Annotated in this window: 66 protein-coding genes, 2 rRNA genes and 2 other annotated features; of the genes, 1 reads left to right on the top strand and 67 read right to left on the bottom strand. The window is 47.2% G+C overall.

The features are described from left to right. Positions 1-122 precede the first annotated feature (122 nt). From rpsK to rrf (KTG14_RS14380), 67 genes are all read right to left on the bottom strand, one after another. Positions 123-512, bottom strand: a complete 390-nt coding sequence (rpsK, locus tag KTG14_RS14710) for a 30S ribosomal protein S11 (RefSeq protein WP_058382143.1) — start codon at positions 510-512, stop codon at positions 123-125. A 25-nt stretch (positions 513-537) separates the two neighbouring features. Beyond that, on the bottom strand, positions 538-903 hold the full coding sequence (rpsM, locus tag KTG14_RS14705) for a 30S ribosomal protein S13 (RefSeq protein WP_058382144.1): 366 nt from the start codon (positions 901-903) through the stop codon (positions 538-540). A gap of 24 nt (positions 904-927) precedes the next feature. Beyond that, positions 928-1,041 carry a 50S ribosomal protein L36 gene (rpmJ, locus tag KTG14_RS14700; protein WP_006828951.1) on the bottom strand — a complete coding sequence of 38 codons (114 nt, stop codon included), beginning with the start codon at positions 1,039-1,041 and terminating at the stop codon, positions 928-930. A gap of 37 nt (positions 1,042-1,078) precedes the next feature. Beyond that, a complete protein-coding gene (gene infA, locus KTG14_RS14695) occupies positions 1,079-1,297 on the bottom strand; it encodes a translation initiation factor IF-1 (RefSeq protein WP_050613653.1) in 219 nt (72 codons plus the stop codon). Between the two features lie 404 nt (positions 1,298-1,701). Beyond that, entirely contained in the window at positions 1,702-2,355 is a 654-nt protein-coding gene (locus KTG14_RS14690) for an adenylate kinase (RefSeq protein WP_216971610.1), read from the bottom strand. A gap of 57 nt (positions 2,356-2,412) precedes the next feature. Beyond that, positions 2,413-3,708, bottom strand: a complete 1,296-nt coding sequence (secY, locus tag KTG14_RS14685; RefSeq protein ID WP_068459716.1) for a preprotein translocase subunit SecY — start codon at positions 3,706-3,708, stop codon at positions 2,413-2,415. After that, on the bottom strand, positions 3,708-4,148 hold the full coding sequence (gene rplO / locus KTG14_RS14680) for a 50S ribosomal protein L15 (protein ID WP_058382147.1): 441 nt from the start codon (positions 4,146-4,148) through the stop codon (positions 3,708-3,710). The genes secY and rplO overlap by 1 nt, the downstream gene beginning before the upstream one ends. 33 nt (positions 4,149-4,181) lie before the next feature. Continuing rightward, positions 4,182-4,364 (bottom strand): 50S ribosomal protein L30, encoded by a 183-nt coding sequence (rpmD, locus tag KTG14_RS14675; protein ID WP_068459713.1) that lies wholly within the window; start codon positions 4,362-4,364, stop codon positions 4,182-4,184. Between the two features lie 14 nt (positions 4,365-4,378). Then, positions 4,379-4,879 (bottom strand): 30S ribosomal protein S5, encoded by a 501-nt coding sequence (gene rpsE, locus KTG14_RS14670; protein ID WP_058382149.1) that lies wholly within the window; start codon positions 4,877-4,879, stop codon positions 4,379-4,381. 20 nt (positions 4,880-4,899) lie between these two features. Further along, a complete protein-coding gene (rplR, locus tag KTG14_RS14665) occupies positions 4,900-5,262 on the bottom strand; it encodes a 50S ribosomal protein L18 (RefSeq protein WP_058382150.1) in 363 nt (120 codons plus the stop codon). Positions 5,263-5,295: 33 nt separating this feature from the next. Further along, positions 5,296-5,835, bottom strand: coding sequence for a 50S ribosomal protein L6 (rplF, locus tag KTG14_RS14660; protein ID WP_068489166.1), 540 nt, complete (start codon positions 5,833-5,835; stop codon positions 5,296-5,298). A 30-nt stretch (positions 5,836-5,865) separates the two neighbouring features. Next, positions 5,866-6,264: a 30S ribosomal protein S8 gene (gene rpsH / locus KTG14_RS14655; RefSeq protein ID WP_068459709.1), complete on the bottom strand. Its 399-nt coding sequence runs from the start codon at positions 6,262-6,264 to the stop codon at positions 5,866-5,868. A 29-nt stretch (positions 6,265-6,293) separates the two neighbouring features. Beyond that, complete coding sequence (locus tag KTG14_RS14650) at positions 6,294-6,479, bottom strand: type Z 30S ribosomal protein S14 (RefSeq protein ID WP_068489164.1); 186 nt, start codon at positions 6,477-6,479, stop codon at positions 6,294-6,296. Between the two features lie 19 nt (positions 6,480-6,498). Further along, a complete protein-coding gene (gene rplE, locus KTG14_RS14645) occupies positions 6,499-7,038 on the bottom strand; it encodes a 50S ribosomal protein L5 (protein ID WP_068459707.1) in 540 nt (179 codons plus the stop codon). Between the two features lie 27 nt (positions 7,039-7,065). Then, positions 7,066-7,377 carry a 50S ribosomal protein L24 gene (gene rplX / locus KTG14_RS14640; RefSeq protein WP_058382154.1) on the bottom strand — a complete coding sequence of 104 codons (312 nt, stop codon included), beginning with the start codon at positions 7,375-7,377 and terminating at the stop codon, positions 7,066-7,068. 36 nt (positions 7,378-7,413) lie between these two features. Next, positions 7,414-7,782 carry a 50S ribosomal protein L14 gene (rplN, locus tag KTG14_RS14635; protein ID WP_033542790.1) on the bottom strand — a complete coding sequence of 123 codons (369 nt, stop codon included), beginning with the start codon at positions 7,780-7,782 and terminating at the stop codon, positions 7,414-7,416. 47 nt (positions 7,783-7,829) lie between these two features. Continuing rightward, entirely contained in the window at positions 7,830-8,093 is a 264-nt protein-coding gene (gene rpsQ / locus KTG14_RS14630) for a 30S ribosomal protein S17 (RefSeq protein WP_068459705.1), read from the bottom strand. 23 nt (positions 8,094-8,116) lie between these two features. Beyond that, complete coding sequence (gene rpmC / locus KTG14_RS14625) at positions 8,117-8,317, bottom strand: 50S ribosomal protein L29 (protein ID WP_058382156.1); 201 nt, start codon at positions 8,315-8,317, stop codon at positions 8,117-8,119. Beyond that, positions 8,307-8,741 (bottom strand): 50S ribosomal protein L16, encoded by a 435-nt coding sequence (rplP, locus tag KTG14_RS14620; RefSeq protein ID WP_058382157.1) that lies wholly within the window; start codon positions 8,739-8,741, stop codon positions 8,307-8,309. The genes rpmC and rplP overlap by 11 nt, the downstream gene beginning before the upstream one ends. Position 8,742: 1 nt before the next feature. Then, positions 8,743-9,399: a 30S ribosomal protein S3 gene (gene rpsC, locus KTG14_RS14615; protein ID WP_068459703.1), complete on the bottom strand. Its 657-nt coding sequence runs from the start codon at positions 9,397-9,399 to the stop codon at positions 8,743-8,745. 3 nt (positions 9,400-9,402) lie between these two features. Continuing rightward, complete coding sequence (gene rplV / locus KTG14_RS14610; protein WP_058382159.1) at positions 9,403-9,744, bottom strand: 50S ribosomal protein L22; 342 nt, start codon at positions 9,742-9,744, stop codon at positions 9,403-9,405. A gap of 19 nt (positions 9,745-9,763) precedes the next feature. Next, positions 9,764-10,042 (bottom strand): 30S ribosomal protein S19, encoded by a 279-nt coding sequence (gene rpsS, locus KTG14_RS14605; protein ID WP_058382160.1) that lies wholly within the window; start codon positions 10,040-10,042, stop codon positions 9,764-9,766. A 60-nt stretch (positions 10,043-10,102) separates the two neighbouring features. Beyond that, positions 10,103-10,933: a 50S ribosomal protein L2 gene (gene rplB / locus KTG14_RS14600; RefSeq protein ID WP_211652857.1), complete on the bottom strand. Its 831-nt coding sequence runs from the start codon at positions 10,931-10,933 to the stop codon at positions 10,103-10,105. A gap of 47 nt (positions 10,934-10,980) precedes the next feature. Further along, positions 10,981-11,265, bottom strand: coding sequence for a 50S ribosomal protein L23 (gene rplW, locus KTG14_RS14595; RefSeq protein ID WP_058382162.1), 285 nt, complete (start codon positions 11,263-11,265; stop codon positions 10,981-10,983). Further along, complete coding sequence (rplD, locus tag KTG14_RS14590) at positions 11,265-11,888, bottom strand: 50S ribosomal protein L4 (RefSeq protein ID WP_068459697.1); 624 nt, start codon at positions 11,886-11,888, stop codon at positions 11,265-11,267. Before rplD ends, rplW begins: the two co-directional genes overlap by 1 nt. Positions 11,889-11,916: 28 nt before the next feature. Continuing rightward, positions 11,917-12,546, bottom strand: coding sequence for a 50S ribosomal protein L3 (gene rplC, locus KTG14_RS14585; RefSeq protein ID WP_058382164.1), 630 nt, complete (start codon positions 12,544-12,546; stop codon positions 11,917-11,919). Positions 12,547-12,595: 49 nt separating this feature from the next. Further along, positions 12,596-12,904: a 30S ribosomal protein S10 gene (gene rpsJ / locus KTG14_RS14580; RefSeq protein ID WP_068459695.1), complete on the bottom strand. Its 309-nt coding sequence runs from the start codon at positions 12,902-12,904 to the stop codon at positions 12,596-12,598. A gap of 256 nt (positions 12,905-13,160) precedes the next feature. Further along, on the bottom strand, positions 13,161-14,489 hold the full coding sequence (locus tag KTG14_RS14575; protein WP_216971609.1) for a Na+/H+ antiporter family protein: 1,329 nt from the start codon (positions 14,487-14,489) through the stop codon (positions 13,161-13,163). Positions 14,490-14,639: 150 nt separating this feature from the next. Next, entirely contained in the window at positions 14,640-15,233 is a 594-nt protein-coding gene (leuD, locus tag KTG14_RS14570) for a 3-isopropylmalate dehydratase small subunit (protein WP_216971608.1), read from the bottom strand. Between the two features lie 18 nt (positions 15,234-15,251). After that, a complete protein-coding gene (leuC, locus tag KTG14_RS14565) occupies positions 15,252-16,670 on the bottom strand; it encodes a 3-isopropylmalate dehydratase large subunit (protein WP_216971607.1) in 1,419 nt (472 codons plus the stop codon). An 18-nt stretch (positions 16,671-16,688) separates the two neighbouring features. Beyond that, complete coding sequence (leuB, locus tag KTG14_RS14560; protein ID WP_216971606.1) at positions 16,689-17,789, bottom strand: 3-isopropylmalate dehydrogenase; 1,101 nt, start codon at positions 17,787-17,789, stop codon at positions 16,689-16,691. A 29-nt stretch (positions 17,790-17,818) separates the two neighbouring features. Next, entirely contained in the window at positions 17,819-19,360 is a 1,542-nt protein-coding gene (locus tag KTG14_RS14555; protein ID WP_068489157.1) for a 2-isopropylmalate synthase, read from the bottom strand. Next, on the bottom strand, positions 19,347-20,375 hold the full coding sequence (gene ilvC / locus KTG14_RS14550; protein ID WP_216971605.1) for a ketol-acid reductoisomerase: 1,029 nt from the start codon (positions 20,373-20,375) through the stop codon (positions 19,347-19,349). The genes KTG14_RS14555 and ilvC overlap by 14 nt, the downstream gene beginning before the upstream one ends. 34 nt (positions 20,376-20,409) lie before the next feature. Continuing rightward, positions 20,410-20,922, bottom strand: a complete 513-nt coding sequence (ilvN, locus tag KTG14_RS14545) for an acetolactate synthase small subunit (RefSeq protein ID WP_216971604.1) — start codon at positions 20,920-20,922, stop codon at positions 20,410-20,412. Beyond that, entirely contained in the window at positions 20,919-22,652 is a 1,734-nt protein-coding gene (gene ilvB, locus KTG14_RS14540) for a biosynthetic-type acetolactate synthase large subunit (RefSeq protein ID WP_216971603.1), read from the bottom strand. Before ilvB ends, ilvN begins: the two co-directional genes overlap by 4 nt. A 339-nt stretch (positions 22,653-22,991) precedes the next feature. Beyond that, the gene (gene ilvE / locus KTG14_RS14535; protein WP_216971602.1) at positions 22,992-23,894 is read right to left on the bottom strand and encodes a branched-chain-amino-acid transaminase; all 903 of its coding nucleotides are present in this window, start codon (positions 23,892-23,894) and stop codon (positions 22,992-22,994) included. A gap of 396 nt (positions 23,895-24,290) precedes the next feature. Continuing rightward, positions 24,291-25,478 (bottom strand): elongation factor Tu, encoded by a 1,188-nt coding sequence (tuf, locus tag KTG14_RS14530; RefSeq protein ID WP_068459676.1) that lies wholly within the window; start codon positions 25,476-25,478, stop codon positions 24,291-24,293. Positions 25,479-25,593: 115 nt separating this feature from the next. Continuing rightward, complete coding sequence (gene fusA, locus KTG14_RS14525; protein ID WP_216971601.1) at positions 25,594-27,672, bottom strand: elongation factor G; 2,079 nt, start codon at positions 27,670-27,672, stop codon at positions 25,594-25,596. Between the two features lie 50 nt (positions 27,673-27,722). Further along, positions 27,723-28,193, bottom strand: a complete 471-nt coding sequence (gene rpsG, locus KTG14_RS14520; protein WP_058382176.1) for a 30S ribosomal protein S7 — start codon at positions 28,191-28,193, stop codon at positions 27,723-27,725. Positions 28,194-28,238: 45 nt separating this feature from the next. Beyond that, on the bottom strand, positions 28,239-28,658 hold the full coding sequence (gene rpsL / locus KTG14_RS14515) for a 30S ribosomal protein S12 (protein ID WP_068459672.1): 420 nt from the start codon (positions 28,656-28,658) through the stop codon (positions 28,239-28,241). A 302-nt stretch (positions 28,659-28,960) separates the two neighbouring features. Further along, positions 28,961-32,566: a DNA-directed RNA polymerase subunit beta' gene (rpoC, locus tag KTG14_RS14510; protein WP_216971600.1), complete on the bottom strand. Its 3,606-nt coding sequence runs from the start codon at positions 32,564-32,566 to the stop codon at positions 28,961-28,963. 110 nt (positions 32,567-32,676) lie between these two features. Continuing rightward, positions 32,677-36,231: a DNA-directed RNA polymerase subunit beta gene (gene rpoB, locus KTG14_RS14505; RefSeq protein WP_216971599.1), complete on the bottom strand. Its 3,555-nt coding sequence runs from the start codon at positions 36,229-36,231 to the stop codon at positions 32,677-32,679. Between the two features lie 216 nt (positions 36,232-36,447). Further along, positions 36,448-37,050, bottom strand: a complete 603-nt coding sequence (locus KTG14_RS14500) for a class I SAM-dependent methyltransferase (RefSeq protein WP_216971598.1) — start codon at positions 37,048-37,050, stop codon at positions 36,448-36,450. Between the two features lie 112 nt (positions 37,051-37,162). After that, the gene (rplL, locus tag KTG14_RS14495) at positions 37,163-37,522 is read right to left on the bottom strand and encodes a 50S ribosomal protein L7/L12 (protein WP_068459662.1); all 360 of its coding nucleotides are present in this window, start codon (positions 37,520-37,522) and stop codon (positions 37,163-37,165) included. A 54-nt stretch (positions 37,523-37,576) separates the two neighbouring features. After that, the gene (rplJ, locus tag KTG14_RS14490) at positions 37,577-38,077 is read right to left on the bottom strand and encodes a 50S ribosomal protein L10 (RefSeq protein ID WP_068459660.1); all 501 of its coding nucleotides are present in this window, start codon (positions 38,075-38,077) and stop codon (positions 37,577-37,579) included. Between the two features lie 35 nt (positions 38,078-38,112). Further along, positions 38,113-38,263 (bottom strand) — a sequence feature (ribosomal protein L10 leader region). 42 nt (positions 38,264-38,305) lie between these two features. Next, on the bottom strand, positions 38,306-39,004 hold the full coding sequence (gene rplA, locus KTG14_RS14485) for a 50S ribosomal protein L1 (RefSeq protein ID WP_068459658.1): 699 nt from the start codon (positions 39,002-39,004) through the stop codon (positions 38,306-38,308). A gap of 106 nt (positions 39,005-39,110) precedes the next feature. Beyond that, positions 39,111-39,536 (bottom strand): 50S ribosomal protein L11, encoded by a 426-nt coding sequence (gene rplK, locus KTG14_RS14480; protein ID WP_058382184.1) that lies wholly within the window; start codon positions 39,534-39,536, stop codon positions 39,111-39,113. A gap of 173 nt (positions 39,537-39,709) precedes the next feature. Beyond that, positions 39,710-40,243, bottom strand: a complete 534-nt coding sequence (gene nusG, locus KTG14_RS14475; RefSeq protein ID WP_058382185.1) for a transcription termination/antitermination protein NusG — start codon at positions 40,241-40,243, stop codon at positions 39,710-39,712. 96 nt (positions 40,244-40,339) lie between these two features. After that, complete coding sequence (gene secE / locus KTG14_RS14470) at positions 40,340-40,525, bottom strand: preprotein translocase subunit SecE (protein ID WP_068459656.1); 186 nt, start codon at positions 40,523-40,525, stop codon at positions 40,340-40,342. Between the two features lie 59 nt (positions 40,526-40,584). Next, the gene (rpmG, locus tag KTG14_RS14465; RefSeq protein WP_058382187.1) at positions 40,585-40,731 is read right to left on the bottom strand and encodes a 50S ribosomal protein L33; all 147 of its coding nucleotides are present in this window, start codon (positions 40,729-40,731) and stop codon (positions 40,585-40,587) included. A gap of 69 nt (positions 40,732-40,800) precedes the next feature. Beyond that, a complete protein-coding gene (sigH, locus tag KTG14_RS14460; protein ID WP_058382188.1) occupies positions 40,801-41,451 on the bottom strand; it encodes an RNA polymerase sporulation sigma factor SigH in 651 nt (216 codons plus the stop codon). A 71-nt stretch (positions 41,452-41,522) separates the two neighbouring features. Further along, positions 41,523-42,032, bottom strand: a complete 510-nt coding sequence (locus KTG14_RS14455; protein WP_216971597.1) for an NYN domain-containing protein — start codon at positions 42,030-42,032, stop codon at positions 41,523-41,525. Positions 42,033-42,036: 4 nt separating this feature from the next. Next, positions 42,037-42,786 carry a 23S rRNA (guanosine(2251)-2'-O)-methyltransferase RlmB gene (rlmB, locus tag KTG14_RS14450; protein WP_216971596.1) on the bottom strand — a complete coding sequence of 250 codons (750 nt, stop codon included), beginning with the start codon at positions 42,784-42,786 and terminating at the stop codon, positions 42,037-42,039. After that, positions 42,783-43,199 carry a Mini-ribonuclease 3 gene (locus KTG14_RS14445; protein ID WP_068489147.1) on the bottom strand — a complete coding sequence of 139 codons (417 nt, stop codon included), beginning with the start codon at positions 43,197-43,199 and terminating at the stop codon, positions 42,783-42,785. Before KTG14_RS14445 ends, rlmB begins: the two co-directional genes overlap by 4 nt. Before the next feature lie 5 nt (positions 43,200-43,204). Beyond that, positions 43,205-44,602 (bottom strand): cysteine--tRNA ligase, encoded by a 1,398-nt coding sequence (cysS, locus tag KTG14_RS14440; RefSeq protein WP_216971595.1) that lies wholly within the window; start codon positions 44,600-44,602, stop codon positions 43,205-43,207. Further along, positions 44,599-45,273: a serine O-acetyltransferase gene (gene cysE, locus KTG14_RS14435; protein WP_216971619.1), complete on the bottom strand. Its 675-nt coding sequence runs from the start codon at positions 45,271-45,273 to the stop codon at positions 44,599-44,601. The genes cysS and cysE overlap by 4 nt, the downstream gene beginning before the upstream one ends. Positions 45,274-45,324: 51 nt before the next feature. Next, positions 45,325-45,537: a binding site (T-box leader), on the bottom strand. A gap of 45 nt (positions 45,538-45,582) precedes the next feature. Continuing rightward, entirely contained in the window at positions 45,583-47,046 is a 1,464-nt protein-coding gene (gltX, locus tag KTG14_RS14430; RefSeq protein WP_216971594.1) for a glutamate--tRNA ligase, read from the bottom strand. 42 nt (positions 47,047-47,088) lie between these two features. Continuing rightward, complete coding sequence (gene ispF, locus KTG14_RS14425) at positions 47,089-47,589, bottom strand: 2-C-methyl-D-erythritol 2,4-cyclodiphosphate synthase (RefSeq protein WP_216971593.1); 501 nt, start codon at positions 47,587-47,589, stop codon at positions 47,089-47,091. Continuing rightward, entirely contained in the window at positions 47,589-48,281 is a 693-nt protein-coding gene (gene ispD / locus KTG14_RS14420; protein WP_216971592.1) for a 2-C-methyl-D-erythritol 4-phosphate cytidylyltransferase, read from the bottom strand. Before ispD ends, ispF begins: the two co-directional genes overlap by 1 nt. A 12-nt stretch (positions 48,282-48,293) precedes the next feature. Next, positions 48,294-49,394, bottom strand: coding sequence for a PIN/TRAM domain-containing protein (locus KTG14_RS14415; RefSeq protein WP_216971591.1), 1,101 nt, complete (start codon positions 49,392-49,394; stop codon positions 48,294-48,296). 102 nt (positions 49,395-49,496) lie between these two features. Beyond that, the gene (gene radA, locus KTG14_RS14410; RefSeq protein WP_058382198.1) at positions 49,497-50,879 is read right to left on the bottom strand and encodes a DNA repair protein RadA; all 1,383 of its coding nucleotides are present in this window, start codon (positions 50,877-50,879) and stop codon (positions 49,497-49,499) included. Positions 50,880-50,938: 59 nt separating this feature from the next. Further along, positions 50,939-53,383: an ATP-dependent Clp protease ATP-binding subunit gene (locus KTG14_RS14405; RefSeq protein ID WP_216971590.1), complete on the bottom strand. Its 2,445-nt coding sequence runs from the start codon at positions 53,381-53,383 to the stop codon at positions 50,939-50,941. Beyond that, positions 53,380-54,471: a protein-arginine kinase McsB gene (gene mcsB / locus KTG14_RS14400; RefSeq protein WP_216971618.1), complete on the bottom strand. Its 1,092-nt coding sequence runs from the start codon at positions 54,469-54,471 to the stop codon at positions 53,380-53,382. Before mcsB ends, KTG14_RS14405 begins: the two co-directional genes overlap by 4 nt. Further along, entirely contained in the window at positions 54,461-54,994 is a 534-nt protein-coding gene (locus tag KTG14_RS17965) for a UvrB/UvrC motif-containing protein (RefSeq protein WP_216971589.1), read from the bottom strand. Before KTG14_RS17965 ends, mcsB begins: the two co-directional genes overlap by 11 nt. Beyond that, entirely contained in the window at positions 54,991-55,476 is a 486-nt protein-coding gene (locus tag KTG14_RS14390) for a CtsR family transcriptional regulator (RefSeq protein WP_216971588.1), read from the bottom strand. Before KTG14_RS14390 ends, KTG14_RS17965 begins: the two co-directional genes overlap by 4 nt. A 139-nt stretch (positions 55,477-55,615) precedes the next feature. Further along, positions 55,616-55,861: a hypothetical protein gene (locus tag KTG14_RS14385; RefSeq protein ID WP_216971587.1), complete on the bottom strand. Its 246-nt coding sequence runs from the start codon at positions 55,859-55,861 to the stop codon at positions 55,616-55,618. Positions 55,862-55,975: 114 nt separating this feature from the next. Further along, positions 55,976-56,091, bottom strand: a 5S ribosomal RNA gene (gene rrf, locus KTG14_RS14380). 86 nt (positions 56,092-56,177) lie between these two features. Between rrf (KTG14_RS14380) and rrf (KTG14_RS18110) the strand changes: the two genes are divergently transcribed. Next, positions 56,178-56,294 (top strand): 5S ribosomal RNA (gene rrf / locus KTG14_RS18110). Positions 56,295-56,321: the final 27 nt, after the last annotated feature.

Raw genomic sequence — 56,321 nt, 5'->3', positions numbered from 1 at the left:
TTACCCTCCTTCAAAACGTCGGTATTTTCGTTGCATAAGAATTCGATAGTCACAGACTTTCGCTACGATTCAGAACACATTGAGTAAGTCGTGATGTTCAAAAATCCTATTCAGACCAACGATTATACGCGACGGCGTTTTGGCGGGCGGCAGCCGTTGTGAGGAACTGGAGTTACGTCTCTAATTGCAGTAACTTCCAATCCAGCAGCTTGAAGCGCACGGATAGCAGCTTCGCGACCTGAACCAGGACCTTTAACAGTTACTTCCAAAGTTTTCAAACCATGTTCCATGGAAGTTTTTGCAGCAGTTTCAGCAGCCATTTGGGCAGCGAATGGAGTGGATTTACGTGAACCACGGAATCCTAGAGCACCAGCCGAAGACCATGATACTGCGTTACCTTGCATATCAGTGATCGTAACAATTGTGTTATTGAATGTTGAGCGGATGTGAGCAATACCGGATTCGATATTCTTTTTCACACGACGCTTACGAGTTTGTTGTTTACGTGCCATGTTAAGAAACAACCTCCTTTACTGATTATTTTTTCTTGTTAGCTACAGTTTTACGAGGACCTTTACGCGTACGCGCGTTGTTCTTCGTATTTTGACCACGAACCGGAAGACCGCGACGGTGGCGGATACCACGGAAGCTAGCGATTTCCATCAAACGTTTGATGTTCATGGAAACTTCACGGCGAAGGTCACCTTCGATTTTGTACTGATCCAATTGTTCACGGATATTGTTCAACTCGTCTTCTGTAAGATCGCGAACGCGAGTCTCTTCAGAAACACCAGCACCAGAAAGAACTTTCTGAGCAGTCGTTTTCCCAACACCGTAGATATAAGTCAATGAAATTACAACGCGTTTGTCGCGCGGAATGTCAACACCAGAAATACGTGCCATGTGTGCGATGCACCTCCTTCTTTATTAACCTTGTCTTTGTTTGTGTTTCGGATTTTCACAGATTACCATTACTTTACCGTTTCTGCGAATAACTTTACATTTTTCGCAGATCGGCTTAACAGATGGTCTCACTTTCATCTAACCCAACCTCCTTAGTAGTCCGGAGTGCAAAAGATTATTTAAAACGGTATGTGATGCGACCGCGTGTTAAATCGTAAGGAGAAAGTTCTACTGTTACTTTATCTCCTGGCAGAATGCGGATGAAATGCATGCGAATCTTGCCTGATACGTGCGCAAGAATCGTATGGCCATTTTCAAGCTCCACTTTAAACATCGCGTTGGGCAAAGTCTCAATGACTGTTCCCTCGATTTCAATTACATCGTCTTTCGCCATCGACCCAGTCTCCCTTCTGTATACAAATCAGGTACTCATCTTCAAACAGTATTTGCTGATTGAATAATTCTTATCCATTCACCAGGAATTCACGAGTGACATTTGAAAGACCTTCTCCGGGTTCCTCTCCCCACTTATGACAGCGGAGTTCGGGGGTTCCGGTTGAGCCAGTCTGACCCACGTATCCTCGACTGCCCGGACTGCCTTGGATGAGTTCCAAACCCGTTACACAGATGCTTCCACGAAACTCATTATACTACCTCCGGTGCGGAATTGCACGGAGCAACGAGCCTCACCGGTTTCATATAATCAAGCCTTGTTTGCTTTTGCAGCTCTCGAAAATTCATATCTCCGGTGCTCCTTAAAGCCACATGGAGGCAACTAACTGCGCCCGGCGCCGGGACTTAACCTCGGTCGCCCTTTAGAAGAGCATCAATGTCAGCAAATACTTTATCAATGTCCTGCTGTCCATTTATATTGGTCAGCACGTTCTTATCTTCATAGAAGTCAAGAAGCGGCTGAGTTTGTTGCATGTTAACTTCTAAACGCTTCGTGACGGTTTCAGGCTTGTCGTCTTCGCGTTGGTAGAGCTCTCCGCCATCCTTATCGCACACACCTGCAACTGCAGGTGGATTGAAGACAGTATGGTAAGCAGTTCCACAAACTTTGCAAATCCAACGGCCTGTTAAACGTGCAATCAATTCGTCTTGTTCAACTTGGATGTTTACGACATGCTCGATTCGTTTGCCAAGATCAGCCAGAAGAGATTCCAGCGCCTCAGCTTGAGGAACTGTGCGTGGAAAGCCATCCAATAGGAAACCTTTCTCACAGTCCGCTTGGCTGAGTCGCTCTCGGACGATACCGATCGTCACTTCGTCAGGCACCAAGGCACCTTGATCCATGAACGACTTTGCTTCCAGACCCAGTGCCGTGCCGCCTTTAATAGCTGCACGGAACATATCGCCTGTCGAAATATGAGGGATGTCGTACTTCTTGACAATTTCGTCTGCTTGCGTGCCTTTGCCGGCACCTGGTAGACCCATCAACACAATGTTCATACGTTTTGCCCCCTCAGACAAGTGGATAAGGAACGTTTTCACGTTCCTCCCCATTGATTATTTCATAAAGCCTTTGTAATGACGTTTCACAAGTTGTGATTCCAATTGCTTCATCGTCTCCAGGGCTACCCCGACGACAATCAGCAAGCTCGTACCGCCAATCTGTGCAGATTGAGGCAAGTTTGCGATATTAATGAAGAAAATCGGCATGACCGCGATAACGGAAAGGAAGATAGCTCCCACAAACGTTAAGCGGTAAAGCACACTTGTTAAATAATCTTGCGTATTTTTACCCGGACGGATTCCCGGAATGTATGCACCTTGCTTTTTCAAGTTGTCCGCCACGTTTTCAGGATTAACCTGAATGAATGCATAGAAATACGTGAATGCAATGATCAAGGCGACATAAATAATCATGCCGACCGGACGCGTGTAATCAAACGTATTCTGAATTGCCTCCGTGAACGCGTTGGCACCAAAGAAAGAAGCGATAGTTTGCGGCGTGATGATGAACGCCACTGCAAAGATTACCGGGATAACTCCGGCCGCGTTTACTTTCAAAGGTAAATGCGTTTGTTGCCCAGTCGAGCTCTGGCCACGGCCAGCGACACGTTTGGCATACTGGATCGGAATTTTACGCAACGCTTGTTGAACGTAGATGACCAATACAGTAATCGCAACAACTGCGAGTGCGAGCAATGCCATAATGGCAATATTGATTGGAAGCTGATCGCCAGCTCCTTGAATCTGCTGCGCATAAAGTTGGTTAATTGCTCCTGGTACTGCAGCGACAATCCCTGCGAAGATGATAATCGAAATACCGTTCCCCACGCCTTTTGCCGTGATCTGCTCACCAAGCCACAATAGAAATGCTGTTCCTGCTGTCAGTACGATGGCGATTACGACATATGTTGCAATCGAGTCATCTTGGATCAATGTACCTCCGTACATTTGGTTGAAACCATAAGACATGCCGATCGCCTGAATAAAGGCAAGAACGATTGTAAAGTAACGAGTGAATTGAGCAAGTTTCCGTCTTCCGACTTCGCCTTGTTTCGCCCACTCAGCAAATTTCGGCACAACATCCATTTGCAGGAGCTGCACGATGATCGATGCTGTGATATAAGGCATGATTCCCATTGCCAAAATCGAGAAATTGGCCAGGGCGCCTCCACCGAAAGTATTCAAGAAACCGATCAGACCCATCTGATCTGTAGCTTGGAGTACTGACGCATCAACGTTCGGCACCGGAACGAATGTCCCGATACGGAAGATGATGAGCATTGCTAAAGTAAAGAAAATTTTATTTCGAATATCAGATACGCGCATAAGATTAGAGATTGTCTGAAACATTAAAGCACCTCGGTTTGACCGCCGGCAGCTTCAATAGCTTCTTTAGCTGATGCAGAGAATTTGTGGGCTTGTACAGACAATTTCTTGTCCAAGCTTCCGTTACCAAGAATCTTGATACCAGAACGCTCTTTGCTCACAACACCTGTTTCGATTAACAATGCAGGTGTAATTTCTGTGCCTTCTTCAAAACGGTTCAACACGTCAAGGTTTACAACAGTGTAGTCTTTACGGTTGATGTTCGTGAATCCACGCTTCGGCAAACGACGGAACAATGGGTTTTGACCACCCTCGAATCCTGGACGGACACCGCCGCCTGAACGGGCTTTTTGACCTTTGTGGCCTTTACCGGCTGTTTTACCAGTACCTGAACCGATTCCGCGTCCGATACGCTTGCGTGAGCTGCGTGAACCTTCTGCTGGTTTTAATTCGTGAAGTTTCATGTGGTTGGCACCTCCTTCTATAGAAATCAGGGATTAAACTTCTTTAATAGTAACTAAGTGAGCGACTTTATCAAGCATTCCGCGAACTGCCGCGTTGTCTTGGTGCTCAACTGTTTGATGCATTTTGCGCAGGCCTAGTGACTGGACTGTTTTACGTTGTGTCGGTTTAGCACCGATCACTGACTTAGTGAGGGTAATTTCTAGTTTAGTAGCCATGTAATTTCCCTCCCTTATTGGAATAACTCTTCTGTAGTTTTGCCGCGAAGTTTTGCAACTTCATCAGCGCTCTTCAGTTGAGTCAAACCGTTGATAGTAGCACGGACCATGTTGATCGGTGTGTTAGAACCAAGAGATTTAGACAAGATGTCTTGTACTCCTGCAAGCTCTAATACCGCACGAACAGGACCACCAGCAATAACACCAGTACCTGGTGAAGCAGGTTTGATAAGAATCGAGCCGGCACCGAAGCGCCCAGTTACTAGATGTGGAGTAGTACCTTTAACCATAGGTACTTCGATTAAGTTCTTCTTCGCATCTTCAATAGCTTTACGGATTGCTTCTGGAACTTCTTGTGCTTTCCCAGTACCAAAACCGACTTTACCATTTTTGTCGCCTACAACAACCAATGCGGAGAAACGGAAACGACGTCCACCTTTTACAACTTTCGCTACGCGGTTAATCGTAACTACGCGTTCTTCAAGTTCAAGTTTGTTTGGATCAATACGACGCATTATATGGGTCCCTCCTTCTTTTAGAATTCTAAGCCGTTTTCACGAGCAGATTCAGCCAAAGCTTTCACACGGCCGTGATATAGATAACCACCGCGGTCAAAAACAACTGATTTCAAGCCGTTTTCTACTGCGCGTTTTGCAATCGTTTCGCCGACTTGAGCAGCCGCTTCGACGTTGCCTTTTGTTTCAAGAGAAAAATCTTTATCTGCAGATGATGCGCTAGCAAGCGTTACGCCGTTTACATCGTCGATCAATTGAGCGTAGATGTATTTGTTTGAACGGAAAACGTTCAAACGTGGACGTTCAGCTGTTCCCGTGATTTTAGAACGTACGCGAGCGTGACGTTTTTTACGGGATGCATTTTTATCGAGTTTCGTAATCACTGAGGTCACTCCTTTCAGCCTGCCTAAGCAGCATTATTTACCTGTTTTACCTTCTTTGCGGCGAACTTTTTCGTCTTCATAACGGATCCCTTTGCCTTTATACGGCTCTGGTGGGCGCGTAGCGCGGATGTTTGAAGCAAGTGCTCCGACCATCTCTTTGTTGATCCCTTTGATAACGACTTTCGTGTTGCCTTGTACTTCGATTTCGATTCCTTCTTCCGGAGTGAATTCCACCGGATGAGAGTATCCAACGTTCAAGACCAATTTCTTGCCTTGTAGCTGGGCACGGTAACCTACACCGACTAGTTCAAGTGAGCGGGAGAAGCCTTCAGATACTCCAGTAACCATGTTCGCGAGCAATGCACGAGTTGTACCGTGGATTGTGCGGTGATCTTTGGAATCTGATGGGCGTGACAATGTCAAAACATTGTCTTCCTGCGTGATCGTGATATCTGAGTTAAACGAGCGAGCAAGCTCGCCTTTAGGTCCTTTTACAGTTACGTTATTGTCGTTGTCGACAGTAACGGTAACGCTAGCAGGAACCTCGATTGGTTTTTTACCTACACGTGACATTCTGTTGCACCTCCATTCGTTTGTTGCTTCTTACCAAACGTAAGCTATGATTTCGCCGCCGATTTTTTTCGCGCGGGCTTCTTTATCAGTTACCAAACCTTGTGATGTCGATACTAGAGCGATCCCAAGACCGTTTAGTACGCGTGGCACCTCGTCAGTTTTAGCATAAACACGTAGTCCTGGTTTTGAAATGCGTTTCAAGCCAGTGATGACGCGCTCGTTGTTGGCACCGTATTTAAGGAAAATGCGGATCATGCCTTGTTTATCATCTTCAACATATTCTACGTCACGAACGAAACCTTCGCGCTTTAGGATTTCAGCGATGTCTTTTTTCACGTTGGAAGCCGGAAGCTCCAATTTCTCGTGACGAACCATGTTTGCATTACGAATGCGTGTCAGCATATCTGCAATCGGATCTGTCATTGTCATTACATTTACCTCCTTCCCAATTTAGGGGATTACCAGCTGGCTTTTTTGACGCCAGGAATTTGTCCCACATATGCAAGTTCACGGAAACAAATACGGCAAAGTTTGAATTTGCGCAGTACTGAATGCGGACGTCCGCATCGTTCACAGCGTGTGTACTCTTGTACTTTATACTTTGGCGTGCGTTTTTGTTTAGCAATCATTGATTTTTTAGCCACGTTTACGCCTCCCTCATCTTTACTTTTGGAACGGCATACCGAATTGTGTCAATAACTCACGAGCTTCTTCATCAGAGTTCGCAGTTGTCACAATTACGATATCCATACCGCGTACTTTAGAAACTTTATCATAATCGATTTCAGGGAAGATCAATTGTTCTTTCACACCAAGTGTGTAGTTGCCGCGTCCGTCGAAAGATTTTTTCGATACGCCACGGAAGTCACGAACACGTGGAAGTGAGATAGCAATCAATTTATCCAGGAAGTCATACATACGCTCACCGCGTAGTGTAACTTTACATCCGATTGGCATACCTTCACGAAGGCGGAAGCCAGCGATAGATTTCTTAGCTTTTGTGATGACCGGCTTTTGACCAGTGATCGTCTGCAATTCTTCAACAGCAGAATCAAGTGATTTTGTGTTTTGTACAGCTTCACCGACACCCATGTTGATAACGATCTTATCAACTTTTGGTGCCTGCATTACTGAGGAATATTCAAACTTGCTCACTAGAGCAGGTGTGATTTCGTTAGTATATTTTTCTTGTAGGCGGTTCATGTTTGTACCTCCCCTCATTCAGGAATTTTATTTATCTAATTTTTCACCGGATTTTTTTGCAACACGAACTTTTTTGCCGTCTTCCATTTTGTATCCTACGCGAGTCGGCTCGCCGGATTTAGGGTCCACTACCATCACGTTAGAAACGTGGATCGCAGCTTCTTGGCTGACAATTCCGCCTTGCGGGCTTGCCTGGTTCGGTTTTGTATGCTTTTTAACGATGTTAACACCTTCAACGAGCACACGGTCTTTCTTAGGTAGAGCAGTCAAAACAACTCCTGTTTTGCCTTTGTCTTTCCCAGAGATGACCTTAACTGTATCGCCTTTTTTTACATGCATTCTGTCGCACCTCCTTGGTATCGCACGTTGGATGTTTTATAGAACTTCAGGAGCAAGTGAAACGATCTTCATGAAGTTGTTGTCACGAAGTTCACGTGCAACTGGTCCGAAGATACGTGTTCCGCGTGGACCTTTATCGTCGCGGATAATCACACATGCATTTTCATCAAATTTGATGTAAGTACCGTCTTTACGGCGAGCTCCGCTTTTCGTGCGAACGATGACAGCCTTAACGACTTCACCCTTCTTAACAACGCCACCTGGTGTTGCTTTTTTCACGGTACAAACGATTACGTCACCGATGTTTGCTGTCTTGCGACCAGAACCACCAAGCACTTTAATCGTAAGTACTTCACGAGCACCCGAGTTGTCTGCAACTTTTAAACGACTTTCCTGTTGGATCACTTAGGTAACCTCCCTCCGGAACTTTTAGGATTCCGAACTTATTTAAATTAGATGATGACAGCTTTTTCGACGACTTCCACTAAACGGAAACGTTTCGTAGCTGATAGTGGACGAGTTTCCATGATGCGAACGATGTCGCCCATTTTCGCTTCGTTGTTCTCATCATGAGTCTTGAATTTCTTAGAGTATTTTACACGTTTGCCATAAAGCGCGTGCTTTTTTTGAGTTTCAACCATTACTGTAACGGTTTTATCCATTTTGTCAGACACGACGCGGCCTGTGTATACTTTGCGTTGGTTACGCTCAGACATACTTGCAACCTCCTCTCGAATTATCAGTTGTTGCCACTGAGTTCTCTTTCATGAATCACGGTTTTCATACGGGCAATCGCTTTACGTACTTCGCGGATGCGAGCAGTGTTTTCTAATTGACCAGTAGCCAATTGGAAGCGAAGGTTGAAAAGCTCTTCTTTCAGTGATTTCACTTTTTGTTCGATTTCAGCAGTGGTTAGGTCACGGATTTCATTAGCTTTCATTCGATTCACCACCAATTTCTTCGCGTTTTACGAATTTCGTTTTCACTGGCAATTTGTGAGAGGCAAGACGCAATGCTTCGCGTGCAACTTCTTCAGATACTCCAGCGATTTCGAACATAATTTTACCAGTTTTTACTACAGCTACCCAGCCTTCAGGTGAACCTTTACCGGAACCCATCCGTACTTCAAGAGGCTTTTTCGTGTATGGCTTGTGCGGGAAAATCTTGATCCACACTTTACCGCCACGTTTCATGTAACGAGTCATAGCGATACGGGCAGATTCGATTTGGCGGTTAGTGATCCATGAAGACTCAAGAGCCTGCAGGCCATATTCGCCGAATGCGACTTCTTTGCCGCCTTTCGCTTCTCCGCGCATCTTGCCACGGTGTTCACGACGATATTTTACGCGTTTTGGCAATAACATATTATTTGCCTCCTTCCTCAGATTTCTTCTTGGTTGGAAGGACTTCACCGCGATAGATCCATACTTTTACGCCAAGCTTACCATAAGTAGTGTCTGCTTCAGCGTGTGCGTAGTCGATGTCTGCGCGCAATGTATGGAGCGGAACAGTTCCTTCGCTGTAGGACTCAGCACGGGCAATGTCAGCTCCGCCTAGACGTCCAGATACTTGAGTTTTGATCCCTTTAGCGCCTGAACGCATTGTACGTTGGATCGTTTGTTTTTGAGCACGACGGAAAGATGCACGGTTTTCTAGTTGACGTGCGATTCCTTCAGCGACCAATTTCGCATCAAGGTCAGCTCGTTTGATTTCTACGATGTTGATGTGTACACGCTTGCCAGTCATCGAGTTCAGTTGCGTACGAAGTACTTCTACTTCAGAGCCACCTTTACCGATTACCATACCTGGCTTAGCAGTGTGGATTGTAACGTTCACACGGTTTGCAGCGCGTTCGATTTCGATTTTCGAAACTGAAGCTTCTTTCAAACGTGTTTCGATGTATTCACGGATCTTCAAATCTTCGTGAAGGAGTGTCGCGTAGTCTTTTTCAGCGTACCATTTTGACTCCCAATCACGGATGATTCCGATTCGCATTCCAATTGGATGAATTTTTTGTCCCACGAATTATCCCTCCTTCTTCTCAGATACCACTAGTGTGATGTGGCTTGTGCGTTTGTTGATCGCGCTTGCGCGTCCCATTGCACGTGGACGGAAACGCTTCAAAGTCGGCCCTTCGTCAACGAATACTTCGCTGATGACAAGGTTCTCGATGTTCATTTCGTAATTGTGTTCAGCGTTAGCAGCTGCAGATTTCAACAACTTCTCAACAACAATGGATGCTGCTTTAGGAGTGTGGTTCAAAATCGCGACCGCTTCACCGATTTGCTTGCCTCGGATTAAATCTACTACTAAACGGACTTTACGAGGAGCAATACGTACTGTTCTAGCAACAGCTTTTGCTTGCATGGGGAAATCCTCCTCTCAATTAACGTCTTGTTTTCTTATCGTCTGCACCATGGCTTGCGTATTTGCGCGTTGGGGCAAATTCACCAAGTTTATGGCCTACCATATCTTCAGTCACGTATACAGGGATGTGTTTGTGGCCATCGTATACTGCAATTGTTAGCCCGATGAATGTCGGGAAAATTGTAGAACGGCGAGACCAAGTTTTGATCACTTGTTTTTTCTCAGATTCCTTTTGCGCTTCGACTTTCTTCATAAGATGATCGTCTACAAAAGGTCCTTTTTTCAAGCTGCGACCCATTTGGGATCCTCCCTTCGTGATTGCACCACGGTTCTTTCGACGAACCGCAGCGAAATCAAATTATTTTTTGCGGCGACGTACGATGAATTTATCGGATTGGTTCGTTTTCTTACGTGTTTTGTATCCAAGAGTTGGTTTGCCCCATGGAGACATTGGAGATTTACGTCCGATTGGCGAACGTCCTTCACCACCACCGTGTGGGTGATCGTTCGGGTTCATGACAGATCCGCGGACAGTTGGGCGATTGCCCTTCCAGCGGTTACGTCCTGCTTTACCGATGTTGATCAATTCGTGCTGTTCGTTTCCGACAGCCCCGATAGTTGCGCGGCAAGTTGCAAGGATCATGCGAACTTCGCCTGATTGCAAGCGAACTGTTACGTATTTTCCTTCTTTACCAAGCACCTGTGCTGAAGCTCCTGCAGAACGTACCAATTGGCCGCCTCCGCCTGGTTTCAACTCGATGTTGTGGATAGTAGAACCCATTGGGATGTTAAGCAACGGCAAAGCATTACCTGCTTTGATGTCTGCTTCTGGTCCTGACATGATTTGCGTATCAACCTGAACACCTTTAGGTGCAAGGATGTAACGTTTTTCTCCGTCAGCGTAATGGATAAGTGCGATGTTTGCAGAACGGTTCGGATCGTATTCGATCGTAGCAACGCGACCTGGAATGCCATCTTTGTTACGTTTAAAATCGATCACGCGGTATTGGCGCTTATGTCCGCCCCCGTGGTGGCGTACAGTGATTTTACCTTGGTTATTACGGCCGCCTTTACGCTTCGTCGGTTGCAAAAGCGACTTTTCAGGCTTGTTCGTTGTGATTTCAGCGAAATCCGAACTAGTCATGTTACGACGACCGTTAGTGGTAGGTTTGTATTTTCTAATCCCCACGTTGTTTCCCTCCTTCTTTGATTAGTTCTTGTTCAGAACTTATACAATTACATTTCGAATAGTTCGATGTCTTTTGAATCAGCAGTCAATTTCACGATCGCTTTACGGCGTTTGTTCGTGTAGCCTGCGTGTTTGCCCATGCGTTTGAATTTGCCTTTGTAGTTCATGATGTTGACTTTCTCAACTTGAACGCCGAAGACTTCTTGAACTGCATGTTTAACTTGAGTTTTGTTAGCGCGAACGTCCACTTCAAAAGTGTACTTCTTCTCCGCCATTACCTCAGAAGAACGCTCGGTAATGACTGGACGCTTTAGAATGTCACGTGCTTCCATTAACCAAGCACCTCCTCGATTTTTTCTACGGCTCCTTTAGTCATGACAACTTTGTCATGGCCAAGCAAGTCCAATACGTTGATACCGTTTGCCGGAACAACTGTCATGCCTTTGATGTTACGCGCAGATAGTGCGACGTTTTCATCAAGGTCAGCTGTTACGAACAATGCTTTCTTGCCGACAGACAAGTCAGTCACGAGTTTCGTGAATTCCTTTGTTTTCGGTGCATCGAAAGCCAATCCTTCAAGTACCATCAGGTTTTCGTTTGCTAGAGCCGAAGACAATGCAGAACGAAGAGCCAAGCGACGGACTTTTTTCGGAAGTTTGTAGCTATAGCTGCGTGGTGTTGGGCCGAATACGACTCCGCCTCCGCGCCATTGTGGTGAACGGATCGAACCTTGACGAGCACGTCCAGTTCCTTTTTGCTTCCATGGCTTTCTTCCGCCACCAGCTACTTCAGAACGGTTTTTAACTTTATGGTTACCTTGACGCAATGAAGCACGTTGTGCAACGACTGCATCGAAAAGTACAGATTCATTTGGTTCAATGCCGAAGACAAGATCGTTCAATTCGATATCGCCAACTTGTGAACCAGTTTGGTTTAGTAACGCTACTTTAGGCATTCTTGTTTCCTCCTTCCCTTAAATGTGATTAGTTAGCTTTGATAGCCGACTTAACACGGATTAATGATTTGCGTGCGCCAGGAACATTCCCTTTAATAAGAAGCAAGTTGCGCTCAGCATCCACTTTCACGATGTGAAGGTTTTGGATAGTGACCGTGTTGCCGCCCATTTGACCAGGCAATTTCTTCTGTTTGAATACGCGGTTCGGAGCAACAGGCCCCATTGAACCAGGACGACGGTGGTAACGTGAACCGTGAGTCATCGGTCCGCGTGATTGTCCGTGGCGTTTAATAACACCTTGGAAACCTTTACCTTTCGTAGTTCCTGTTACATCTACTACATCGCCTTCTGCGAATACATCTACTTTGACTTCCTGACCAATCTCGTAATCAGCTAAGTTTACATTGCGAAGTTCGCGAATGAAGCGCTTAGGAGCAGTGTTTGCTTTTGCTACGTGGCCTTTCTCTGGTTTGTTCGAAAGCTTTTCGCGTTTGTCATCAAAACCAAGTTGTACCGATTCGTAGCCATCCACTTCAACTGTTTTTTTCTGAAGCACTACGTTTGGAGCAGCTTCGATTACAGTTACAGGGATCAAATCACCGTTCTCAGCAAAAACTTGCGTCATACCGATTTTTCTACCTAAGATTCCTTTGGTCATGTCGTCACACCTCCTGCAAAATTTTATGTTTATTATTTTTGTTTACCAATTATAGTTTGATTTCAATATCAACGCCGGATGGTAGATCCAGTTTCATTAGCGCGTCAACAGTCTGTGGTGTCGGGTTAACGATATCGATCAGACGTTTGTGTGTGCGCATTTCGAATTGTTCGCGAGCATCTTTGTATTTGTGGACAGCTCGCAAGATTGTGTAAACAGACTTCTCAGTCGGCAACGGTATCGGACCTGATACGCTAGCACCTGAACGTTTAGCAGTTTCAACAATCTTTTCAGCAGACTGATCCAAGATTCTATGATCATATGCTTTCAAACGGATACGAATTTTTTGTTTTGCCATTATTTTCCCTCCCTTTTCGCCTATTTTTGGGATAGACTTCTCCACGAAAATTTTCCTCACACTCGCCATGGCAAAGCGGCCGGGTGTGTCGGTAACCTCTCGCTTCTACGCAGTCAAAGACCAACATTCACCATTATACAAAATAAAAAAGAATTCCGCAAGACTTTGCACGAAATTCTTTTTCATTCGCTTTATCTAGTATAGCAGGATTCTTTTCAGTTTCAACCGATACGGTAATAGTCGAAATCTTTCGGACTCAACCGAGGAACATAACAGCAATCCAACCGAATAATACAAGCGGAATATTGTAATGAAGGAATGTCGGAACGACCGTATCCCAGATGTGATTGTGCTGGCCGTCGACGTTGAGTCCGGCGGTTGGTCCAAGCGTTGAGTCGGAAGCTGGCGACCCGGCGTCACCCAGCGCGCCCGCTGTTCCGATCAAGGCGATGATGGCCATCGTCGAGAACCCGAACTCGATACTGAGCGGGACGAATATCGCGGCGATAATCGGAATCGTCGAGAATGAGGAACCGATGCCCATCGTAACAAACAACCCGACAATCAGCATAGCAAGTGCCGCTAGCCCTTTATTGTCTCCGAAGATGGCCGCTGCGTTCTCGACCAATGTGTCGATCGCTCCCGTCGCTTGAATGACCGATGCGAAACCGTTCGCTGAGATCATGACAAAACCGATGAATGCCATCATGCGCATGCCTGCTGTTAGCACGTCATCCGCTTCTTTCCATTTCATTGCACCGAAGACATAAAGGATTAGGATACCAGCGAGCGCGCCGATAATCATCGAATCGCTTTGAATCTGTGCGAAGAGTGCCGCGATCAAGGCGATCACGGTCACGATAATGTCTTTGACAGAAGCGGTCCGTTTTGGAGTTTCTTCTATAGTACTAGCCGCTCTTACTTCACGATAATCGCGCGGCTTGCGGTAAGAGATGAAAACTGCGACGACTAAGCCGAGGAACAATCCTGCAACCGGCAGCGCCATCGCTTTTGGGATATCCGCCATATCGATCGGCATGCCCGCGAGCTCCATCTGCGTGGCGAGGATCTCGTGGAAGATCAAGCCAAAGCCATACGGCAATAAAATATACGGCGCTGTCAGGCCGAATGTCAGGACGGAGGCGATAAGCCGACGGTCGATGCGCAATTCATTCAGGATGTGCAGAATCGGCGGCACAAGAAGCGGGATAAAGGCGATGTGGATCGGGATTAGGTTTTGCGAGAAGATGGCCATCGCGAACAGCGCAAAGATAATGAGCGCCTTCGCCAAGTTCTCGCGCGTCGCCTCTCCTTCTTTATTGACCAGTTTCAATACACCCGCAACGAGCAATTCCGGTATGCCAGTGCGCGAAATGGCGACGGCGAATCCGCCGAGCATGGCGTAGCTCAATGCGATAGTTGCCCCTGCCCCAAGTCCGTCTGTATAAGATGTCAGTGTGTCAGTGAAGCTAAGTCCTCCGCTAAGCCCTCCGGCCAGTGCGCCGATCAATAAGGCAAACACCACATTGACCCGAAGCAAGCTCAGAACCAGCATTACTAACACAGCGATAATAACTGCATTCATTGTTCATTTCTCCTTTAGTTTGCTAAAGCGTTAAAGTCCTTTACTAAAGTAACAAATCTCTACAATGATGTCAACACAGCGAAATGGCTTTCAGTGGCATTAAAAAAACCGCTCCCGTCTTGAGAATCAGGACGAAAAGCGGCGGGTGCTTTATTGGGCTTGCTGTGTTTTTTCTTCGTATGCCTGGATATAGGAATCGTATTGAATCGTCAGGGAGATCTCATCCCAGCCATTCAACAGCATTTCTTTCCAGTATGGGTCGATATCGAATGAATAACTGGCTCCGTCTTCACCCGTGACAGATTGCTGTCTCAAATCAACATCAAGGCGATATCGAGCTTGTTTGCCCTTTTCAAGCAAAGCCGTCACTTCTGCTTCTTGCAGGCGAATCGGCAAGATGCCGTTTTTGACACAGTTATTATAGAAGATATCCGCATAGCTCGGGGCAATAACTACCCGAAAACCGTAATCCAAAATCGCCCACGGAGCGTGTTCACGGGAGGAGCCACAACCGAAGTTTTCCTGCGCCACAAGGATCTCGGAGTTTTGGAAGCGAGTGTCGTTCAAGACAAACTCTGGATTAGGAGTGCCGTCCGCCTTAAAACGCCAATGGTAAAACAAATACTTGCCGAACCCTGTGCGCTCAATGCGCTTAAGGAATTCCTTTGAAATGATTTGGTCGGTATCAACGTTTTTGCGGTCGAGCGGCGTTAAGACACTCGAAATTTCATTGATCGGTTTCACATTCAGTCTCTCCTTCCGTTATGCCTGTGGCACAGGTTCTTTCATATAGTTGCGGACATCTGTCAAATGCCCCTCAATTGCCGCGGCAGCTGCCATGACTGGTGACACCAAATGCGTCATGGAGCCGGCCCCTTGGCGTCCTTCAAAATTACGGTTTGACGTAGACGCGCAGCGCTCTCCTGCCGGCACAGCATCCTCATTCATTGCTAGGCACATGCTGCAGCCAGTTTCGCGCCATTCAAAGCCTGCTTGCAAAAACACTTGGTCAAGCCCTTCCGCTTCGGCTGCGCGTTTGACGGTCTCAGAGCCCGGTACAACAATCGCCGTGACCGCCGGATGCACGGTTCTGCCTTTGACGATTTCACTCGCTGCCCGTAAATCACTAAGGCGCGCATTCGTACACGATCCGATAAAGACATGCTGGATAGCGATCGATGACAGCGGAGCGCCTTCTTCTAATTGCATATAAGCAAGTGCCTGGCGCAGAGCGTCTCTGTCTTCCTGCTTGTCGTAATCTGCCGATGTCGGCACGTGTTCAGCAATACCTGAGCCCATTGAGGGATTGGTGCCCCATGTGACAAACGGGGAGATGTCGTCTGCATGGATGGTGTGCGACACATCATAGCTTGCGCCTTCGTCTGTCGCCAGCGCCAGCCAACGCTCGGCTTCACGTTCGAACGCTTCACCTTCTGGGACATTTCGTCTGCCACGCAAATAGTCGACTGTTGTTTCATCTGGGCTAACAAGGCCGGCGCGCGCACCCGCTTCGATGGACATATTGCAGATCGTCATGCGTTCTTCCATTGATAAGTTGCGGATCGCTTCGCCAGTGTATTCGATGATATGACCTGTTCCCATGTCAACGCCGTATGTTGAGATGATGGCCAGGATGATGTCCTTAGCTGACACACCGAAGCCCAGTTTGCCGTCGATGCGGATTTCCATCGTTTTCGGCTCGGACTGCCACAACGTCTGCGTCGACAAGACATGCTCCACTTCGCTTGTCCCGATGCCGAATGCCAAAGCGCCGAACGCACCGTGCGTCGACGTATGGCTATCGCCGCAGACAATGGTCTTGCCCGGCTGCGTGAGGCCAAGTTCCGGGCCGATGACATGGACGATGCCTTGGTCGGGATGATTGATCCCAGCAAGCGGCACGCCGAACTCGTCGCAGTTTTCCTGAAGCGTCTTGATTTGCTTGCGGGAAATCGGGTCTTTGATCACTGAGCGGTTGCGCGTCGGCACGTTATGGTCCATCGTCGCAAAGCACAAGTCCGGACGGCGAACTTTCCGGCCATTCAAGCGCAAGCCTTCAAATGCCTGCGGCGAGGTGACTTCATGCAGAAGATGAAGGTCGATATATAGCAAGTCGGGTTTTCCTGGCTCTTCGAATACAATATGCTGTTCCCAGATTTTTTCAATAATCGTTTTTGCCATAGCAGAATGCCCCTTCCATTACACGTAGGAAAACATGATGTGTTCCGACACGAATTCCCGTTCCAATTCCTCGATGACTTTCTCTACGAAGCGTTCCGTCGAGATGACTTTATTGCCACAAGCCGACAAATCACCTGTGCAATAACCGTCTTCAAGGACGCTCATGACCGCTTCTTCGATCGCTGATGCTTCTGAATCCATGCCAAACGATTGGCGCAGCATCATCGCTGCTGACAAGATCGCAGCTGACGGGTTTGCTTTGTTTTGTCCTACGATGTCCGGTGCCGAGCCGTGTACGGGTTCGTACAAGCCGAAACCGTCTGAACGAACACTCGCAGATGGCAACATGCCGAGCGAGCCTGTGATGACCGATGCTTCGTCGCTCAAGATATCGCCGAACATATTCTCTGTCACCACAACGTCGAACGCTCGTGGATTGGTGATCAATTTCATGGCCGCTGAATCGACTAGCATATGCTCGACTTCCACATCCGGATAGCCCGCCTTGCGTTCTTCCACAACTTTTCTCCATAGCTTGCTCGATTCAAGGACATTCGCTTTGTCGACAGAAGCCAATTTGCCGCGGCGCGAGCGGGCCATTTCAAATGCCTGATCGACAATGCGCTCGATTTCGGCCCGTGTGTAGACCAGTGTATCAACTGCGGAATTTTCGTTATGGCGCTTTGGTTCACCGAAATACAAGCCGCCAGTCAATTCGCGAACGATGACCATGTCCACTTCACGGGCGATGTCTTCTTTTAGCGGAGAAGATCCGAGAAGTGCCGGTACCGCCTTGACAGGGCGGACATTGGCAAACAAATCGAAGTGTTTGCGGATACTCAATAGCCCCTTTTCTGGGCGTTGTTCTGCGGGGTTTTGGTCCCATTTCGGGCCGCCTACCGCACCGAGGAGGATCGCATCGCTCGCTTCACACGCTTCAACGGTTTCTTTCGGTAGCGGGCTGCCGAATTGATCGACTGCCGCTCCCCCGATTGCTGCGAAATTCCAATGGAAGGTGTGGCCATAGCGCATCGCAATGGATTTTAGCACCTTTACTGCTGCCTCTGTTACTTCTGGTCCGATGCCATCTCCTGGCAATACTGCGATTGTCTTTTCCATAGTAATTCCTCCTCTGTGGGTTTGCTTTTTTATACGGCTTGGATTTTTGTTTTATTTCCCTGTTTCACGAGCTGGCGGTTCACTGCGTTGAAATAAGCTTTTGCGGTTGCTTCTAAGACGTCTTGGGCAACATCTCGCCCTGTGACAGTTTCGCCGTCATAGCTCATATTGATGACTGCTTCCCCGAGAGCATCACGGCCTTTGCCGATCGATGTCACGCGGTAGTCCAGGATATGCACTTTGCCGTCGACAATACGTTCAAGTGTGTTGAATATCGCTTCGACCGACCCTGAACCAGTGGCCGCTTCATGAATTTGATTGCCGTCTGGACCGATCGCTGATGCGGTCGCTGTCGGAATGTTCGCTGTGCCGTACTGTACCTGCACGCTTTCAAGCTCGTAGACCGGCGTTTCGCTATCGTGGATTTGCTGGTCGGTCAATAGCACGAACAAATCGTCTTCGGTGATCTGTTTTTTGCGGTCGGCGAGTTTCTTGAACTCGATAAATGCTTCATTCAATTTAGCGTCAGGCAATTCGAAGCCCATCTTGACTGCACGGTCGCGGAAAGCGTGTCTGCCGGAGTGTTTTCCTAGCACTAGTTCGGTTGCCGCATCCCCAATCAATTCCGGTGTGATGATTTCATACGTCAGTGGATTTTTCAGCATGCCGTCTTGGTGGATCCCTGATTCGTGCGCAAAAGCATTCTTGCCGACAACCGCTTTGTTCGGTTGGATGATGCTGCCGGTCAATTGGCTGACCAATTGGCTCGAGCGCTTAATCTCGTTCAAGTTGATGCCGGTTTCAATATTGTAAAATTGCTTGCGGATATGGAGCGCCACCGCAATTTCTTCCAATGCGACGTTTCCGGCCCGTTCGCCGATGCCGTTAATCGTGCCTTCGACTTGTGTCGCGCCGTTTTCGATTGCTGCGAGCGTATTCGCCGTTGCCATCCCCAAATCGTTATGGCAATGTGCCGACAACTTAACGTTCTCAATGCCCGGCACGTTTTCCGTCATATAACGGAACATCGCGCCGTATTCTTCAGGTGTCGCATAACCGACTGTATCCGGCAGATTGACTGTGGTAGCGCCTGCTTCGATGACTTTCTTGATGATGTGCGCCAGGAATTCAGGGTCGGACCTTGAAGCATCTTCCGCCGACCACTGGACAAGCGGGAAGAACTTTTTCGCATACCGGACAGACTCGACAGCAATGTCGACGACCTGTTCCGGTGTTTTCATCAATTTATGTTCCATATGGATAGGGGATGTTGCCAAGAAGATGTGGATATGCGGTTGTTCCGCTCCCTTCAACGCATCCCATGTCCGGTCGATATCCGCTTTCATAGAGCGGGACAGGCCCGTTACGATAGAGTTCTTCACGGTACCTGCGATCCGCTGCACTGCGTCGAAGTCTCCTGGCGATGAAGCCGGGAACCCCGATTCGATAATCGTCACGCCTAGACGTTCGAGCTGGCGGGCGATTTCGATTTTCTCAGCTGTATTCAAGTTGATCCCGGCCGACTGTTCTCCGTCCCGTAGTGTCGTATCGAAAATATCAATTTGAGACATTCGCGGCCACCTCTTTTGTTTTTTTGTTTTCATTGACAAATGGCATCATGGCACGCAACTCGCGTCCGACTTGTTCGATTTGGTGTTCCGCTTCCGCATTTTCGATCGCCGTGAATTCCGGACGGTTCAATTGATTCTCCAGCAACCAGCCTTTGGCGAATTTGCCGGTTTGGACATCCGTCAACACGTCTTTCATGCGAGCTTTTGTATCGGCATCGACAATACGCGGGCCGGATACGAAGTCACCCCACTGTGCAGTGTCGGAGATTGAGTAGCGCATCCCGGACATGCCTCCTTCGTACATTAGGTCAACAATCAACTTCAGTTCATGCAAGCATTCGAAGTATGCCAGTTCCGGCTGATAGCCTGCTTCCACCAATGTCTCGAATCCGGCTTTGACGAGTGAAGTCACCCCGCCACAAAGAACCGCTTGTTCACCGAATAGGTCGGTTTCCGTTTCTTCTTTAAACGTTGTCTCAAGGATCCCCGCACGAGCAGCGCCGACGCCTTTCGCATATGCCAGAGCCGTATCTTTCGCATTGCCGGATACATCTTGGTGTACCGCGAACAATGCCGGTACGCCTGCTCCTGCTTCGAACGTTCTGCGGACAAGATGCCCCGGGCCTTTTGGTGCGACCAGGAACACATCCACATCTTTCGGCGGCACGATTTGGTTGAAATGAACGTTAAAGCCGTGTGCGAATACAAGTGATTTCCCTGCCGTTAGATGCGGCTTGATCGACTCTTCGTAGATTTGTGTTTGACGTTCATCCGGAACAAGCACCATGATGACATCGCCTGCTTGTGCTGCTTCCGCAACTGTCGCTACTTCTAGTCCGTCTGCTTTGGCCTGATCGAATGATTTGCCGGGTCTTACGCCGACTACCACTTTGAAACCTGAATCATTTAAGTTTTGCGCGTGTGCATGTCCTTGTGAACCATAGCCGATCACCGCGATTGTCTGTCCTTTTAGAGCCTGATCATTTACGTCTTGGTTATAATACATTTTTGCCATTTTTAATTTCCTCCTCGGGTTTTGGGGTTTTGGTTTAAAGGATGTTCAATTGCGGTGTATGGGCTTTTTGTGTTTCCCTGACGAAAGCGGATACCCCGGTTCTTGTTAATTCTTTGATGCCGTATGGCTTCATCAAATCGATGAAGGCTTCGATTTTCTCAGGGTCTCCTGTTACTTGAAACGTGGTGACGTTTTTACTCATATCGATTACCGTCGCACGGAAGGGTTCGACAATGCTGTAAATTTCGCTGCGAGCGGCTGGCGGTGCGACCACTTTGATCAGCGCGAGTTCCCTCATGACCATCGCCTTATCGGTAATGTCGTTGACTTTCAGCACGTCAATTTGCTTTTGCAGCTGTTTGAGCAATTGCTCCAGCTTGCCTTTATCTTCCACGTTGACGACGAAAGTCATTTTGGAAATGCCTGCTTGCTCGGTATGTCCGACTGAAATGCTCTCAATATTGAATTGACGCTTCATCAACAACCCGGTGACCCGGTTCAAGACGCCGCTCTGGTTGATGACCGTCGTTGTGATTACTCGCTTCATTCGCCTTTCACCCCGATCATTTCGTTGAGCCCTTTGCCTGGCGCCACCATCGGGTAGACACATTCGAGTTGGATTACCCGGCAATCGATGAGCGCTGGGCCATCTGATTCAAACGCTTTTTTGAATACTTCTTCCGCTTCTTCCATCGTTTCGACTTTATAGCCATCGAGATCATAAGCAGCTGCCAGTTTCACGAAATCCGGCTGCACGGGCATCATCGATTGGGAATAGCGTTCCTCGTAGAAGGTTTCTTGCCACTGGCGAACCATCCCAAGGCTTTGGTTGTTCAAGATGACGATTTTTACCGGCAAGCGGTATTCCTGCAATAGCGACAATTCCTGCAAAGTCATTTGGAAGCCGGCATCGCCGACCACGGCCACCACCGTTTCTTCCGGTCTTGCAAACTTCGCCCCGATCGCTGCTGGAAAACCAAAGCCCATCGTTCCGAGTCCGCCGGAGGTCACCCAGTTGTGCGGATTGTTGAACCGGTAATACTGGGCTGTCCACATTTGATGCTGTCCGACGTCCGTCGTGACGATTGCATCGCCCCCTGTCAATCGGTGAATCAATTCAACGGCTTGCTGAGGCATGATGCCAACGCGCTCTTTCTGGTGATACTGAAGAGGATAAGCTTCTTTGTACATATGAAGCTGGTCTCGCCATTCTGCCGTATCCGGGCTTTCGAAATTACTTTTCAATAGTGCCACCAATGCCGCTTTGGCATCCGATACGATCGGGATGGCCGTCGGGACATTTTTTCCGATTTCCGCCGGGTCGATATCGACATGAATGACTTCTGCATTCGGCGCGAATGATGCCAAATTGCCGGTGAGCCTGTCGTCAAAACGGGCCCCGATGTTCATTAGCACGTCGCATTCACAAATGGCTGTGTTCGCAGCATAAGTTCCGTGCATCCCGCCCATTCCTAAGAACAATTTATGATCGCCACCGACTGTCCCGAGTCCGAGGAGCGTATTGACAATCGGAATCTGATGATGCTCCGCAAAGGCGTGAAGCTCTTCGGAAGCTTTTGCTGCTAGTACTCCGGCACCCGCAAGGATCACCGGCTTTGTCGCCTTGGACAGCAATTGCACAGCTTTTTGGATCTGCAAGTAATTCGGCGAGATCGTCGGTTGATATCCCGGCAAGTAGACATCTGCATCTGCTTGTTCTTCTTTACCTGCGAATAGGGTGGTGGCGACGTCTTTTGGGATGTCGACAAGGACCGGTCCAGGGCGTCCTGTCGATGCGATGAAGAATGCCTCTTTGATGATTCGCGGCAAGTCTTCCGCTTTTTTCACTTGGTAATTGTGTTTAGTAATCGGTTGAGTGATGCTGACGATGTCTGCTTCTTGAAAAGCATCTGTGCCGATGACTGAAGTGGCAACTTGTCCGGTGAAAACGACCAGCGGCAATGAATCGAGCATGGCATCCGCAATGCCGGTGACAAGATTTGTCGCCCCCGGTCCGGATGTGGCGATGACCACTCCTGTTTTCCCAGAAACTCTGGCGTACCCTTCCGCTGCGTGAATGGCGCCTTGTTCATGTCTTGCCAATATGTGGCGGATCGGATTTCGATGCAATGCATCGTAGATTGGCAAAACTGCACCTCCTGGGTAGCCAAAAATGATCTCAACACCCTGCTGTTTCAAAGATTGAATTAATACGTCCGCCCCGCTGCCGGCTAATTCCTGTTTGAGCTCTTCTCTGACCTTTACGTTTACTCCCAATCTCTCCGCCTCCTTTTTCTTAAGTCTTCGGAAGTATCAAATGAAAAAGCTTTTCCATCCCTACACAAAGAAGACATCTTCTTTGCATAGGGATGAAAAAGCTTCATGGTACCACCCTATTTCACTGCGATTTGCAGCCTCTTGGATAATTTCTTATCCGTTGATAACGATAACCCATCACTTGCAGTTACCGGGAACACCTAAAGGGCCTTGGCCTTTCAGCATTCCACTCAGAGGGGATGTCGCATCTGGCAGCATTACCGGCTTCCACCATCCCGGCTCTCTGTAAATACTGCGTTCCATTTGCTTTAACCTCGTCATTGAATTGATCATATGAACTTATACAACATTTAGATGTTCTTCGTTGTAGACTTTGACACCGTCTTGCTGGACCAGCTCGCGAAACGCTTCAAGAAGATCGTTGGTGACTGGCCCTGGTTTTCCATCGCCGATCACCCGTCCATCCACTTTGATGACAGCGATGACTTCTGCTGCGGTTCCTGTCAGGAATACTTCGTCTGCTACATAGACATCATGTCTCGTGAAGACCCCCTCTTCCATTTGGTAGCCTTTTTCGGCCGCCACTTCCATAATGGCGTTACGGGTGATGCCTTCTAGTGCCCCCACGTAACCGGGAGGTGTCAGCAATTTGTTTTTGCGAACGATGAAGATGTTATCAGCCGACCCTTCAGCCACATAGCCTTGGTCATTGAGCATGAGCGCTTCAGAAACACCCGCTAGACTCGCTTCGATCTTCACTAATATATTGTTCATATAGTTCAATGATTTCACTTTCGGGCTAAGAACGTCTGAGCGGCTTCTTCTAGAAGCAACGGAGACGATTTCAATCCCGCTGTCGTACAAGGCTTTCGGGAATAAAGAAAGCGGCTCGGCGATGACAATGACATTCGGCTCTGCACAACTGAATGGGTCAAGTCCTAAATTCCCCACTCCGCGTGAGACGACCAAACGGATATAGGCATCTTTCAATTTATTCTGCCGAAGCGTTTCTACGACCAGTTGGGTCATTTCGTCGAAAGTGTGCGGAATTTCAAGCATCACTGATTTAGCTGAATCGTAAAGGCGCTCCATATGCTCTTCTAAGCGAAAGACATTTCCGTTGTAAGAACGAATGCCTTCGAAGACTCCGTCGCCATATAGGAAGCCATGATCATAAACTGAAACCTTGGCATCTTCTTTTTTTACAAATTCACCATTCATATAGATAACTTGTTCAGTCATGATGTCCACTTCTTTCTCTGAAATTTTTTATGAAGATTTTCACTCTAAATGCTTTGCTCTGTTAAATTGTTGCTATCATATCGCCTATTCTAAAGGGTGTCAACAAACAAAATGCGATTTTTTTACTAATTCTGAACATTATGACCATTTGTATCCGTTTACATTGCTGTCATGGTGCGGTTTGAAATATTTTTAAAAAAGTTTGAATATTTTATAGGAATGCAATATATTGCGTACTAAAATGAAATACTTTTCTTTTTTTCCAGCTTGATTGGCGAATCATTCGGTTCACGATCCTTTGAAGGCCACCATATCAACATGTTCCCGTCTCACTTAAAAATGAACGCAAAAAATCCCCTAACTCATTAAGAGTTAGGGGATTTGGGCAAAAGCGAATTACTTCTGGATAGAAGCTACAACGCCAGCGCCTACAGTACGTCCACCCTCACGGATAGAGAACTTAGTACCTTCTTCAAGAGCGATTGGTGAGATAAGCTCAACATCCATTTCGATGTTATCGCCAGGCATAACCATTTCTACTCCTTCAGGAAGGTTACAAACGCCAGTTACGTCAGTTGTACGGAAGTAGAACTGCGGACGGTAGTTTGTGAAGAATGGAGTGTGACGTCCACCCTCTTCTTTTGAAAGAACATAAACTTCCGCTTTGAAAGTTGTATGTGGAGTGATTGTGCCTGGTTTAGCAAGAACTTGTCCACGTTGGATATCGTCACGGGAAACACCGCGAAGAAGTGCGCCAATGTTGTCGCCAGCTTCAGCATAGTCAAGCAATTTGCGGAACATTTCTACACCTGTAACAGTTGTAGATTTAGCTTCTTCGTTGATACCGATGATGTCAACGTTATCGCCGACTTTGATTTGTCCACGCTCAACACGGCCAGTTGCAACTGTACCACGGCCAGTGATTGAGAATACGTCCTCAACTGGCATCATGAATGGCTTATCAGTGTCGCGTTCTGGAGTTGGGATGTACTCATCAACAGCAGCCATCAACTCAAGAATTTTTTCTTCCCACTCAGACTCTCCTTCAAGAGCTTTAAGAGCAGAACCTTTGATGACTGGGATGTCATCGCCAGGGAAGTCATATTCAGACAATAGATCGCGAACTTCCATTTCAACTAGTTCAAGAAGCTCTTCGTCGTCTACCATGTCGCATTTGTTCATGAATACTACAAGGTAAGGTACGCCTACTTGACGTGAAAGCAAGATGTGCTCACGAGTTTGTGGCATTGGGCCGTCAGCAGCAGATACTACTAGGATCCCGCCGTCCATTTGTGCAGCACCAGTGATCATGTTTTTAACATAGTCAGCGTGACCTGGGCAGTCAACGTGTGCATAGTGGCGTGTTTCAGTTTCGTACTCAACGTGAGAAGTGTTGATTGTGATACCGCGCTCTTTTTCTTCAGGTGCGTTATCGATTTGGTCGTAAGAACGAGCTTCCCCGCCTGATGCTCTAGCAAGAACTGTAGCGATTGCTGCAGTCAAAGTTGTTTTACCATGGTCAACGTGTCCGATTGTACCAATGTTAGCGTGTGTTTTAGAACGGTCAAATTTAGCTTTACCCATTAGAAAAATCCTCCTCAGAATATAAGTTAATAGTAGTAGTTTGATGGCCCGAACTACCGAAAACCGCAGTTTGGGCATACAAACTATTTATACTTGATTAAAGACCAAAATTCAATTATTGGCCTTTATTTTTTTTGATAATGTCTTCAGCGATAGATTTCGGCACTTCTTCGTAGTGGTCAAAGTGCATCGAGAACACACCGCGTCCTTGCGTGTTTGAACGCAAGTTTGTTGCATAACCGAACATTTCAGAAAGTGGAACCATTGAACGGACAACTTGCGCGTTTCCGCGAGCGTCCATACCTTCTACGCGTCCACGGCGTGATGTAACGTCGCCCATGATATCGCCAAGGTATTCCTCAGGGATTACAATTTCAACTTTCATGATCGGCTCAAGAATTACCGGGTTAACTTTCGATACAGCGTTTTTCAGTGCCATAGAAGCAGCTACTTTAAATGCCATTTCGTTGGAGTCAACATCATGGTAAGATCCGTCGAACAAGCGTGCTTTAATGTCGACCAATGGATAACCGGCAACAACACCGTTATCAAGAGAGTCGCGAAGACCCGCTTCAACTGCTGGGATGTATTCACGTGGAACAACACCACCGACAATTCCATTTTCGAACTCAAAGCCAGCACCTTCTTCGTTTGGAGAGAATTCAATCCAAACGTGTCCGAACTGACCACGGCCACCGGATTGACGTACGAACTTCCCTTCAACTTTTGCAGACTGGCGGAATGTCTCACGGTAAGATACCTGAGGAGCTCCGACGTTTGCTTCAACGTTGAATTCGCGTCTCATACGGTCAACTAGGATATCAAGGTGAAGCTCACCCATACCCGCGATGATCGTTTGACCAGTTTCCTGGTCTGTGTGCGCACGGAAAGTTGGGTCTTCTTCTTGCAATTTCGCAAGGGCTTGGCCCATCTTGTCTTGGTCCGCTTTGGATTTCGGCTCTACTGAAAGTGAGATAACCGGTTCCGGGAAGACCATGCGCTCAAGGATTACTTGGTCTTTTTCGTCGCATAGCGTATCGCCTGTAGAAGTATCTTTCAGGCCAATCGCAGCAGCGATATCCCCGCAGTATACTTCAGCAATCTCTTCGCGGGAGTTAGCGTGCATTTGCAGGATACGTCCTACGCGCTCACGCTTGCCTTTTGAAGAGTTTTGTACGTACGAACCAGATTTCAAAGTACCCGAGTAAACACGGAAGAACGTCAATTTCCCTACATACGGGTCTGTCATTACTTTAAATGCCAGAGCAGAGAAAGGCTCGTCTTCAGATGCTTTACGCAATACTTCTTCGTCTGAATCCGGACGAAGTGCTGTCATTGGCGGTACATCTAGTGGTGATGGAAGGTAATCAATTACTGCATCAAGCATCAATTGAACCCCTTTGTTTTTGAAAGCAGTTCCGCAAACTACTGGATAAAACTCAACGTCAAGCGTTCCTTTACGGATTGCAGCTTTAAGTTCATCAACAGTAATTTCTTCGCCACCGAGGTATTTTTCCATCAAGTCTTCATCAAGCTCAGCAACGCCTTCGAGTAGTTTCGTGTGCCACTCGTCAGCAAGCTCTTTGTACTCTTCAGGAATTTCGCCTTCAGTGATTTCAGTTCCCAAATCGTTCGCATAGAAGCGCGCGTTCATGTTTACAAGATCAATGATCCCTGAGAACTCGTCTTCTGCGCCGATTGGCAATTGAATCGGATGTGCGTTAGCTTGCAGGCGATCGTGAAGAGTGCCTACTGAATACAGGAAGTCAGCGCCGATTTTATCCATTTTGTTGATGAATACAAGACGCGGTACTCCGTATGTTGTCGCTTGACGCCATACAGTTTCTGTTTGCGGCTCAACGCCTGATTGGGCATCAAGAACCGTTACAGCACCATCAAGTACGCGCAGTGAACGTTCAACTTCAACCGTGAAGTCTACGTGTCCTGGAGTATCGATGATGTTAACGCGGTGGCCTTCCCATGAAGCTGTTGTCGCAGCAGATGTGATCGTGATTCCACGCTCTTGCTCCTGCTCCATCCAGTCCATTTGAGAAGCACCTTCATGCGTTTCGCCGATTTTGTGGATACGGCCTGTGTAATACAAAATACGCTCCGTAGTAGTCGTTTTACCGGCATCGATGTGAGCCATGATTCCGATATTACGTGTATGGTCTAAGGAGAACTCTCTAGGCATATGGTCTTTCTCCTTCCGTCTCGAAATAAGATTTTAAGTTTCGCAAGAATTTACCAGCGGTAATGAGCAAATGCTTTGTTGGCTTCTGCCATTTTGTGGATATCTTCACGTTTTTTGACGGAAGCACCAGTGTTGTTGGCAGCATCTAGAATTTCGTTAGCTAGACGCTCTTCCATAGTTTTTTCCCCACGTAGACGTGAGTAGTTCACTAGGTAGCGAAGTCCAAGAGTCGTACGGCGCTCTGGACGAACTTCAACTGGTACTTGATAGTTAGCACCACCAACGCGGCGAGCGCGTACTTCAAGTACCGGCATGATGTTTTCCAAAGCTTGTTCGAATACTTCGATTGGATCTTTCCCGCTGCGTTCTTTAATTAGTTCGAACGCACCGTAGAGGATCTTTTGAGAAGTACCTCTTTTTCCGTCAACCATCAATTTGTTAATCAAACGAGTTACCAATTTCGAACTATAAATCGGATCTGGCAACACGTCACGTTTAGCTACAGGACCTTTACGAGGCATGTATGTTCCTCCTTTCAACGAAAACTATCGTTAAATTCATTGTTATTATTTTTTAGCTTTAGGGCGTTTTGTTCCGTATTTAGAGCGTCCTTGCATACGGCCGTTTACTCCAGCAGTATCAAGTGCTCCGCGTACAACGTGGTAACGTACACCCGGAAGGTCTTTTACGCGACCTCCGCGGATAAGAACAACACTGTGTTCTTGAAGGTTGTGACCTTCGCCGCCGATGTATGCGTTGACCTCAATTTGGTTTGTCAAACGTACACGCGCATATTTACGCAATGCGGAGTTTGGTTTTTTCGGTGTCATCGTTCCAACACGTGTGCAGACGCCGCGTTTTTGTGGAGCGCTCAAGTTAGTCTGTGCTTTCTTGAAGCTGTTATACCCCTTGTTCAACGCTGGTGAGTCTGATTTAGTGCTTTTTGGTTTACGAGGCTTGTTAACCAATTGGTTAATTGTAGGCATCGATTTTTCCTCCTCTCAAAAGGTGTTCTAATACCACATATCCAGGTGGTTCATTTTTGGGTAAAAAACAAAGTCTTTGTGATTTCGCACAAAAACCGGTATCCAGTAATGCCTTAAGGCTACATCCAGCAAAGCTGAACGCTTTTACTGTTTTTGCTTTGTACCTGACGATCATGTTCCTGACATGCAAAGATCGATAATCATCAACCCTTAGTATACTATCATTCACTATGCGTTACTGTCAACCAAAAATCAAAAAAAATCCCAGAGAGCTCATTGCTCTCCAGGAATATTTTTTTAGCTTATGATTCGCTTCCGACAATCTCTTCTTGCTGGGCTTTTTCGCTTTGCTCGATTTCGATCTGGCGGTAGCGTTGCATACCAGTCCCCGCAGGAACCAATTTCCCGATAATGACATTCTCTTTCAGGCCGAGAAGCTCGTCGCGTTTTCCTTTGATCGCCGCATCGGTAAGGACACGAGTCGTTTCTTGGAAGGACGCAGCAGACAAGAACGATTCTGTTTCCAGGGAAGCTTTCGTGATCCCGAGGATAACAGGTCGGCTAGTTGCTGGCATATTGCCGGCAAGCACTGCTTTTTCATTTGCTTCTGTGAACTGATGAATGTCAAGAAGAGAACCTGGCAGCAAGTCAGTATCTCCGGCTTCAATGACACGGACTTTACGGAACATTTGACGAACCATAACTTCAACGTGCTTATCGCCGATTTCTACCCCTTGCATGCGGTAAACTTTTTGAACTTCTTTCAATAGATACAATTGAACAGATTGGACTTCTTTAACCTGAAGCAATTGCTTCGGATCAATAGAGCCGTCCGTCAGCACTTCACCGCGCTGAATTGTATCATCTACTTGAACTTTCAAACGTGCATTATAAGGTGCCAAGTATTTGCGTGTTTCCACATCGCCTTGAATCGTGATTTCCTTCTGGCCTTCGCGGATTTCATCAACCTCGGTAATAGTACCCGTGATTTCAGAGATAACCGCTTGCCCTTTTGGATTTCTGGATTCGAAGATTTCCTGGATACGCGGCAAACCTTGTGTGATATCGTCTCCTGCTACACCGCCTGTGTGGAATGTACGCATCGTAAGCTGTGTACCCGGCTCTCCGATGGACTGCGCAGCAATGATTCCGACTGCTTCGCCAACTTCCACTTCGTCGCCTGTTGCAAGGTTTGTACCATAGCACTTTTTGCAAATGCCGTGTTTTGTATTACACGTGAATGCAGAGCGGATCGTCACTTCTTTGATGCCGGCTTCGATCACGAGACGAGCCAAGTCTTGCGTAATGAGTGCGTCTCTCTCTACAATCACTGCTTTTGTTTCTGGATGACGGACTGTTTTCTTAGCGTGGCGCCCGACAATTCGTTCTTCTAGCTCTTCAATGACTTCTGTGCCTTCCATGAGTGCACCAACCAGCAAACCACGGTCAGTTCCGCAATCATTTTCGCGCACGATGGCGTCTTGTGCCACGTCCACGAGACGGCGTGTCAAGTAACCGGAGTCAGCTGTTTTCAGTGCAGTATCGGCAAGACCTTTACGTGCACCGTGAGTCGAGATGAAGTATTCAAGTACCGTCAACCCTTCACGGAATGAAGATTTAATCGGAAGTTCGATGATGCGGCCGGCCGGGTTGGCCATGAGTCCGCGCATACCCGCAAGCTGCGTGAAGTTGGACGCGTTACCACGGGCTCCGGAATCACTCATCATGTAAATCGGGTTCAACGTATCAAGAGATGCCATCAATTTTTCCTGGATGATATCTTTTGCATTGCTCCAATAAGAGATAACGCGTGTGTAGCGCTCTTCTTCCGTGATCAACCCGCGGCGGAATTGCTTCATCACTTTATCTACATTATTTTGAGCTTCAACTAGGATTTCACCTTTATCAGGTAAAACGACGATATCTGCCACACCAACCGTAATACCGGCTTGTGTAGAATATTTGAATCCAAGGCTCTTCATGCGGTCAAGCATACGAGAAGTTTCCGTAATATGGAAACGCTTGAACACTTCTGCAATGATTTCCCCAAGGATTTTCTTCTTGAACGGCGTTACAAGCTCTGACTCCTGGATATGCTTGCGAACATCGGTCGTTGTTGGAACGAAGTATTTCGCCGGTGTTTCCACTTGCAGGTTGTAATCGGTCGGTTCATTGATATAAGGGAACGACTCCGGAAGAATTTCATTGAAAATTACTTTTCCGACTGTCGTCAAAAGAAGCATTTTGTTTTGTTCTTCCGTAAATGTCGGGTTGTTTACTGATCCAGCCTGAACCGCGATGCGCGTGTGCAGGTGCACATGTCCAGTTTGGTAAGCAATCAACACTTCTTCAGAACCAGAGAACGTAGCCCCTTCGCCTGTTGCGCCTTTGCGCTCGAGCGTTAGGTAATAGTTTCCAAGCACCATATCCTGTGAAGGCGTTACGACCGGTTTTCCGTCTTTCGGGTTCAAGATGTTCTGTGCAGCAAGCATTAGAAGACGAGCTTCTGCTTGCGCTTCAGACGAAAGCGGTACGTGAACAGCCATTTGGTCACCATCAAAGTCGGCGTTATAAGCCGTACATACGAGTGGGTGAAGGCGAATGGCCTTACCTTCAACAAGTGTCGGTTCGAATGCCTGGATACCGAGTCGGTGAAGTGTCGGTGCGCGGTTCAAGAGAACCGGATGCTCCTTGATGACATCTTCAAGTACGTCCCAAACTTCCGAATGGAGACGTTCGATTTTACGCTTCGCGCTCTTAATGTTGTGAGCGAGCCCGCGTTCCACCAATTCTTTCATGACAAACGGCTTAAAGAGTTCAATCGCCATGCCTTTAGGCAGGCCGCATTGATACATCTTCAAGTTCGGGCCGACGACGATTACGGAACGTCCGGAATAATCGACACGTTTCCCGAGCAAGTTCTGACGGAAGCGCCCTTGTTTCCCTTTCAACATATGAGAAAGAGATTTCAATGGACGGTTACCCGGTCCTGTAACTGGACGGCCGCGACGGCCATTGTCGATCAATGCATCAACAGCTTCTTGGAGCATGCGTTTTTCGTTCTGGACGATGATGCTTGGCGCACCAAGGTCAAGCAAACGCTTGAGGCGGTTGTTGCGGTTGATGACACGGCGGTACAGGTCGTTCAAGTCGGAAGTCGCAAAACGGCCGCCGTCAAGTTGAACCATCGGACGCAATTCCGGTGGGATGACAGGAAGGACATCCAAGATCATCCAATCCGGGTTGTTTCCAGAGTTACGGAAAGACTCGACTACTTCAAGGCGTTTGATCGCACGTGTGCGGCGCTGGCCTTGCGCAGATTTAAGTTCTTCTTTCAACGCATCCGTTTCGCGTTCCAAGTCGATTTCCTGAAGCAGGCGTTTGATCGCTTCAGCACCCATCGCTGCTTGGAACTTCTTGCCGAATTTATCGCGGTATGCGCGATATTCTTTTTCGGAAAGCAATTGTTTCTTCTCGAGCGGTGTATCCGCCGGATCGATTACTACGTAAGAAGCAAAATAGATAACTTCTTCCAAAGAACGCGGGGACATATCCAAGATAAGACCCATACGGCTTGGGATTCCTTTGAAATACCAAATATGGGAAACCGGTGCTGCAAGCTCGATATGGCCCATGCGCTCACGGCGCACTTTTGAACGGGTTACTTCGACGCCACAGCGATCACAGACGACGCCTTTATAACGGACACGTTTGTATTTTCCGCAATGGCATTCCCAGTCTTTTGTAGGACCGAAAATACGTTCACAGAACAAACCGTCTTTTTCGGGCTTTAACGTACGGTAGTTGATTGTTTCTGGTTTCTTGACTTCCCCATAGGACCATGAGCGAATTTTATCGGGTGATGCCAATCCGATTTTCATATACTCAAAATTATTTACATCTATCAAGGAGCCTACCTCCCTTTTGTCTCGAGTTTCTGTACGGCTCTTCCTCGTTTATGGCTGAATCGATAAGTTTCCGTCCGGCGCTATGCCGGACGGTTTCTTCTATATATACTTTATTCAATCGTGCCTACTGGCGATTCTTCGTCAGCGATTGGCAAGATATTCAGTGAATCCGCAGGTTGAAGATCGTCTTCTTCATCCAAATCACGCAATTCGATTTCTTCATCGTCGATTGTGAGCATTTTAACATCCATGCCCAAACTTTGAAGCTCTTTGATCAATACTTTGAATGATTCCGGAACGCTCGGTTCTGGAACACTCTCACCTTTGACAATCGCTTCGTAGGTTTTCACACGGCCGACAACATCATCTGATTTAACTGTCAAAATTTCTTGGAGTGTATGTGCAGCACCATATGCTTCAAGTGCCCAAACTTCCATCTCTCCGAAACGCTGACCGCCAAATTGCGCTTTACCGCCAAGCGGTTGTTGCGTAACGAGCGAGTAAGGTCCGGTTGAACGCGCATGAAGTTTATCGTCAACCATGTGCGCCAGTTTAATCATGTACATGATTCCGACAGACACGCGGTTGTCGAATGGTTCACCTGAACGGCCATCGTAAAGGATGGTTTTACCGTCGCGCGGCATTCCAGCTTCTTCCATCGTTTCCCAAACATCTTCTTCATTAGCTCCATCAAATACGGATGATGCCATGTGAAGGCCTAGAGAACGGGAAGCCATACCAAGGTGAAGTTCAAGTACCTGTCCGATATTCATACGGGACGGAACACCAAGCGGGTTCAACATGATGTCGATCGGTGTGCCATCAGGCATGAATGGCATATCTTCTTCAGGCAAAATGCGGGAGATAACACCTTTGTTACCATGGCGTCCGGCCATTTTATCCCCAACGGAGATTTTCCGTTTTTGGACAATATAAGCACGTACCAATTGGTTAACGCCCGGTGGCAATTCGTCTCCATCTTCACGATTAAAGATCTTCACATCAAGTACGATTCCGCCTGCACCGTGAGGCACACGCAAGGAAGTATCACGTACTTCACGTGCTTTTTCACCAAAGATTGCATGAAGCAGACGTTCTTCCGCTGTCAATTCCGTAACCCCTTTTGGCGTTACTTTACCGACTAGGATGTCGCCATCTTTCACTTCGGCACCGACACGGATAATGCCGCGGTCGTCTAAGTTGCGCAATGCATCTTCGCCGACGTTAGGAATATCACGCGTGATTTCTTCAGGCCCGAGTTTTGTATCACGAGAGTCTGATTCGTATTCTTCAATATGGACTGACGTGTAGACGTCATCTTTAACGAGGCGCTCACTCATGATGATCGCATCCTCATAGTTAAAGCCATCCCAAGTCATGAAGCCGACAAGCACGTTACGGCCAAGCGCCATCTCACCGCGCTCCATTGAAGGTCCGTCTGCCAGGATATCGCGTTTTTCGACGCGGTCGCCGACTTTGACAATCGGACGCTGGTTGTAGCTGGTCCCTTGGTTAGAACGAATGAATTTTTGCAGGCGGTACGTATCCACGTCACCTTTGACTTCATTGCCTTCTACGGTTTCGATGCGGCGAACACGAATCTCTTTCGCTTCAACGAACTCAACAATTCCGCCATGCTTAGCAATAACAGCAGCGCCTGAATCACGCGCAGCCAAATGCTCCATGCCTGTTCCGACAAACGGTGCTTCTGGATTTAATAGAGGCACAGCTTGACGCTGCATGTTCGCTCCCATCAATGCTCGGTTGGAGTCATCGTTTTCAAGGAAAGGAATACATGCAGTTGCAACGGACACGACTTGCTTAGGAGAGACGTCCATGTAATCAATGCTCGAACGGCTATACACAGTGTTTTCACCGCGGAAGCGCGCAACGACTTCTTCTTCCACAAACGATCCGTCATCATTCAAACGGGAATTCGCCTGGGCGACTACATAGTTATCTTCTTCATCAGCCGTTAAGTAATCGATTTGGTCGGTGACTTTATTTGTCTCCGGGTCGACGCGGCGATAAGGTGTTTCGATAAAGCCAAATTTATTCACTTTCGCAAATGTCGAAAGCGTATTAATCAAGCCAATGTTCGGGCCCTCAGGCGTTTCGATCGGGCACATACGACCATAGTGGGAGTAGTGAACATCGCGGACTTCAAAGCCAGCGCGCTCACGCGTCAAACCACCGGGCCCAAGCGCAGATAGACGGCGTTTGTGCGTCAACTCTGCAAGCGGGTTCGTTTGGTCCATAAACTGAGACAATTGAGAACTGCCGAAGAACTCTTTAATCGATGCAATAACCGGACGAATATTGATCAATTGCTGAGGTACGATCGATTGCGTGTCATTGATTGACATACGTTCGCGTACTACGCGCTCCATACGGGACAGACCGATACGGAATTGGTTCTGCAGAAGTTCGCCGACTGAACGCAAACGACGGTTACCCAAGTGGTCAATATCATCTGTATTGCCGACGCCATGCAATAAGTTGAAGAAATAGCTGATAGACGAGATGATATCCGCAGGCGTTACGTTTTTGATCTTATCTTCGATGTATGCATTGCTGATGACAGTAATTTCTTTTTGCTCATCGTCATTCGGCGCATAGATTTTAACGGATTGAAGTGTCACATCGTCTTCTAGCACGCCTCCCACTTGGGAAACGGTATGGAAGCCAACGCCATTCTCCAAATTAGGGATTAAGCGATCAAGGACGCGGCGGTCGATAACAGTGCCAGCTTCTACTAAAATTTCGCCCGTTTCAGGATCGACGAGTGTTTCTGCAATCGTCTGATTAAACAAGCGGTTTTTAATATGAAGTTTTTTGTTCATCTTGTAACGGCCGACATTCGCCAAGTCATAGCGTTTTGGGTCGAAGAAACGCGAGTAAAGTAAGCTTTTAGCGCTCTCTACTGTCGGCGGCTCTCCCGGGCGAAGACGCTCGTAAATTTCAAGAAGCGCTTTTTCCGTGTTTTCGGTGTTGTCTTTTTCCAACGTGTTTTGCAAATACTCGTTATCCCCGAGCAATTCAATGATTTCCTGGTCGGAACCGAAACCTAACGCACGCAATAGAACCGTTACTGGCAATTTGCGTGTGCGATCGATGCGTACATAGACGACATCTTTCGCATCGGTTTCATACTCAAGCCATGCACCACGGTTTGGAATAACAGTAGCACCAAAACCTCGCTTGCCGTTTTTGTCAGTCTTGTCATGGAAATAAACACTTGGCGAGCGGACTAATTGTGAAACGATGACACGTTCTGCGCCGTTGATGACGAAAGTACCAGTTTCTGTCATCAGTGGGAAATCACCCATGAAGACATCTTGTTCTTTCACTTCATCCGTTTCTTTGTTGTGCAGACGCACTTTTACGCGAAGTGGCGCTGCGTAAGTAACATCTCGTTCTTTCGATTCATCAACCGGGTACTTAGGATCCGCTAAGCTGTAGTCGACGAATTCCAAGGAAAGGTTTCCTGTGAAATCTTCGATTGGTGAAATGTCACGGAACATTTCACGGAGTCCCTCTTCTAAGAACCATTCGTAAGAAGACGATTGGATCTCAATCAGATTCGGGAGATCTAGAACTTCACTGATTCTCGAAAAACTTCTGCGTTGACGATGCTGACCGTACTGAACTAGTTGACCTGTCAACTTATTCACCCCTCAATAAAACGATTATAGGACTTTGCGATATCTGTAAAATAGTGTATGATATCGAAAAGACAAAAAGAAAACGAGACCGCATATGAGCTCATTTTCGGTTTACACATGTTAAAACTGGTCGCCATGCTCTGCCCGAAAAAGGGCAAACGACCTCAAAATAATATTTTTTGCATTTTATTATAATATCACAGGCATTTTGTCAAGTCAAACTTTTCTGACCTCGAAAATAAAGTACCCCTTCTTCTTATCAGCGACTCGAACGTCCCCGAACAACTCCTGCAATTTCTCCTGAGTCGAAGCGGCTCCTTGCTTTTTCTGTATGACCACCCACAGCGATCCGGAAGCTGCGAGTTTTGTGTAGGCTTCTTCGTAAAACCGGAAAATCGTCTCTTTTCCCGCACGTATCGGCGGATTGGTTAAAATAGCGCCGAATCCCTGTTGTTCAACGTTGGATAAGCCGTCACTTTCATAGACTGAAACATTTTCAACACCGTTTACTGCGGTGTTTTTTTGTGCGAGTTCAATGGCTCTTTCGTTAATGTCCACCATGTGCACGTGTCTTTGTGGAAATGCGTTGGCGATAGCCATTCCGATCGGTCCATAGCCACACCCGACATCCAGAATGGGCCCCTCTATAGCTGGTTCATCAAAGGCCTCAATCAATAGCCTCGAACCGAAGTCGATCTCATTTTTACTGAAAACGCCTGAATCCGTTTGAAACCGGAACGCCTCGCCCCGCAATGTGTAGGTCCACTCTTGGGGATTGCTTTTAGTTTGAGGATTTTTGGAATAATAATGTTGGGACATACGGAGCCCTCCTTCCATCATACAATCTCAGGTTTTCCTGAATTGGATTTAAAAAGAAGAAAAAGCCCGTCGGTAAATACTGACGAGCTTTCTTTCTTATAAAGTAATTGGATTATTTAACTTCTACAGAAGCGCCAACTTCTTCAAGTTTGCCTTTGATTTCTTCAGCTTCTTCTTTAGTAGCGCCTTCTTTAAGAGCTTTAGGAGCTTCGTCAACAAGACCTTTCGCTTCTTTCAAGCCAAGGCCTGTAACTTCGCGAACAACTTTGATGACTTTGATTTTTTGGTCGCCAGCAGAGTTAAGGATTACGTCGAACTCAGTTTGCTCTTCTTCAGCAGCGCCACCAGCAGCAGCTGCAGCAACTGGAGCAGCAGCAGTTACGCCGAACTCGTCTTCGATTGCTTTAACTAGGTCGTTTAGTTGAAGAATTGTCATTTCTTTGATTGCGTCTAGAATTTGTTCTTGTGTCATTATAATTTCCTCCTATGATAGGTAATTTTTTGTAGTGCTCAGGATGCTAAAAGATTATGCGCCCTGTTCTTCTTTTTGGTCTGCAACAGCTTTAGTAGTAGCAGCGAAGTTGCGGACTGGAGCTTGTAGTACGCTGAGTAGCATAGACAATAGGCCATCGCGTGATGGAAGTTCAGCAAGAGCTTTCATTTCATCTGCAGATGCAACATTGCCTTCAATGATACCCGCTTTAATTTCTAGTGCTTCGTTGCCTTTTGCGAATTCGTTGATGATTCGCGCCGGAGCAACAACATCTTCGTTTGAGAATGCGATAGCGTTCGGTCCTGTGAAGTGTTCGTTGATCGCTTCTAGGCCGTGAACTTCTGTCGCGCGGCGAGTCATAGAGTTTTTGTAAACTTTAAACTCGATGCCTTCCTCACGAAGCTGTTTACGAAGTTCTGTAAGTTGGGCAACGTTCAAACCGCGGTAGTCAACAACGACAACTGATGCAGCAGCGTCGAACTTGTCAGCGATTGTTTGCACAACAACTTTTTTCGTTTCAATTGCTTTGCTCATGTGGGCACCTCCTATAGATTTGTCATTCATACCGTCCGTCCATAAGAAAAGCCTCTGGTCCAGTACAGACGCAGAGGCATAAAATCAGCATCAATTAAGATGGAATCTGAATTCATCATGTCCTCGGCAGGGATTCATTAAGCGGCAAGCCGCCCCTACTGTCTGCGGTACAAATGGTTATTTCACAACTTCGCCAGTATAGCGAAGTTGCGAAAGAATGTCAATATTTTATTTAACTACTACTTTTGCAGGGTCTACTTTAACAGCAGGTCCCATTGTAGTCGTTACGTTTAGGGATTTCATGTACGTGCCTTTAGCAGCAGATGGCTTAGCTTTCAAGATCACGTCATAGATTGCTTGCAAGTTCTCAGCAAGTTTGTCGTCTTCGAAAGACACTTTGCCGATTGGTGCGTGAATGATACCGGATTTTTCTGCGCGGTATTCCACTTTACCAGCTTTGATTTCCTGAACAGCTTTCGCTACATCAAATGTAACTGTGCCTGTTTTCGGGTTTGGCATCAAGCCTTTTGGTCCAAGAACGCGTCCAAGTTTACCAACTTCGCCCATCATGTCCGGAGTAGCGACGATAACGTCGAATTCGAACCAACCTTGTTGGATTTTTTGGATGTACTCAGCATCGCCAACATAGTCAGCGCCTGCTTCTTGAGCTTCTTTTAGTTTGTCGCCTTTAGCGAAAACCAAGACGCTTTGAGTTTTACCAGTACCATTTGGAAGCACAACTGCCCCACGGATCTGCTGGTCATTTTTACGCGTGTCGATTCCTAGGCGGAAAGCGACTTCTACAGTAGCGTCGAAGTTAACTGTGCTTGCTTTTTTAGCAAGTTCAATCGCTTCTTTTGCTTCGTAGAGCTTAGAACGGTCGATCAGTTTTGCTGCTTCTTGCAGCTTTTTGCCTGTTTTAGCCATTTTAAACGTCCTCCTTGTTGTGGTCTAACGGATTGAACCTCCCACGATTAAGGGCTGCGCTGTTCGCGTTGAACTGCGCAACCCATCCAAAAACAACTTCTTGAAATTAGTCTTCGATTGTAATGCCCATGCTGCGAGCAGTACCTTCAACCATCAACATTGCAGCTTCAACTGAAGCGGCATTTAGATCTGGCATTTTAGTTTCTGCGATTTCGCGAACTTGGTCGCGTTTCACAGTCGCTACTTTATTGCGGTTCGGTTCACCTGAACCTGATTCAATACCTGCTGCTTTCTTCAATAGAACTGCAGCTGGCGGAGTTTTCGTAATGAAAGTAAATGAACGGTCTTCAAATACCGAAATCTCAACCGGAATAATAAGTCCTGCTTGTTCAGCAGTACGCGCGTTAAATTCTTTACAGAAGCCCATGATGTTGACGCCTGCTTGACCTAGTGCTGGTCCTACTGGCGGCGCTGGGTTAGCTTTTGCTGCAGGAATCTGCAATTTTACGACTTTAACTACTTTTTTAGCCACGAAACACACCTCCTTAAGTCCGTGATGTGGTAATAGGGTTGCCCCTCCCACTCATATCTGTCCGTCAACTTGATTTTCGTTGATAGAATTAATTGGTTAGTACAGATGCTGCCCTTTGGCAGTCTGACCTATGAAATGATACCACCATTGCAAAAAAATAGCAAGGGGGCTTGTTATACTTTTTGGACCTGCTCGAAATCGAGCTCCATTTTCGTTTCGCGTCCGAAGATGTCAATCGATACTTTGACTTTGCCTTTCGTATCGTCGATTTCTTCGACCTTGCCTTGGAAGTTGGCAAATGGCCCTTCCATGACTTCGACAGTATCTGCCACTGCAAAATCGATATCTACTTTGCGCTCGGTCATACCCATTTGCTTGAGGATGAAATCGACTTCCTCTTCTAGTAGTGGCGTCGGTTTCGCCCCACCGCCTGATGAGCCGATAAAGCCAGTGACACCCGGCGTATTGCGGACAACATACCAAGATTCATCCGTCATGACCAATTCGACTAGCACGTAACCTGGGAAAGTTTTACGCATGACTGTGCGTTTTTTACCGTCTTTGAAATCTGTTTCCTGTTCTTCAGGGATGATGACGCGGAAAATCAAATCTTCCATTCCCATTGTTTCTACGCGTTTTTCCAGGTTTGCTTTTACCTTATTTTCATAACCGGAATACGTATGGACTACATACCAATTTTTCTCCATATTCAAGCGGACTAAGCGTCCATCCCTCCTTTTTTACAAATGAAAAAACCCGTTCCATGGAATGACGGGCTATTTTTCGTTATTCTTATGACTGTGTTACAGTGCCAGGAACCAACGGAATAATTCCGATATGCCGGTATCGATCAATGCGAAGAAAAGAGCCATGAAGATGACCGTGGACAAGACGACGATTGTGTAGCGCGTCAATTCCTTGCGTTTTGGCCAGCTGACTTTTCTCATTTCCGAAATGACATTTTTAAAGAAATCGCCAATGTTACCCATTATCGTAAAAACCTCCGAATTTCAAAATCACTCTATATCGTCCGGCATTCACAGCAAGATTATTTCGTTTGTTTATGCACGGTATGCTCGTTGCAATGAGCACAGAATTTTTTGAGTTCCAAACGTGTGCTTGAATCCGCTTTCGCAGGTACCGCATAATTGCGGGAAGCACATTTCGAGCAGCTCAACACGATTTTTTTAGCCATTATTCTCACCTTGCTCTATTTTACAGCTTTTTCAAGAGTATCATCATAAAAACTTGCTGTCAATAGTACTTACGAGGACCGGCTTTCGCTCGCCTGCAGATGCCGTTCAAGTTTCCGCTTGACCCGCTGCAAGGCATTGTCGATTGATTTTACATGCCGTTCCAGCTTTTCAGAGATTTCCTGATAAGACTGCCCATCGAGATAAAGCGTTAGCACTTCGCGTTCCAGCTCGCTTAGTACTTCATCCATTTTGCCTTCCATATAACGGAATTCTTCGTTATGGATCATCAGTTCTTCCGGATCGTCCGCGCCGCTTCCAGCGAGCACATCCATCAATGTCCGGTCCGATTCTTCGTCATAGATCGGCTTGTCAAGAGAGACATAGGAATTCAGCGGGATATGCTTTTGGCGGGTGGCTGTCTTGATCGCCGTAATAATCTGACGGACGATGCATAGCTCCGCAAATGCACGGAATGAAGATAGTTTATCGCTCCTGAAATCACGGATCGCTTTGTACAAGCCGATCATTCCCTCTTGGATAATGTCTTCTTTATCTGCGCCAATGAGAAAATAAGAACGGGCTTTCATCCGAACAAACGGGCGGAACTTGGTTATGAGAAAATCCAAGGCCTCCGTGTTGCCGCTATGGACCAGACCGACAAGTTCTTCATCTGCCAATTCAGTAAAGTTACGGTTGCGAACTTGCTCAAAATTTTCCACGGGTGATCCCTCCGATTGGGTGAGCCTCGATATTTCCAGTATACAGGAAGAAAAAATTGAGCGTCAACAGTTCATTTGAGGCCTCGTCGCCATTTTTCGAAAATTTCTGCCACTTCTCCCTGAAGAGGAATCTTAGAAATCGAGCGCTGCTCTTGGATTTCACGAACTTTCTTCGCAATACGCTTGTCGATTTCTTCCATCTCAATTTCCAGTTCCCGTGCAGAGATGCGCAACGCCCCTTTCGCGAAAATCACCCATTGTTCAGTCAAATCGGACGTCGCGACATAGATTTGGTCACGCCGGCTGTTCAAGCTAGTCGCCAGCTTTTCAATTCGCTCATCGGCCGTTTCACTGGATCGGGTGAAAATGACTTCCACTTCGCTGTGGAGATTTTTCGCTTCGATGCCCGGCACCAAATGCGCATCAAATACGATGATGACGCGCCAGCCTTTAAAGCCCTGATACTCGGCCATTCGTTCGATCAACCGGTCACGCGCATCCGCCAGGCGTTCTTTCTTCAGCGCCTTCAGTTCTGCCCAATCGCCAATGATATTGTAGCCATCCACTAGCAGAATATTCATCGCATCACCCGAGTGGATGGCGCTTGCGGTAGACTTCGTACATCAACAAGCTCGCCGCCACCGATGCGTTCAAGGATGTCACATGGCCGACCATCGGCAATTGATAAAGGAAGTCGCATTTATCGCGCAAGATGCGGCTCATGCCTTTACCTTCGCTACCGATGATAACGGCAAGCGGCAAAGTGGCATCCATGCGCCGGTAGTCGACCGACTCTTTGGCATCTGTTCCCGCAATCCACACGCCGCGCTTTTTCAATTCATCAACCGTCTGCGATAAATTGTTGACACGTACAACGGGTACATGTTCAATCGCTCCTGTCGATGACTTAGCGACGACGCCTGTCAAACCGACTGCGCGGCGCTGCGGAATGATCAAGCCGTGGGCACCGACCGCATCCGCTGTGCGCATGATGGAGCCAAGATTATGCGGGTCTTCCAGTTCATCCAAGATGAGGAAGAATGGATCTTCCTGCTTGTTCTGGGCTTTCGCAAACAACTCTTCCAGTTCTGCATAGCGGTACGCCGCGACTGCTGCGGCGATTCCTTGGTGGTTCGTATCGGTCAGCCCGTCAATTTTCTTTTTCGGGACGAATTGCACCAGCACTTTCTGCTCTTTCGCCAATTGCAAAAGTTCTGCAATGCCTTTTTTCTGGACGCCTTCTGCAATCCAGATTTTATTGATGTCACGCTTAGCACGCAACGCTTCTAGCACTGGATTTTTGCCTCCGATGATTTCAGGTGTTTCCTCTGTCATTTGATCACTCCTCTCGGCTCTTCAGCAATGATGATTGCATAATTGATCAGTTCATCCAGCCGTTCCTGTTCTTCTTTTAAATACAACCAGCCAAGCACCGCTTCAAAAGCGGTACTGAAATTATAGGTCTGGACGTCGGTGTTTTTCGGTACCGAACCGGATTTGGCATTACGGCCTCGACGCATGATGGCAAGCTCTGTTTCAGTCAAAATCCCTTCATCGACAAAGCGCTTCAAAATGAGTGCTTGCGACTTCGCCGAGACGAATGCAGTCGATGACCGGTGGAGAATATTCGGCTTGACGCGTCCCGCGTGCAGCAAGTGGGCACGCACGGCTGTCTCGTAAACAGCATCCCCCATATAAGCGAGCGCCAAGGCGTTCAATTGATCGACATCTTGTTTTCTCAATACCATCCGCCTTAGCCTCTCTTCCAGCGCGTGCCTTGTGCTGTATCTTCTAGGATGATGTTCTGTTCTTTCAATTGATCGCGGATTTCATCCGACCGCGCGAAATCACGGTTCTTGCGTGCTTCGATGCGCTCCTCCAATAACGCTTCGATTTCCGCATCCAACAGCTCCGATTGCGCAAATGGCAATCCAAGCACTCCTGCCAACTCATCAAATACTTCAATGAAGGTTTGCAGCACCAGCTCAGACGTCTGTTTTTCCAGCAGATAAGTATTCGCCAATTTCGTCAGGTCAAACAATTTCGAAATGGCATTTGCCGTATTAAAGTCATCATCCATCGTGTCGATGAATTCCTGCTTAATCACGCTTATTTTTGACAGCCAAATATCGTTATGGTCGCCAAGGCCCGCCGAATTCTCCAAACGGTGCTTTAAATTGCCATAGGCCGTGCGGATTCGTTCCATTCCTGCTTGGGCATCTTCCACCAAACTTCTCGAATAATTGATTGGATGGCGATAATGAACCGACAGCATAAACATTCGAAGTACTTGAGGGTCGAGTTCTTTTAAAATATCGTTGACTAGCACGAAATTATTCAATGACTTGGACATTTTTTCGTTTTCAATATTAATATACCCGTTATGCATCCAATAACGCGCAAACGGCTTGCCCGTATATGCTTCCGATTGAGCGATTTCATTTTCATGGTGTGGGAATGTCAAATCCTGTCCGCCTGCATGGATATCGATCGTGTCGCCGAGGTGTTCTCTCGCCATGACCGAGCATTCGATATGCCAGCCTGGGCGTCCCTTCCCCCATGGGCTTTCCCAGGAAATTTCTCCAGGTTTTGCCGCTTTCCATAAAACGAAATCCAGCGCATCCTGCTTCTTGTCTCCCGCTTCGATGCGAGCACCGATCTTGAGTTCATCTACTGATTGATGGGATAATTTCCCATACCTATCGAATTTACGCGTATGGTAATACACGTCGCCTTGCGATTCATATGCATAGCCTTTTTCGATGAGCGCTTCGATGAACTCGACAATTTGCGGCATATGGCCTGTGACACGCGGGTGGACATCCGCCTCTGCGCAGCCGAGCGCTTTCGTGTTGTCGAAATACGCATTAATGAAACGTTCCGCGATTTCCGGTACTTCTTCACCTAGTTCATTTGCCGCTTTGATCAATTTATCGTCGACATCCGTGAAATTTGATACATATTTCACGTCGTAGCCGCGGTATTCCAAATAGCGGCGCACGGTGTCATAGACGATGACAGGGCGTGCGTTGCCGATATGGATGTAATTATAGACGGTCGGGCCGCACACATACATTTTCACTTTGCCTTCTTCAAGCGGCACAAATACTTCTTTTTGGCGCGTCAATGAATTAAAAATTTGGATAGTCATAACATCTTCCCCTCTTCCTGCTGCTGGTGGTTTTGCTGTTTCAATTGTTCCACTTCACGCTGCAAGGCAGCGATTTTCATTTCCATGCCATCGCATTTGTCCATCACAGGATCCGGCATATTCTGATGATTCAAGTCACGGGTCTTCACTTTAACACCGTCCTGGATGACGACTTTTCCTGGAATGCCGACGACCGTGGAATTCGCAGGTACGTCTTTTAAGACGACCGAGCCTGCTCCAACTTTGGAGTTTTCACCGACCGTAATCGACCCAAGCACTTTAGCACCTGTCGCGACGAGTACGTTATCTGCGAGTGTCGGGTGGCGTTTGCCGCGCTCTTTGCCAGTTCCACCAAGTGTGACGCCTTGGTACAGTGTGACATCGTTGCCAATTTCACAGGTTTCCCCGACAACCACACCCATGCCATGGTCGATAAACAACCGACGGCCGATAACAGCGCCCGGGTGGATTTCAATACCGGTGAAAAAGCGGCTGACCTGGGAAATCGCCCGCGCGATGAAAAACAGTTTCTTCTTGAAGAAGAAATGCGCCAGCCGGTGGGCCCAAATGGCGTGCAGACCGGCATACGTCAGCATCACTTCAAAATAACTCCGGGCAGCAGGGTCCTGTTCAAAAATAACGTCAATATCTTCTTTCAATAACTTCCACATGCGGCTTGCTCCTTTCTGTTCCAATATAAAAAGCGCCCCTGTCAATTGCTTGACAGAGACGCTTTCCCGCGCGGTTCCACTCTGATTAAAAGGGCACGCCCTTTTCTCTCGAAGCCTTTAACGCAGGCAAACGTCTGGTCTACTTGATTCGACTCAGCACTCGGGGAGGCATTTCAGGAACGCAGCGGCACGGGTCACTTACAGCCGGTGATGACCCTCTCTTTGGAGCATGCTTTCCTTACTTCTTCCCGTCAACGTTTTACTAATTGGTAAATTCATTGTACACGCTTCTGCGCATAAGTCAAAACTTTATGCCCCTGCGTATTGGCCAACTCGCGCAATCGCTTTGTCCTTGCCAAGTAGCGCAATCGCATCTGGCAATTCTGGGCCGTGCGTCTGCCCTGTCGTCACGACGCGGATCGGCATGAAGAGGTTCTTCCCTTTATGGCCGGTCGCTTTTTGAACTGCTTTGATCGCAGATTTGATTTCAGCCGGCTCGAACGCATCAAGAGAGGCCAACTGCTCTTTGAAAGCAGCCATGACTTCCGATACCTGTTCGCCGCTCAACACTTCTTTTTCGGCTTCGCCGTAATGAAGGTCATCAGTGAAGAACAAATCGGACAACTCGACGATCTCTGCGCCGAAGCTTAATTGGTCATGGTACAAGGCGATCAATTTTTCAGCCCACTCCGCTTGCTCTTCAGATAACTCCTTCGGCAGCTTGCCTGCTTTTTGCAGATGTGGCAACGCCAAGCTGACGACTTCGTCAAGCGACATTTGCTTAATGTATTGGTTGTTCATCCATGTCAGTTTCTGCTTATCAAACATCGATGGCGACTTCGACAAACGCTCGGTATCGAAAATGCGGATCAATTCATCTTTCGAGAAGATCTCTTCTTCGCCTTCCGGAGACCAGCCGAGTAGCGCAAAGAAGTTAAATAGCGCTTCTGGAATATAGCCAAGGTCTCTGTACTGGGAGATAAACTGGATGATCGACTCATCACGTTTCGACAGCTTCTTACGGTCTTCATTGACGATCAAAGTCATATGTCCGTAAGTTGGATGATCCCAGCCGAATGAATCGTAAACCATTTGTTGTTTCGGCGTGTTCGACAAATGCTCTTCGCCGCGGAACACGTGAGTGATCTTCATCAAATGATCATCAATGACCACCGCGAAGTTATAGGTCGGAATGCCGTTCGTCTTCACGACAACCCAGTCGCCGACATCTTTAGATTCAAATGAAATCTCGCCGCGCACCATATCATCGAATTTATAGGTGACATCTGTCGGCACTTTCATGCGTAGTGAAAACGTCTCGCCGGCCGCTTCTTTTGCAGCCACTTCTTCTGCTGTCAAATTGCGGCAAGTACCGCTATATTGAGGAGCTGCTATGCCAGAGGCGCGCTGAGCTTCACGTTCTGTCTCGAGCGTATCCGGCGTACAGAAACATTTGTAAATATCGCCTTTCGCCAATAACTCATCGGCATATTTTTTATAGATATCCAAACGCTCCATTTGGCGGTACGGGCCGTACTCACCACCGACATCAATCGACTCATCGTGCTTGATGCCAAGCCATTTCAAGTTGTCGATCTGGGACATGACACCCGTTTCGATATTGCGCGCGGTATCTGTGTCTTCGATCCGAACGATAAATTTGCCGTTCATGTGGCGTGCATACAAATAGTTAAATAGCGCTGTGCGGGCTCCACCGATATGTAAATGGCCAGTCGGGCTCGGTGCATAGCGTACGCGTGTTTCTTGTGTCATTTGATTTCCTCCTAAAATAGCCTTAATCCTTTAATTATTCTATCACTCGGGGACGTCCAGCGAAAGCGGGCGTTGGTTCAACAAAATCACCGCAAGCGCAGCGATGCCTTCTTCGCGGCCCGTAAATCCAAGGTGTTCAGACGTCGTCGCTTTAACATTCACTTGTGAAACATCCGCTTCTAATAATTCGGCAATTGATGCACGTATTTGCTCGATATATGGTGCAAGTTTCGGCTTTTGTGCAATAACTGTGCAATCCACATTGCCTAGTTCATAGCCTTGTTCTTTCACGTACTCCCAAATATGCGTCAGCAATTTCTTGGAATCGGCATCTTTGAATTCCGGATCGGTATCCGGGAAATGTTTGCCGATGTCGCCTCCGCCAATTGCGCCGAGTGCGGCATCTGTAATCGTGTGCAATAGCACATCCGCATCCGAATGGCCGAGAAGCCCGCGGTCGTGTTCGATTTCAACACCACCTAGAATAAACGGGCGCCCTTCTGCCAATTGATGCACATCGTAACCTTGTCCAATTCGTATCATCACTTTTCCTCCTGTAATCGACTCGCCAGAATCGCTTTTCCATAAATCAAATCATCCGGTGTCGTCATTTTGACGTTTTCATAGGTGCTTTCGACAATCTGCACCGGGTGCCCCATCCTTTCTACAAGCATCGCCTCGTCCGTCCCGAGGAACCCGTCGGCTTTGGCTCGCTGCGCCGCTTCCATCAATAGTTCATAGCGGAAGGCCTGAGGCGTCTGGATCATCCACAGCTCCGCGCGATTCACCGTTTCGGTAATAACGCTTTCGCGAACTTTTTTGATCGTGTCTTTTACCGGCACACCGGCAATCGCAGCACCCGATTCATTTGCTTGCTCCACCAATTCACGAATAACGCCAGGGCTGATGAACGGGCGCGCAGCATCATGCACGAGAACGACTTCAGACTGCCCAGCCATCTCAAGGCCTGCCCGCACACTGTCCTGGCGCTCAGCACCGCCTGTCGCATAGCCTTTGACCTTCTTGATTCTATACCGCTCGACGTATTGTTCAATCAGCTCGCGCTCATCTGCCTTGACCGCAAGCCACATACCTTCGCAATCCGGGTCCCGATCGAACACTTCCAATGTATAAATGAAAATTGGCTTGCCGGAAAGCTCCAACAACAATTTATTGCGATCGGCTTTCATTCGTTTTCCACTGCCGGCAGCAGGCAATACGACTGTATATTTCATGACAGACATCCTTTATTTTTTTGATCCATTTTTCTTCACAGCGAGCCCCTTGGGTTTGGCAAAGATCATCCGCCCCGCAGAGGTCTGCAATACGCTCGTGACCACGACATCGATCGCCTCGCCAATATGGCCTTTGCCTTCTTCAATGACAATCATCGTACCATCATCCAAATAAGCGACGCCTTGATTTTGCTCCTTGCCGTCTTTAATGACGACCACATGCATTTCCTCGCCCGGTATGACGACCGGCTTCACTGCATTGGCAAGGTCATTGATATTTAATACCGGCACATTATGAAGCTCACATACTTTATTCAAATTAAAATCGTTCGTCACAACTTTCCCGCCCATTTTCTGAGCGGCACGCATGAGCTTCATATCGACTTCAGCCGCATCGCCGAAATCCTCTTCTGTAATCATAATCGCTCCCACGCGCTCTGTCTGCAGGCGCTTCAGGATATCAAGCCCCCGTCTGCCGCGTGTGCGCTTCAACGTGTCAGACGAATCCGCAATATGTTGAAGCTCTGCAATGACAAATTGCGGTACCACAAAGATCCCTTCCATAAATCCGGTCTCTGAAATATCCGCAATCCGCCCATCGATGATAACGCTCGTATCGAGCAATTTATAAACCGATTTTTCCACCGGTTCATCTTCCGGCTTTTTGCCGCTCGCTAGTTTGGCAGGCGCAAGCATCCCCATTAGTTCATCGCGCTTTTGGAAACCGACCTGGAATCCCAAATAACCGAGAACAACGGAAAGAATGATCGGTGCAACCGTCGCAATTAACGGCAAATCAATAGTGTTTAAGGCAAAGCCGAACAAAAAGGCAACCACCAAGCCAATAATCATCCCTACTGTGCCAAATAGCAAATCCGCTGTCGGGGCATGGAGCAATTTACCCTCCATCCATTTCATAAAATGGACAATCGAATCGACGAATAATAATGACAAGACATAAAAAATTGCAGCACCGATAATTGCAGCAACATACGGGTTGTTGATCCAAGGATTATTAGAAATAGAAATAAGTTCAAAAGCATATGGCAAAAACAAAATTCCAACCGTAGCGCCGATTAATAAAAATAATAGCTGAATAATTTTTCGAAGCATCCATTTCACCTCCTTCTCCTGGTATTATACACGTTTTATTTATGAAACTCTCTGCATAGCCCTACGCTGCCAACAATAGAAAAAAAGAGGCATCGCTGCCCCTTATTGTTGCGGGAATAATTCCTTCAACGCCTCGTTTATAGTTTCCACACCAACGACGCGTATTCCTTCCGGAAAATCCCAACCACCCATATTCGATTTCGGAATGATGGCGCGTTTAAAACCGAGCTTCGCTGCTTCCTGCACTCGCTGCTCAATGCGCGACACCCGTCGCACCTCGCCAGTCAGCCCAACTTCCCCGATAATGCAGTCATCCACTTTCGGTGCAATATCTCGGAAACTCGAGACGATGCTCGCGAGCACCGCCAGATCGATCGCCGGTTCATCCAGTTTTACACCGCCTGCCACCTTAATGTATGCATCTTGCGACTGCAGCATCAAGCCGACACGCTTCTCAAGCACCGCCATCAATAATGACACCCGGTTTTGGTCAATCCCAGTCGCCATCCGCTTCGGATAATTAAAGCTCGAGGGCGTCACCAACGCCTGGATTTCCACCAGTATCGGCCGTGTCCCTTCCATAGAAGCGACAACCGTCGATCCCGCTGTCCCGCTCGAACGTTCTTGCAAGAATAACTCGGAAGGGTTCAACACTTCTTTCAACCCGCCTTGCAGCATCTCAAAAATCGCAATTTCATTCGTCGAACCGAAGCGGTTTTTGACACTGCGCAAAATGCGGTACGTATGATGCCGCTCTCCTTCAAAGTACAATACCGTATCCACCATATGCTCCAAGATACGAGGTCCGGCGATTTGCCCTTCTTTCGTTACGTGGCCGACCAGGAAAATCGCGATATTTTTCGTTTTCGCCACCCTCATCAATTCCGCCGTGCTTTCACGCACTTGCGTCACACTACCCGGCGCAGATGTCACTTCCGGATGGTAAACTGTCTGAATCGAATCGACGATGACGAAATCCGGCTCTACTTCTTCAATTGTATGATGGATCAACTCCAAATTAGTTTCCGCAAAAATTAATAAGTCTCCCGAAACAGCATCCAGCCGTTCCGCCCGCATTTTCGTCTGGCGAATCGACTCCTCACCCGAAATATACAATACTTTCTTGCCGGCTTTCGCGAGAAGCGCTGAAACTTGCAATAGCAAAGTCGATTTCCCGATACCTGGGTCGCCCCCAATCAAAACAAGCGAACCCGAAACAATACCGCCACCAAGCACGCGATTCAATTCTTCCATTTCGGTTTTCGTCCTCGGCTCTTCTTTCGTTTCAATCGAATTGATTGGTGTCGCTTTTTGGGCAATTTGTGGCGCGCTGTGCTGGAATGCGCCTCTTGTGCCTTTTGGTGCTGCAACTTCCGTTTCTTCTGTCATCGTATTCCACGCCGCACAACCTGGGCATTTCCCCATCCATTTTGCGGATTCATAACCGCAGGACTGGCAGATGAACTTTATTTTTTTCTTCGCCATAGTTACCTCCTATATATAGAAAAAACCCGCCGGAGACATATCCGGCGGGCGGGATATCGTTACGATTTCTCTACGGCCCCTTCATTCGTACGGACAACGAATTCATCGTCCTGTACATCGAAGATAATTTTTTGCCCGGCAATTGCTGTGCCTTTCAACAACTCTTCAGACAAACGGTCTTCGACATGTTTTTGAAGTGAGCGGCGCAAAGGACGTGCTCCGTATTCCGGATCATACCCCTCTTTGGCAATTTTATCAAGCGCTGCCTCTGTCAGCTCCAGATCGATATCCTGTTCTTTCAAACGACCCGTCAGTTGCTCGGTCATCAGCTCGACAATCTTGCGCAAATCTTTTTTCTCAAGTGAATGGAAGACAATCATATCGTCGACACGGTTCAAGAATTCAGGGCGGAATGCTTTCTTCAATTCCGCAAGCATCTTGCCTTTCATGTCTTTATAATCCGTCTTCGAATCTTCCAAGTTAAATCCTACGTACTTATTATATTTCAATTCCTGTGCCCCGACGTTCGACGTCATGATGATTACCGTATTACGGAAATCGACGCGGCGTCCTTTGGAGTCAGTCAAATGCCCGTCTTCAAGAACTTGCAAGAGGATATTGAAAACTTCAGGATGGGCTTTTTCGATCTCATCGAGTAAGACCACTGAATATGGCTTTCTGCGGACTTTCTCCGTCAACTGACCGCCTTCTTCATAGCCGACATAGCCTGGAGGTGAACCAACAAGGCGTGAAGTCGTATGGCGTTCCATGTACTCGGACATATCGATGCGGATCATCGCATCTTCATCCCCGAACATCGACTCAGCCAAAGCTTTCGCAAGTTCTGTTTTCCCGACTCCCGTAGGCCCAAGAAAAATGAACGAGCCAATCGGGCGTTTCGGATCTTTCAAACCTGCACGCGCACGGCGGATCGCTTTTGAAATCGAAGTCACCGCTTCATCCTGGCCAATTACGCGGCTATGGAGGATCTGCTCCAAATTAAGTAATTTATCGGATTCTGTCTGCGCCAACCTCGATACCGGCACGCCCGTCCACATAGAGACAACTTTCGCAATATCTTCGACAGTCACTTCAGACTCTTCTTTGCCTTGCTTTTCTTTCCACTCTTTCTTCGTCTGGTCGAGCTCATCTTTCAGCTTTTGCTCTGCATCGCGAAGAGAAGCGGCTTTTTCGAATTCCTGGCTCTGCACCGCTTCATTCTTTTCAGAACGCGCAGCCTCAAGACGGGCTTCAAGCTCTTTCAAATCAGGCGGAGTGGTATATGAACGCAAACGCACTTTTGAACCAGCCTCATCGATCAAATCGATCGCTTTGTCCGGCAAGAAGCGGTCAGAAATATAACGGTCAGACATTTTAGCTGCCGCAACAATCGCTTCATCGGTAATTTTTACACGGTGATGCGCTTCGTAGCGGTCGCGCAAGCCTTTAATGATCTCGATTGACTCCTCAACCGTCGGCTCATCCACTTGAATCGGCTGGAAACGGCGCTCAAGCGCTGCATCTTTCTCGATGTACTTGCGGTATTCATCCAGCGTTGTCGCACCGATACACTGCAATTCGCCGCGTGCAAGCGATGGTTTCAAGATATTCGAAGCATCAATCGCTCCTTCAGCTCCACCAGCTCCGATCAATGTATGAAGCTCATCAATGAAGAGAATGACATTGCCTGCTTGGCGTATTTCATCCATCACTTTTTTCAAGCGGTCTTCAAACTCGCCGCGGTATTTCGTTCCGGCAACTACCGTACCCATATCAAGCACCATCACCCGTTTGTCTCGAAGCGTTTCTGGAATTTCATTATTAACGATTTGCTGGGCAAGCCCTTCTGCAATCGCCGTTTTACCGACACCAGGCTCCCCGATCAATACCGGGTTGTTTTTTGTTCTGCGGCTCAATACTTCAATCACACGCGTGATTTCGTCACTGCGCCCAATTACCGGATCCAGGCTTCCTTCACGCGCTACTTGTGTCAAATCACGTGCCAAGCCGTCCAAAGTCGGTGTATTGGCAGAAGCATTCGGGCTCGTGCCAGTCGATGCTTGTTCGTTGCTGCCAAGTAGCTGCAATACTTGCTGGCGCGCTTTATTCAAGCTGACACCGGCATTCCCAAGAACTCGTGCCGCCACGCCTTCGCCTTCACGAATTAAAGCAAGCAGTAAATGCTCTGTTCCGATATAAGAGTGCCCAAGCTTGCGGGATTCGTCGACCGACAGCTCGATCACTTTTTTAGCACGCGGCGTATAATGAACAATCGGCCCGACATCTTTTTCGCCGACCCCAACTAGTTCTTTGACACCGTCTTCGATCAATTGTGTATTCACTTCAATTGCTTCAAGAGCTTTTGCAGCGATTCCGCCGCCTTCACGGATCAAACCAAGCAGAATATGCTCAGTTCCGATCGATTCGTGCTTCATGCGGATTGCCTCTTCTTGAGCTAATTGAAGAACTTTTTGTGCGCGTTGTGTAAATCGGTTGAACATCATGCAAAATCCTCTCCTTTTGTATTTATCCCGTTATCAGCTAACCTCTCCCGAAACAATTCCGCCCGGGCAAGGTCCCGTTCCTTCGCTTCCAATGGACGCCCTGCATACTGCTGTAAAAAGGCAGGCTGCATAAAGACCATCAGTTCATTTAATATCGACATATCCACATTTGTAATCAGATCAAGGTCAATGCCAAGCCTGACATCCGATAAACAAGTAGCTGCCTCTTCTGTATTTAACAGCCGGGCGTGAGTCAACACACCTAACGACCGATAAACCCTATCTTCCAAAAGCAGCGGCGAATTCGCATTCAATGCTTCCCTTGCTCTTCGTTCCTGTTCAATAATCTGCTCTGTCATGTTTTGCAAATCCTGCAAAATCTCATACTCCGATTTCCCTAGAGTCACTTGATTGGAAATCTGGTACACATTCCCAAGCGCTTCACTTCCCTCACCATAAATCCCTCTCACAACCATCCCCAGACGGGATATAGCCGGGATGATCCGGTTGATTTGATGGGACATTGTTAAAGCTGGCAAATGAAGCATGACAGAAGCACGCATTCCTGTACCGGTGTTTGTAGGACAACTGGTCAAATAACCAAACTTTTCATGAAAGGCGTAAGAAAGGTGTTCTTCCAAAAGCGAATCCATTTTATTTGCTATGTTATATGCTTCCTGTAGATGAAAGCCTGACTGTAAACTTTGGATCCGCATGTGATCTTCTTCATTGACCATAACGCTAAGCTCTTCTTCATCCGATAATAAGACAGCACTGGAATGCTGGCTATTCGCTAAATAAGGGCTAATTAAGTGTTTTTCTACTAATACTTCACGCTGAAGGTCATTTAATTCTTCAATATTGATATGAGTAAAACCGTATCCAACTTCCTTTCCCTTATCCAGTAAGACCGAAGAAACGGCTTTATCAACTTTCAATGCTTCATCTTCAGAAAATGCATAAGGAAATTTAAACTCGTCTAAATTTCGTGCTAGTCGGATTCTCGTACTCATAGCGATATCGACGTGTTCGCCGTTATTAGCCATCCAACTGCTTGCACGGGTTTGAAGGAAACGATCAATTACCAACATCCCCACCTCCTTCAAGCTTCTCATTCAAGACCTTAACTTGATCTCGCAGCCTTGCAGCTTCTTCAAAGTTCTCATCTTGTATCGCAGCCTGCATTTGCTTTCTCAATTCTTCAATTTCCTTTTTGATTTTCAATGTTGTTCCGTAAGAAGCAGGAATCTTTCCGGTGTGTTCTGTATTCCCATTTTGTACCCTTTTTAAAATCTCATTTAGTTGAGGCGAGAAGGTACTGTAACATTCAGAGCAGCCAAACTTGCCAAGATTCAAGAATTTTTGGAAAGTAAACCCGCAAGATGGGCAAATTAGAACTTCTTTTTTTACAGGACTTACAGCGGCCTGCTGCTTTGGAAACCAATTAGCTAACAAATTATGGATCGCCATAGGGTCTTGATCAAAAGAAAAATTGATATTATGATTCTCCGCCGCACAAACATGACAGAGGTGTTTTTCTGTTAAATGGCCCTGTTGGTTTTGCTTCACGATGACTGTAGCTGGCCGTTCCCCACATTGTTCACAAATCACTTGATCACTCCTTGCCCATTCGACTCATATTGAATAGTAAACAGCATCGCCACTAGAATCCGCGCTCGTACTTCATCTCGTACAGGTAGCGGCAGACCGAGAGTAGAACGATCAATGGCACTCAAAATCAATTTAGCTTCACGCTTTGAGATAACTTCTTCACTTAAAAGCCTCCATACAATATCTTCCGCCATGGTTTGTGAAGCCCCAGTTTCAAGCCTATTAATAATTTGGGCAATCAAATCTGATTTTTTGTGAAGGCGTATTTTCTTAATACGAATATATCCGCCCCCACCACGCTTACTTTCAACTAAATATCCACGATCTAATGTAAACCTAGTATTTATTACATAATTAATTTGAGATGGAACACATTGAAACTTCTCAGCAACCTCACTTCGTTTAATTTCAATACGATCCTTACCGCTTATTTCGATAATCTCTTTTAAATAACCTTCAATTATATCTGAAATATTCCGCATCGCTTTCACCTCTTGAGCGTTTAAATGCGCTAATGATTGACTTTGACTATATTTGACTTAATTATACATAAGCGTATTACGGATATCAAATACTTAGTTTGAGGTAGAAAAAGTCCCGGGTTGAATATCCCGAGACTCTTCATTCTTGATCCATTATTCGTTTCACAAAATCTTTAGTATGACTAGATACCGAACGGGTTTTTTCTTCAACATACTTGGTTCTCCAACGTGTACCTTCTTGCCAAACTTCTACTGTATCCCCTTTGTTTACATCATGATTGAAATCTGCAACTGGATAAGTATATTGTTCAGCAGAATCTTTTAATGAAACTAATAATGCAGTTCTTTTCTCGACCGTTTTTACTGTATAATAACCTGCTTTCATAAAGTCTTCACCTCAGTTCTTTTTTCCCTGTATAGTATATTTTCAATCCTTTTTTTAATTTAAAATACAAAAAAAAGCCGTTACCGGAATGAACCGGTAACGGCCTTTCAACTTGCCCAGCGACGTCCTACTCTCACAGGGGGAAACCCCCAACTACCATCGGCGCAAAAGAGCTTAACTTCCGTGTTCGGGATGGGAACGGGTGTGGCCTCTTTGCCATCATCACTGGACTGGTTTGAGCTTGTTCGCTCAAAACTGGATAAATCGACATTGAATTATGGAAACGCATTTCAGTTATTGGTTAAGTCCTCGATCGATTAGTATTCGTCAGCTGCACGTGTCGCCACGCTTCCATCCCGAACACGGAAGTTAAGCTCTTTTGCGCCGATGGTAGTTGGGGGTTTCCCCCTGTGAGAGTAGGACGTCGCTGGGCAAGTTGAAAGGCCATCATCACTGGACT

It is taken from the genome of Planococcus sp. CP5-4_YE, assembly GCF_019042655.1.
In the GTDB taxonomy this organism is placed as follows: Bacteria; Bacillota; Bacilli; order Bacillales_A; family Planococcaceae; genus Planococcus.
Note: the sequence above shows the minus strand (reverse complement) of the source record. Positions and strands in the feature narration are given on the sequence as shown.

Bases quoted from the DNA above. Each gene is read 5' to 3' on its own strand.
- rplP (WP_058382157.1), bottom strand. From the start codon at position 8,741: ATGTTATTGCCAAAACGCGTAAAATATCGTCGTGAACACCGTGGCAAG.
- rplA (WP_068459658.1), bottom strand. From the start codon at position 39,004: ATGGCTAAAACAGGCAAAAAGCTGCAAGAAGCAGCAAAACTGATCGAC.
- rplF (WP_068489166.1), bottom strand. From the start codon at position 5,835: ATGTCACGTGTAGGTAAAAAACCAATCGAGGTTCCTGCTAGCGTTACC.
- rpmG (WP_058382187.1), bottom strand. From the start codon at position 40,731: ATGGCTAAAAAAATCGTGTTGAGCTGCTCGAAATGTGCTTCCCGCAAT.
- KTG14_RS14455 (WP_216971597.1), bottom strand. From the start codon at position 42,032: ATGAATATTCTGCTAGTGGATGGCTACAATATCATTGGCGATTGGGCA.
- tuf (WP_068459676.1), bottom strand. From the start codon at position 25,478: ATGGGTAAAGCTAAATTTGACCGTTCTAAAACACACGCTAACATTGGT.
- rpsQ (WP_068459705.1), bottom strand. From the start codon at position 8,093: ATGTCTGAGCGTAACCAACGCAAAGTATACACAGGCCGCGTCGTGTCT.
- nusG (WP_058382185.1), bottom strand. From the start codon at position 40,243: ATGGAGAAAAATTGGTATGTAGTCCATACGTATTCCGGTTATGAAAAT.
- KTG14_RS14415 (WP_216971591.1), bottom strand. From the start codon at position 49,394: ATGCTTCGAAAAATTATTCAGCTATTATTTTTATTAATCGGCGCTACG.
- gltX (WP_216971594.1), bottom strand. From the start codon at position 47,046: ATGACACAAGAAACACGCGTACGCTATGCACCGAGCCCGACTGGCCAT.
- KTG14_RS14690 (WP_216971610.1), bottom strand. From the start codon at position 2,355: ATGAACATTGTGTTGATGGGTCTACCAGGTGCCGGCAAAGGCACGCAA.
- KTG14_RS14555 (WP_068489157.1), bottom strand. From the start codon at position 19,360: ATGTCTCAAATTGATATTTTCGATACGACACTACGGGACGGAGAACAG.
- rplV (WP_058382159.1), bottom strand. From the start codon at position 9,744: ATGCAAGCAAAAGCTGTTGCTAGAACAGTACGTATTGCTCCTCGTAAA.
- rplC (WP_058382164.1), bottom strand. From the start codon at position 12,546: ATGACCAAAGGAATCTTAGGTAGAAAAATCGGTATGACGCAAGTTTTT.
- ilvC (WP_216971605.1), bottom strand. From the start codon at position 20,375: ATGGCAAAAATGTATTATAACCAAGACGTAAATGATCAGGCTCTAAAA.
- rplX (WP_058382154.1), bottom strand. From the start codon at position 7,377: ATGCATGTAAAAAAAGGCGATACAGTTAAGGTCATCTCTGGGAAAGAC.
- KTG14_RS14500 (WP_216971598.1), bottom strand. From the start codon at position 37,050: ATGTCCCAACATTATTATTCCAAAAATCCTCAAACTAAAAGCAATCCC.
- rplW (WP_058382162.1), bottom strand. From the start codon at position 11,265: ATGGAAGCACGTGACATTCTAAAGCGTCCAGTCATTACCGAGCGTTCT.
- ilvN (WP_216971604.1), bottom strand. From the start codon at position 20,922: ATGAAGCGAGTAATCACAACGACGGTCATCAACCAGAGCGGCGTCTTG.
- rpmC (WP_058382156.1), bottom strand. From the start codon at position 8,317: ATGAAAGCTAATGAAATCCGTGACCTAACCACTGCTGAAATCGAACAA.
- secY (WP_068459716.1), bottom strand. From the start codon at position 3,708: ATGTTTCAGACAATCTCTAATCTTATGCGCGTATCTGATATTCGAAAT.
- rlmB (WP_216971596.1), bottom strand. From the start codon at position 42,786: ATGACAGAGGAAACACCTGAAATCATCGGAGGCAAAAATCCAGTGCTA.
- leuC (WP_216971607.1), bottom strand. From the start codon at position 16,670: ATGGCAAAAACGATTATTGAAAAAATCTGGGAACAGCATATTGTATTC.
- secE (WP_068459656.1), bottom strand. From the start codon at position 40,525: ATGGGTAACATTGGCGATTTCTTTAAAAATGTCATTTCGGAAATGAGA.
- cysS (WP_216971595.1), bottom strand. From the start codon at position 44,602: ATGACTATCCAAATTTTTAATTCATTGACGCGCCAAAAAGAAGTATTT.
- rplD (WP_068459697.1), bottom strand. From the start codon at position 11,888: ATGCCTAAAGTAGCGTTACTAAACCAAACTGGTTCACAAGTTGGCGAT.
- rpsJ (WP_068459695.1), bottom strand. From the start codon at position 12,904: ATGGCAAAACAAAAAATTCGTATCCGTTTGAAAGCATATGATCATAGA.
- cysE (WP_216971619.1), bottom strand. From the start codon at position 45,273: ATGTGGAAGTTATTGAAAGAAGATATTGACGTTATTTTTGAACAGGAC.
- rpsK (WP_058382143.1), bottom strand. From the start codon at position 512: ATGGCACGTAAACAACAAACTCGTAAGCGTCGTGTGAAAAAGAATATC.
- infA (WP_050613653.1), bottom strand. From the start codon at position 1,297: ATGGCGAAAGACGATGTAATTGAAATCGAGGGAACAGTCATTGAGACT.
- KTG14_RS14405 (WP_216971590.1), bottom strand. From the start codon at position 53,383: ATGATGTTCAACCGATTTACACAACGCGCACAAAAAGTTCTTCAATTA.
- radA (WP_058382198.1), bottom strand. From the start codon at position 50,879: ATGGCGAAGAAAAAAATAAAGTTCATCTGCCAGTCCTGCGGTTATGAA.
- rpsH (WP_068459709.1), bottom strand. From the start codon at position 6,264: ATGACAATGACAGATCCGATTGCAGATATGCTGACACGCATTCGTAAT.
- fusA (WP_216971601.1), bottom strand. From the start codon at position 27,672: ATGCCTAGAGAGTTCTCCTTAGACCATACACGTAATATCGGAATCATG.
- rpsS (WP_058382160.1), bottom strand. From the start codon at position 10,042: ATGGGTCGCAGCTTGAAAAAAGGACCTTTTGTAGACGATCATCTTATG.
- ispF (WP_216971593.1), bottom strand. From the start codon at position 47,589: ATGATACGAATTGGACAAGGTTACGATGTGCATCAATTGGCAGAAGGG.
- ilvE (WP_216971602.1), bottom strand. From the start codon at position 23,894: ATGACTGAACAAGTTATCTATATGAATGGTGAATTTGTAAAAAAAGAA.
- rplO (WP_058382147.1), bottom strand. From the start codon at position 4,148: ATGAAACTTCACGAATTAAAACCAGCAGAAGGTTCACGCAGCTCACGC.
- rpsG (WP_058382176.1), bottom strand. From the start codon at position 28,193: ATGCCTCGTAAAGGTCCTGTAGCTAAACGTGACGTGTTGCCAGATCCG.
- KTG14_RS14390 (WP_216971588.1), bottom strand. From the start codon at position 55,476: ATGCGGAATATTTCAGATATAATTGAAGGTTATTTAAAAGAGATTATC.
- rpmD (WP_068459713.1), bottom strand. From the start codon at position 4,364: ATGGCTACTAAACTAGAAATTACCCTCACTAAGTCAGTGATCGGTGCT.
- ispD (WP_216971592.1), bottom strand. From the start codon at position 48,281: ATGAAATATACAGTCGTATTGCCTGCTGCCGGCAGTGGAAAACGAATG.
- KTG14_RS14445 (WP_068489147.1), bottom strand. From the start codon at position 43,199: ATGGTATTGAGAAAACAAGATGTCGATCAATTGAACGCCTTGGCGCTC.
- rpsL (WP_068459672.1), bottom strand. From the start codon at position 28,658: ATGCCTACAATTAACCAATTGGTTAACAAGCCTCGTAAACCAAAAAGC.
- rplE (WP_068459707.1), bottom strand. From the start codon at position 7,038: ATGAACCGCCTACAAGAAAAATATACTAACGAAATCACACCTGCTCTA.
- rpsE (WP_058382149.1), bottom strand. From the start codon at position 4,879: ATGCGTCGTATTGATCCAAACAAACTTGAACTTGAAGAACGCGTAGTT.
- rpmJ (WP_006828951.1), bottom strand. From the start codon at position 1,041: ATGAAAGTGAGACCATCTGTTAAGCCGATCTGCGAAAAATGTAAAGTT.
- rpsM (WP_058382144.1), bottom strand. From the start codon at position 903: ATGGCACGTATTTCTGGTGTTGACATTCCGCGCGACAAACGCGTTGTA.
- KTG14_RS14385 (WP_216971587.1), bottom strand. From the start codon at position 55,861: ATGAAAGCAGGTTATTATACAGTAAAAACGGTCGAGAAAAGAACTGCA.
- KTG14_RS14575 (WP_216971609.1), bottom strand. From the start codon at position 14,489: ATGAATGCAGTTATTATCGCTGTGTTAGTAATGCTGGTTCTGAGCTTG.
- rplL (WP_068459662.1), bottom strand. From the start codon at position 37,522: ATGACACAAGAACAAATTCTAGACGCAATCAAAGAAATGACAATTCTT.
- rplJ (WP_068459660.1), bottom strand. From the start codon at position 38,077: ATGAGCAAAGCAATTGAAACGAAAAAAGTTGTTGTGCAAACAATCGCT.
- leuB (WP_216971606.1), bottom strand. From the start codon at position 17,789: ATGGAAAAGACAATCGCAGTATTGCCAGGAGATGGCATCGGACCAGAA.